We start from the raw sequence: 55,753 nt of genomic DNA, 5'->3' as shown, positions 1-55,753 counted from the left end.
CGTCAAGTTCGGACTCGTCGTCGAGTTCAACAGTGAGTAGCCAGCCGTCGCCGTAGGGGTCGTCATTTATCAGTTCTGGCTCGTCGAACAGCGCCTCGTTGGCTTCGGTGACGGTTCCCGAAACCGGCGCGTACAGGTCCGACACCGCCTTGATCGATTCGACGACGCCGAACGAGTCACCCTGCGTGAGATCGTCGCCCTCGCTGGGTAACTCGACGAAGACGACGTCACCGAGTTCGTCCTGCGCGAAGTCGCTGATGCCGACGTGCGCAGTTTCACCGTCGACGCGAACCCACTCGTGTGAGTCCATGTACCGACAGTCGTCTGGAATCTCGAAGCTCATGATAGGAATGGGGGCGTGGTGGTACGTCCTTTCTTCGGTTCGTCGCGAACGACGACGCGAACCGATCGGTCCTCAGCGGCGTACTCCGGCGGGAGATACCCGAGCGCGATCGGTTCGTCGAGTGTGGGACTCATCGTCCCGCTCGTGACCTCCCCGAGTGACTCGCCGTCGGGGCTGCGTATCTCGTGGCCGTGACGCGGAACGCCTCGATCGGTGAGAACGATGCCGACGAATCGCTCCGCCGATCCCTCGACGTCGACGCCTTCGAGCGCATCACGCCCCACGAATTCGGTGTCGAGCGCGACGACGAACTCGATCCCCGCCTCGTAGGGGTTCCGCGGGTTGTCCTCGGGGTCGAAGTCCTGCCCGGCGAGCAGAAATCCCATCTCGATGCGGAGCGTATCGCGCGCACCGAGCCCACAGGGTTGGCAGTCGAACGCGTCCCACACGGTCTCGGCTTCGTCCCACGGACAGAATATCTCGAATCCGTCCTCGCCGGTGTAGCCGGTGCGGGCGACAAGTGCGTCAACGCCCGCGACGGCCCCGGCTTCGATATCGAACCGCGAGAGCTTCGAGAGGCGCAGATCGGTCCGATCGGCCACCCGGTCGGGCGCGTCCGGTCCTTGAATCGCAAACAGCGCGTACTCCTCGGTGCGGTTGGTGACGGTTGCGTCGAACCCCCATCGGTCGCGGTGGGTTCGCCAGCGCTCGGCCATCGACTCGTCGTTGCCCGCGTTCGGCACGAACAGGTACGCGTCCTCGTGGTCCTCGGGCAAGCAGTAGACGACAGTGTCGTCAAGCAGCACGCCTGCCTCGTCGGTGATACCCGAATACTGCGCCTCGCCTGGGTCGAGCGCCCCCACGTCGTTGGTCGTCAGCCGTCCCATCAGCCGCGTAGCGTCGGGGCCAGACACCGTCACTTCGCCCATGTGTGAGACGTCGAACTTGCCGACGGATGCACGGACAGCAGCGTGTTCGTCCGTGATCGAGTCGAAGGAGACGGGCATCTCCCAGCCGCCGAACTCCATCTGCCGGGTGTCGTGTGCCACCGGCGGTTTCCTGACCATACATCATCTCTGACCGCCGTGCCCCTAACGGTTGTGCTGGGTGGAGCGAGTCGTTCGATAAACCAATAATCGCGATATCAAATAGTCGCGGAGCGGCCGTCGCAGAGACGTACAAAGATAAAGTAGCTTTGCCGTGACGTACCAGTATGGACGACGAAACCATCGACGACGTCGACAGAGCTATCCTGTACGCCCTGCAGACGGATGCACGAAAGATGTCGTCCGGGGATATTGCGGAGCGAACCGGGACGTCCGATAGTACAGTCCGCAAGCGAATCCAGCGACTGGAATCAGACGGTATCATCAAAGGATACAGCGCCGAGGTGGACTATCAACGGTCGGGCTACCCGCTCCGGATGTTGCTGTACTGTACGGCATCGATTCCCGAGCGCGGTGACCACATCGACGAGATTCTGGAGATAGACGGCGTCGTCTCGGTCCAGGAACTGGTGACCGGTGACCAGAATCTGCTCGTGACGGCCGTCGGGGAGTCAGACAGCGACATCACGCCCGTCGCACAGGAACTGCTCGAACTGGGACTGACAGTCGCAGACGAAGTGCTCGTCAGAAGTCACGAGACGACACCATTCGGCAAGTTCGACTCCGAGCGAAATGGGGAAAGCGACTAATAGTGTTTGTTGCGATTCTTTACCGCTGTCGTGCAACAAGACATCGGTTACACGGCGTGAAACACCGATATCTGTGACGCGGTTGCGAAAATCACCGCAACAAACACTATAACACATCACGCGCTTCAGCAATTAGTACACCACGCGTTTCACATCGAGCGCAGTCGCGCGCCGGACGACTGCCCGAACGGGGTCGGTCGTTCCCGCCAGATTGTCCGAGTCACCGTCGAGGACTGTGAGTGCCGCCCGCCGTCCGTGGGCAATAACACCGTAGTCGAGTCCGATGATCTCGGCACCGGCCGCCGTCGCCATCCGCAAGACGGTCCGGTCGGGGATGTCGAACTCCTTTGCCGTGTAGGCCATCTCCCGGAACATCGACGGCTGATTCAGCATCACGTTGTCCGTACCGAGCGCGACTGTCGTGGACTCGAGCAGGTCGGATATCGGGGGGCGACCGACGCCGAGGACCGTGTTCGCACGCGGGCAGACCGCGATTGGGACTGACTGCTCGGCGACGCGTTCGAGATGGTCCTGTTGTGCATGAACCATGTGGACCAGAAGATCGGGGTCTAGATCGAGGGCCGGGTGGATGTCCGTGTCGTCGGGTTCGCCAGCGTGGATGGCAAACGGCACGTCGTGTTCTCTGGCTGCAGCGCGCTGTTCGGTGAAGTCGGCGTCGTTCGCACCGCTCGCACCGAACCCGTCAGCGACCGACAGGACGGCCTCGTCGTCACTGCCGAAGATGAATGGGTCGATAGAGAGCGGTTCGGCCGCCTCGCGGAGTGCGCGCGCGCCAGCGACCCCTGACTCCCGGAAATCGAGCGTGGATACCGTTCCGGTTCGTTGCATAAAGCGAAGCGTTCGGCGCATGGCAGTCACGAGTTCCGCCCGGTCGGCCGCGGCCAGTTTGCGGTGTTTCAGGCTGTCCGGCGGTGCGACTGCTTCGTCGAGCGACAGGCCAGCACCGGCGTCTTTCGCGACGGAGTCGCCCAGATGCGTGTGCGCGTTCACAAACGCCGGGAGAATGATATCAGTCGACGTCGTCGCTTCCTCCACGACATCTGTGATGCGACCGTCCTCGATGACGACACGGCCCGTGGTCGGTTCGAGCGATTCCCCGACGAGGATGGTTCCCGCTAACTCCTCCATAGCGAAACTGTAGCCCCTGTGCCAATATGTGTTTGTCCACCCGAGAACGAGGAATGCGGACCTCGGCCGCTGCCAACGTAGATAAACATAATGTTCTTTAATTCAAGTTTCGAGAACAGATTGGTAATATAGACAGATTTAATAACCGTACTGTTCATAGAAGGTGTAGAGACGACCGATGACTGGTTTCAGGTGGAACACGACTGTGGTTGCTGGCCAGGGGTGGGCTGAGCGATGACAGGGCAACAGGGGACGACGACAGTTGGACAGCTTCCGACGCCGACGGGGACTGAATCGCGCCGTCCAGCGGTGCTGACGCGGGTCGTGTGGCTCCTCTGGTTCGTCAGCGTCGGCGCGCTGGTCGCACAGTTCCAGCGTGGCGAACCGCTCGAAGTTGCGGGACTGGTCGTCGTGGACGGGCTGACGGTGGTGATGTGGGTGACAGTCACGTTCTTCAGCGGCATCGTCCACAGTTACTCGCGGCGGTACATGGCCGGGAATCGGACCATGAACGCGTTCTTTGGATGCGTGTTCGCGTTCACACTGAGTGTGATGGTGCTGGTCGCGGCGGACAACCTCGTGGTGTTCGGGGCGGCGTGGATAGCGATGGGACTCGTGATGGCTGGTCTGATCGGCCACAACAGGGAGTGGCCACAGGCACAGGCCGCAGCACGGCTCGCACGTCGGTACTTTCTCGCGAGCGGTGTCCTGCTCGGACTCACACTCGGAATTCTGTGGTGGCACACCGGCGCGAGCACCGTCTCCGGAATCGCGTCGACCGTCGGGACGCTCCCGTCGACAGTCGTGCTGGTTACCGCCGGTGGGCTCTTGCTGGCGGCGATGGTCCAGTCTGCGCTCGTTCCCTTTCACACGTGGTTGCTCGCCTCGATGACCGCACCCACGCCAGCCTCGGCGCTGATGCACGCTGGCTTCGTCAACGCGGGCGGGGTTTTGCTGGTGCGCTTTGCGCCCGTCGTCAGCATTCACGCCGAGTTCATGCTCGCCGTCGTGCTGGTCGGCGCAACGAGTGCACTCGCCGGAAAGCTCCTGAAGACCGTCAGAGCCGACTTCAAGGGCAAACTCGGCTGCTCGACCGTCGGCCAGATGGGCTTTATGATCATGCAGGCCGGACTGGGCTTTTTCGGCGCGGCCATCACGCACCTCATCCTGCACGGCTGTTACAAGGCCTATCAGTTCCTCGCCTCGGGGAGTCAGATTGCACACGAACACCCAGCGAAGGCGAAGACGACCCGTTCGATGGGGGGAGTCGGCGCTGTCGTGACCGTCGGCACCGCGCTTGCGGGGGGTGGCCTGTTCGCGCTCCTCACCGGCAAGGGGACGAAACTGGACACCGGCCTCTTGCTCGCGCTGCTCGTCGTGCTGACAGTCATGCACGCGACCCGCGAACTCGTCAGACAGCCCTCGATACCGACCACGGTTCGCTACGGGGCGGTTCCGCTGGTCGCGCTCCCGGCGATTGCCGTCTACGCGGCCGTCTACCGCGTCATCGAGAGCCTCCTCGTGGACTTGCCCGCAGTCGGACAGCCAGCAGAACTGACGGCCGTCCACGGACTGGTCGCCGTCGTGTTCGTCGTCCTGTATCTCGCTATCGAGAGTCGCGTTTATCAGCGCAGTCAGCGCCTGTACGTTGCGCTTTTGAACGCGACCCAGCCACCGTCCAGCACCCAACTGACCGCAACGGAGGACTACCATGAGTACTGAGCCCGCAATCGAAGAGAGCATCGAGACAGCAGCAGAATCAGTCGGTTCCGTCTGGCCGCTTCACTCCTTCGTGACGGCAAACCCGCTCGCCGGGTTCGAGGATCAGCCGTTTCACGAGGCCGTCGCAGACGCCGAGCAGACGTTGGGCGGGGACGGCTATCCCAGCGCAGACGTGTTCCGTCGCGCGTGGGAGTCCGGGCAGATCGATCCTGCAATTCTCAGGGCGCGACTGACCGAGCACGGGCACGACAGCGACCCCGAGGCGAGCCTCGACCGCATGGCTGCCGCGGAGTCGGTCGACTCGGCGGACGCGGCGACGACGGCGGCGGATCGTGTCGATGCTGTTCTGACGAAGTGGCTGGCCGCCTTCTTCGACCAGGGCCAGACGGAGTGGCCCATGCCGGACCGCGAGCAGGGGTTCTACGACGCGTTCCGGTCCGTGGCACGCTACGACAGTGATATCCCCGAGCGGGGTGCAATCGCGAATCTGCCCGACGAACCCGTCGACGCCATTCAGGACTGTCTCGCCGAGTACCCCGTCGGCGACTGGCAGGACATCTTCGAGTTCCACCTGACTGCGCTCCCGGGCTGGACTGGGTTTCTCAAACAGCGCATCGACGACGACACCGTCTGGCAGTCGACGTATCCCGTCACGCTCTCGGGCTATCTTGCGGTACGCCTGACGCTCGCAGACCAGTTCGACGCGCCGGTCACACCGACTGAGAGCGGGAACGAGCGCACGGACGACGGTGACCGTCCACTGCAGGAGGTCTGGCTGAGCGCGTGGGAGGCGAGCTATCGCTCGGAACTGGTCGACGCGCTCACCGACGCGAGCGCGTCACTCGCCAAGACAGACGAGCGCACAGACCAGAATCGACCGGACGCACAACTGGTGTTCTGTATCGACACCAGATCCGAGGTCATCCGCCGCCACATCGAAGCCACCGGCAACTACGAGACCCACGGATACGCTGGCTTCTTCGGGGTTCCGATGCGCTATGAAGGGTACGACGCCGACGTGGCCGTCGACGCCTGTCCGCCGATTCTCGACGCGGAACATCGCATCGCGGACCGTCCCACTGCGGACGCCACCGACGAGTACGACCGCTGGCACGCTACGCTCGACGCCGGAAAGTCTGCGGTCAAGCGCCTCAGAGCAAACGCCGCGACCGCGTTCAGTTTCGTCGAGAGCGCTGGAGCGGGGTACGGGGCCGCGCTGACCGCCCGGACGCTGCTTCCGGGCCGAGTCTACGACCTGCTCGACACCGCCGACACGCGCGCGCCCGACGACCACGAGTGCTGTGAACCGACAGTGGATTACAACCCGGACGCGGTTCACGAACTGCGCGAGGGGTTGACGCTCGACGAGAAAGTCGAGTACGCCGCGACGGCCTTCGAACTCATGGGCTGGGAGCAGTTCGCCCGCGTGGTGGTGTTCACCGGCCACGCCAGCCAGACCGCGAACAACCCCTTCGACTCCAGCCTCGACTGCGGTGCCTGTGCCGGAAATCCCGGCGGCCCGAACGCCCGCGTCCTCGCGGCCATCTGCAACGACGACCAGGTCAAAGCCCGACTCCGCGAGCGCGGAATCGGCGTTCCCGAGGACACTCTCTTCGTCGCTGGCGAACACAACACGACGACCGACGAGGTGACGCTGTACGCCGGCGATGTCCCAGAGACGCACGCGGCTGACATCGAACAGCTCCGTGCAGATCTGGAAACCGCGCGCGCCGGTGCGACTGCCGAGCGCGTCGAAGACATGGAGACGATGGCCGATTCGGCCAGCCGCGAGACCGAACGCCGTGCCGCAGACTGGGCGGAAACGCGCCCGGAGTGGGGGCTGGCCGGGAACGCAGGATTCGTCATCGGCCCCCGGGAACTCACCGATGGACTCGACCTGGACGGTCGCTCCTTCCTCCACTCCTACGACTGGCGGACCGATTCGGACGGCGACGCCCTCGAAGCGATCATGACCGGGCCGATGGTCGTCACCCAGTGGATCAACACCCAGTACTACTTCGCGACAGTCGACAACAGAGTCTACGGGAGTGGCTCGAAGGTGACCCACAACCCCGTCGGGAACGTGGGCGTCTATCAGGGCAACGGGGGCGACCTGATGACCGGTCTCCCACTCCAGTCGGTGATGAGCGGCGACGACGAACCGTATCACCAGCCACTCCGTCTCTCGACGGTGATACACGCACCCGTCGAGCGTGTGACCGAGATTATCGCAGACTGCACGGAGTTGGCTACTCTCCTCGATAACGACTGGCTCTCGCTGACCGTCGTCGACCCCCAGCGCGACCATCAGCCGCTCCACTACGACGGTGACCGCAACTGGACGCCACTCGAGACAGCCGAGACGGAACCAGCGACCGCCCCGACGGTCGCAGACGACGACTGAGTGTGCGCCACCCGGGAGCCGACAGTAGTTTTGTCTCTCCGTGAAAACAAGCGATCATGTCCCGCGGCCCCACCGCACTCGTGTCCGTCCTCATGGGGGTCGCCGTCTTTCTCGTCTACGCTGGACTTTCCGTTGCGAGCGCGCTCGTTCTGTGGGCCGTCGTTCTCGACCCGCCGCCGCTGTGGGTGCTGTCCGTGGTGTTTGTCGCCGCGGTGGCCGTCTTCGGATACGTGGCCCATCGGCTCGGAACGATACGGCTGCTGACCAGCCTGGAATCGACGGAACTGTCACGCGGGCGGGCACCGACGGTCTACCGTCGGCTGGAGCGACTCACCGCGGAGATGGGACTTCGACAGCCGCAACTGCTGGTGGCAGAGATGGACGCCCCGAACGCGTTCTCGCTCGGGACGCCGACACAGAGCGTCATCGTACTCGATTCGCGGCTGTTCTCGCTTTTGACCCCCGACGAACTGGAAGCGATACTCGCGCACGAACTCGCTCACATCGAGCGGCGGGACACGCTCCTGCAGACGCTGGTCGTAACGGCGATGCGCCTGCTCGTCACGGTGGTGTTCGTGCTGCTCGCACCGATCACGCTTTTGTTGCTCGGCATCGATCGGGGCACGGCCTGGATCGCAGGGCGTCCCCGGCGCCGACAGTACGGGCTCGCCTGGGTGTTTCAGCGGTCCATTCAGTTCACTCTCGGCGCGCTGTTCAGCGTGCTGACCCTCGGCCTGCTCGCGTACTCGCGCAAGCGCGAGTTCGCCGCCGACAGTCGCGCAGCCGAGGTGACTGGGCATCCGGTCGCGCTGGCTCGCGCACTCGCGAAGATCCATCGAGCGAGCATCCCGCGACGCGGCATCCTCTCGCTTCTGTACATCGAACAGAAGCAACAGCGACCGCCCGAATGGCTCTCGACCCATCCAGAGACGGAACGACGGATCGAGCGACTGCTCGCACGGGCAGACCGACCCGTCGAGAGTCCCGCCGTCGCTCGGCTTCGGCGCTGATCAGAGCCCGAGATCAGTCAACAGGTTCGTCAGGTGAGCCATGTCGCGGTCCTCGACGACGAGGTCGGTCTGCTCGATGACCGAGTCGCCGATCCGCTCGTCGGGGTCGAAAGCGACCGACCAGCCAGCGACCGCGAACGCCTCCACGTCCGTGTGTGAATCGCCAACGTAGAACACCTCCGAGAGGTCGACGTCGTACTCGGCACACAGGTCATCGAGGACCGCGTCCTTGTCGTCGGGCCCGACGCGTGCGCGCGCGCCGACAAGTTCCTCGCCTTCCGAGTCATTCCCGTCCCCGGAGTTCGCTCCGGCAGCCTTCCCGTCCGCGAACTGGATCTCGTTCGCGTACCGAAAGTCCGGTTCGAACGGGTCGAGGACGGCCTGGAGGCCTCGAACGCCGCCGCTGACGACGCCGTAGGGCACGTCGCCGTCCTGGAGGAGTTCGAGGAGTTCGTTCGCGCCGCGTGTGAGTTTGACCGCCGCCGCCGCTCGCTGGATGTGCCGACGGCGAACGCCTCGCTCCGCGAGCAGGTCGACGTTTCGCTCACACCACTCCTGGAAGTCGATCACCTCGGCGTCGTACTGCTCGGTCAACTCCTTTCCCGCGCCACGGGTGCCAAAGAGTTCCTGAAGGAGCAGCCAGCCGCCGCGCTGGTCGACGAGCGTTCCGTCGAAGTCGAACACGAACAGTTCCGGCACATCGAGTTCGACAGGACCACCCGGCGTCCGGATCGGTTCCCCAGGCCCGGGGTCAACGATCATGGCTGGCTCACCTTCCCCATGACGACGGGGCGGTCGGCACCGGTCGCGGCGGGGACGGTGTTTGCGACGCCGTCGAGTCGTGTCGCCCCGAGCAGCGCAAACAGCGCGGCCTCCTTGTTGTCCGGGCCGATCCCGCCGTGGTCGAGCGGCGAGACGGGACAGGTCAGTTCATCGCGGAGATAGGACAGCAGGGTGTCGTTGTAGGCACCGCCGCCGGAGACGAGCATCTCTTCGGGGTAGGGGTCGGCGAAGCGCTCGTAGGCCTGTGCGATCGACCGAGCGGTCAGCATCGTCGCCGAGGCGACGATATCCGCCTCCGACAGCCCGCGTTCGCGCCCGGCGTCGATGAAGTCTCGGGCGTACTCGTGACCGAACAGTTCGCGGCCGGTCGTCTTCGGCGGTTCCTCGGCGAAATAGGGCGCATCGAGCATCCGGTCGACGAGTTCGTCGCTGGGTGTTCCGCGAGCGGCCTGTCTGCCATCCTCGTCGTAGGTTCGCTCGCCGTCACTGAGAATCTCGACGACGGCGTCGATGACCATGTTGCCGGGGCCGGTGTCGAACGCGCGAATCTCGTCGCGGTCGGGGTTCGGCGGCAGGAACGTGCAGTTTCCGATCCCGCCGATGTTCTGGAGCGCACGCGCCTGCTCGCCCGCGAACAGCGTCGCATCCAGAAACGAAGCGAGCGGCGCGCCGTGACCGCCCGCCGCCACGTCGGCGGCTCTGAAATCCGATATCGTACGGATACCAGTCTCGGAAGCAATCGTTGCGCCGTCGCCAATCTGAAGCGTCGAGCGTACCGACCGGTCGAGCGCGTCGACCCGCTCCCGGTCCGGGATGTGCCAGACGGTCTGTCCGTGACTCGCGATCGCATCGACCGCGGCGGCGTCGAGTCCGGCCGCGGCGATCGCCTCTGTCGCTGCGTCGGCACAGACAAGACCGAGCGCCCGGTTGAGTCGGCAGGCCTCGTCGATCCGGCCGGTGTCGTCGTCACAGAGGGTGACGAGTCGCTCGCGAATCGAGTCCTCGTAGGGGGTCGTGACGAAGGACTCGACGGTCACGTCGTAGCCGAACGGACGCTCCGATTCGCGGACGACCCGACAACAGGCGGCGTCAACGCCATCGAGTGACGTTCCGGCCATCAACCCGACGACGTATCGCTCGTCGGAGTTGGTGTGCCCGCCATCAGTACTGATGTTCCCGTGTTTTACTGTCGATTCGACAGGTCGTTCCGAGGCGTTATCGTTCATTACTATCTGCTCTCGTTGCGGCGGCAACCTCGTGCAGGCGTGTTCGCAATCGTTGCAGGGCCTGTGTCTCCTCGGTGACGAGCACCCGGTTCGTAAGCGCGACCACGAACAGATCCTCGGTGGGGTCGAGCCACAGTGACGTGCCGGTGAATCCGGTGTGGCCGAGCGCGTCCTCGCCCCACCCCGTCGCCGGACGGGTCTGGGTTCCGAGTCGCCAGCCAAGCCCCTGCCGGGCGTCGAGTTCTGGAGTTCCGTCCTCGCTCAGACGCTCGACGGTCGTGGGCGCGAGCACCTGCGTCCCGTCGTGTCGACCCCCTTTCAACAGCAGCTGTGCGACCGTCGCCAGGTCGCCAGCGGTCGAGAAGAGTCCGGCGTTTCCGCTCTCGCCGTTCGCTGCTGCGCCCATGTAGTCGTGAATCTCGCCGCGAAGCGTTCGCTCGCGCCACTTGCGGTCCCGTGTCGCGGCGACGGGAACACCCGAAAGCGGGCCAAACGCCGTCTCGTCGAGATCGAGTGGCGATCCGACGAACCGGTCGAATGCCGCGGCGAGCGTTCCGTCCGTAATCGTCCGGACGAGTTCGCTCAGCAAGACGAAGTTGAGGCCGCTGTAAACGTGCAACTCTCCCGGCGGGGCGAGGACGCCGATCGGCGAGTCGGCGACCGATTCGACGAGCGCTTCCCGGGAATCCCAGCCGTACGGGAAGGACTTGTAGGGCGGCAGTCCCGACGTGTGTGTCAGAAGCGACTGGACTGGGATCGACTCGCGGGGCGTGTCGGCCACGCTATCGAGATGCTCCCCAAGCGTCGCGTCGAGGGCGAGTTCGCCGCGCTCGACGAGTCGCGCGACCACAGTCGTCGTCGCCACGGGTTTGGTCAGCGACGCCAGGTCGAACCGGGTGTCTGCAGTGACTGGTTCGCCATCCACCTCGCGCTCACCGACGACGCGAATTCGTCGCTCGTCACTCGTACCGACACCCAGCGCCGCGCCGCTGTACAGTCCGTCGCCGCGTCCGGACTCCAGCAGTTCCACCATCCGGTCGATGTCGGGCAGTCCACCCGTCATCGGTTCGGACGGACAGCCGACGGTGTCGGTTCGAGCAGGCGATGCGCAGCGACCACACGCAGGTGTGTGCTCGGGGCCATACTAGCTCCAACTGTGCCATCCATTTCAAGGGTGGCACTGGATACGTCCTCTGGATATTCGAGTGACACGCCGGGCACGACACCGATTTATCCCGTCCGGTGCAACCGGACGTATGGGACTGCTCCGAGGGCGCGACGACCGGACGCCGCGGGTCGGCCTGTTCGTCGACGGCCCGAACGTGTTCCGCGACGAGTTCGAGGTGGATCTGGACGAGGTTCGTGCGATCGGTGACGACGAGGGGCGGATGACGCTCGCGCGGATCTATCTGAACGAACACGCGACGCCGAACCTGATCAAGGCGGGCGAAGCCCGCGGATTCGACGTCGTCACGACCAGCGGCGACGTCGACGTTCGGCTCGCAGTGGATGCGACCGCCGCCGTCGTCGACGGGCAGATAGACGTGCTCGCCGTCGTCTCGCGGGACACCGACTTCAAGCCCGTCCTCGAACGTGCCGCCGCCAGAGATGTCGAGACCATCGCCGTCGCACCCGGCGAGTATGGCCGCTCGGACGCGCTGCAAAACACCGCTCAGCGTTCGATGACACTCTCGGATGGGTGATTGCTGGCGGAGGGACACGACTGGTCGAGCACGGGATCACTCCCCGAACTCGTCGATGCGCTCGTGGACGTACCCCGCCCACGCGTCGAGCGTCTCGTGGAGGAGTTCCCGGGTCTCGGGAAGCGGCGTCGCGGTGTACTGGTAGACGTGGCCGCCGCTGTCGAGGAGTCGCCGTTCCCGCTCTGCGAGGCCCTTCTCCCGGAGCGTCGACAACGAGCGATTGACGTTCGACCGGTCCCGGTCGAGTTGCGTAGCCAGTTCCTCGACGGTGCTGCCGGAATAGTCGAGCAGCGTCAGATACGTCCGTGCCTCGTGTTGCTGAATCCCGAAGACACAGACCAGTACCTCGCTGAACGTCGGTTCGTCTTCGAGCATCAGATCCCGAAACTGCTCCGGGGATGGGTCCGCCTCGGCCATACGCCGTGTTAGGATGTCGGTGCAATAAATCCAGCAGTTCGGGACCCGGTACCGGGTGCGATACTTACTCTTCGCGCGCGTACCCCTGCCGTTCGAGGCAGGTCTGCATCTCGGTCCGCGAGTCGTGTTTGTGCAGCCGCGTGGGCGTGTCGCAGTAGTACGTCTCGCCGTCGTACCGGAGCGTTATCTCGTGTTCCGATCCGAGAAACTCCGTCCGGACGACGATCCGCTCGCCGGATTCGAGGGCTTCGAGCAGTTCCTCGACGTCCATCTCTCCGGCCTCGATGACGGACTGGTTGGCCATTATCGCCCCTTCGGTTTCGTTCGTCTTGAGTGTCTCGTTCGTGTGTGACGTCCCTGCCCACCCGGGAGTCACGACGGCGGCCCGAATCGCGCGACGCTCAGTCGGTCACCTGCTCGGGTTCATCGGCTTCGGCAGGCATCTCGTCGGGGCTGACGCTCCCGGTCGCGTACCCCTCCAGATCCAGCGTGACGTGGTCGAAGCCAAGATCCGCGAAGTGCTCGCGGACGGCCCGGACAAAGTCGGCATCGAGCGCCACGTCGAGTTCGTCCTCGCCCACTTCGATCCGGGCGAGTCCGTCGTGGTCACGCACGCGAAACTGGTCGAACCCCCACGCTCGCAGGAGTTGCTCGGCACGCTCGATCCGAGTGAGTCGCTCCTCAGTTACTGAAATCCCTGTGGGGATCCGCGAGGAGAGACAGGCCATCGAGGGCTTGTCGGCGACCGATAGCCCGTAGTGGGCCGCGATCTCGCGCACCTCGGATTTGGTCACCTCGTGTTCCAGAAGCGGCGAGTACGCGTCCTGTTCGGCGACGGCGTCCAGCCCCGGCCTGTGCCCCTCTCCGGGGTCCGAAGCATTAGTTCCGTCACAGACCGTCGAGATGCCGAGTTCCTCGGCGCGGTCGAACATCGTCCCGAGACGCATCGACCGGCAGTGATAGCAACGCTTCTCGTCGTTTTCGACGAAGGCGTCGCTGTCGAGTTCGCTGAAGGAGACCACGTCGTGTCGGATGCCGATTTCGTCAGCGACCGCTCGGGCCGTTTCGAGTTCCGCCGCGGGGAGTGTCTCGCTCTTTGCAGTACACGCGACGGCCTCTGCCCCGAGTGCATCGTGGGCCAGTGCCGCGACCACACTCGAATCCACGCCGCCGGAAAAGGCAACGAGCACGCCATCGCGCGCGGCAAGGTCCGACTTGACCGCCGCGATTGTCTCCTCGACCATACGCTCGGTACTGCCTCTGTCTGGAAAAGCGCGTCGGAGACCCCGAGCGAACGGAGGTCCTCTACGGTTCCGTTCTCACTCGTCGTTGACGACTGCCGTCTCGAACCCGTCTGCAGTCGTCGAGACGCCCGCGGCACAGATCCGGTGTTCGAACTCGTGGTCGTACACCTCGCGGGCAGCGCTGGCGGCGTCAGTCGCGGCAAAGTCGAACGGTTCCGGCCGCGCGCGCTCGTAGGTCGCAACGAGCGTCGGTTCGGTCACTTCCTCAACGATCAGCGCGTCGCGTCTGACCGTTCCGATATAGGCGCTCTGTCCCTCCGTGGTGGTCGAGTCGTCGACGCCGACGATGCCAGCGATCCGCGGCGTGTCGTAGTCGTCTTTCTCGAAGTCCAGCGAGAGCAGCGGGTCCGCCAGCGCGTCGCGGGCGGGATAGCCCAAGGCGAGTTTCTCGGCGATGGGGTCGACGTGTGAGCCGTTTCCGAGAGCCGCACCGCTGTCTGTCACCTGAATGCAGTTGTAGGAGATGTATGGGTTGTCCGTCTCCGGTGCGTCTTCGGTCGGTCCGACGGTGACGGTTCCGTTGCGCTTGATCGCCTGTCGATTTGGGAACGACCGCGAGGAGACGCGGTACGCACCGACGGTCGGGGCGACGACGACGAATCGTCCAACGTACATACTCGCGTCTCGCGCGTCCGTGAGTATGTAGGTATCGGTCTGGGTTGTGGCTCAAGAGAAGCGTTTCGTGACTCGCTCGTTTTTGTATTTGAAGTATTAGTTCCACTGCGTGGTGATGTCTTAGGGACTGTCAGTTCGTCTGGTTGTGTATGCAGACGAGCGAGCGAGAGTGTCTAATTGCACTGCAAGAGGCAGCCTCGCAATTGGGGGAGTCACCGACAAAAGCGGAGTACGAGGAACTCGGGCTGACACCAGCGTCCGGAACGATAATTCGTGTCATCGGTGGCTGGAACGAAGCAAAAGAGCGAGCTGGCCTGAAGACAAATCCATCAAGGGGAACACGAGTTTCGTCGAAGCCGGATCATGTCGACCTCCCATCAGATGTTGGGTGGGACGAACTCACGGTCGACCAGCGCTGGCACTACCGGAACCGAGAGTGGAACACAGAACGGACACTACAGCGGCGATCTCGACTCCGCGATTGGGTAAACGAACAGAAGGCAAAGATTGGCTGTGAGGGCTGTGATGTGACCGACCTCACGGTACTGGATGCACACCACACCGACGGGGCGGAGAAAACGATGGCGCTCGTCGAGATGGTTACGTATGGATACCGCCGAGAGAAGCTTGCAGAAGAACTCTCGAACTGCATGATACTCTGTGCGAACTGTCACAGAAGAGCACACGGAAAGAGACGAGATGGCGAGAACACGTTACGGGGGTGGCTGCACGACTACAAACAAACGCGAGGTTGTGCCAACTGTGACGAGTCGGATCCGCGGTCGCTTGTCTTTCATCACACTGGCGAGAAGCGACAGTCCGTCTCACAGCTCGTCTCTGACGGGCGTCAACGAGAGGAAATCGAACGCGAAATAGAAAAGTGCGACGTACTCTGTGCGAACTGTCATCGAATAGTTCATTCGGGAGACTCACAATTGAATGGCTGAACTGCTTACGACACGCATAAGTACAGCCGTTGATTATCGAGGAGTGAAGTCCCGTGGTGTAGTGGCCAATCATGTAGCCTTCTGGGGGCTACGACGGAGGTTCGAATCCTCCCGGGACTATCCTGCCGCGTTTCTGCTCGTCGTGCCTCCGACGAGCGATGCTATTACAATCAAGCGCTCCGACTAACTGGGTAATGGAGGGTGTTCTCTGGTACGTACTGACAGGGACGCGCGGTGGCAAAAACCGCGTGCGCCTGCTCCGTGCGCTGGACGAGCGCCCCCGGAACGCGAACCAGCTTGCCGACGATCTCGATCTCGACTACAAGACGGTGCGACACCACCTCGACGTGCTGGTCGACAACGACGTGGTACAGTCAAGCGGCGACGACTACGGCGCAGTGTATCTCCCCACAGACCGCACACGGCAACACTGGGACACAGTCACTACGATCATCGAGCAGGTCGACGAATCATGACAGGAGAAAAGCCATGACAGGAGTCATCTCGCGCATACGTGGGCCGGTTTCGGGACCGTTTTGGAACGAAATTGGGAAAGTGGTTATACGGATGCACAGGGTAGGTGACATACGATGAGTCTCTGGTTCGATATCGCTCGCCTCGCGGCAGGCATCAACGTCGTGTTCCTCACGGTGTTGCTCTTTGTCTGGGGGCGCAACTACCTCGAATTTCGCTCGAAGCATACGCTCGGACTCGGAATGTTCGCAGTCTTCCTGCTCGCACGGAACGCGCTGTCGCTGTACATCTACATGGTCGACCCAATGCTGTCTTCCTGGTTCGCCTCCGACGTTCCCGACATCGCCTGGCGAGGGATGATGGCACTGCACGTCCTCGAAACGCTCGGACTGGCCTTTCTCCTCTGGGTGACGTGGGACTAACCGTTCGCCGCCGCTTTTAAATACTTCAGATTTTGTTGCGGACAGCAAATTTTTGCGTAGGGTATCGTCGATCATTCCAGCTACGTTGTCGACTTTGGGGGCGAAATTGGGTGAGAGTCCGGCCGGAGTTCGGAAAATCTTCTTTTAAGTACTCTCCATCGCATTTGATATGCGTCAACGCGCATACACAGTCGTAATGGTTGCAGCCCTCATCGCGTCGGCATTCGTCGGCGGGATCGGGGTCCTCGCAACACCGGCATCGGCAGACCAACACCAGGCGAGTGTCACCTTCGAGGGAACCACGTCCGGCGGTGAAACCATCACCGTCGACGAGGTGGTGCTTCCCGAGGGTGGCTTCGTCACCATCCACGACAGCACACTCACCGACGGGGCGACCCTCGCGAGTGTCGTCGGGACGAGCACCTACCTCGAACCGGGCACACACGAGAACGTGACCGTTCACCTCGACGAGGGGATCACGGACGGCACCTTCCACGCGATGGCCCACCAGGATACGAACGGTGACCGCGCGTACACGTTCGTCTCCTCGAACGGCGAGGCGGACGGTCCCTACACCGTCGACGGGAACATCGTCATGGACGACGCGCCGGTGACCGTCTCCGCGAGCGTGTCCTTCAGCGGACAGAACTCCGAGGGGACGTACGTCATCGTCGACCACGTCGAACTCTCCGAGGGCGGGTTCGTGACGGTACACGACTCCAGCCTGCTCGACGGAGCGACCTTCGAGAGCGTGCGCGGGACCAGCGAGTACCTCGCACCCGGAACCTACGAGAACCTGCGGATTCAGCTGGACGAGCCGCTCCAGAACGACGATACGCTCCTTCCGATGGCCCACCGCGACACGAACGACAACCAGGAGTACGATTTCGTCGACACGAACGGCGAGGCCGACGGCCCCTTCGTGAACGCTGACGGGAACGCTGTCCTCGACGACGCGCAGGTCGAGATGAGCAACAGTGCGTCCGTGACGTTCGCGCCCCAGGCGTCGGGCGGAACGACCGTCGTCGTCGAGGAAGTCTTCCTCCCCAACGGTGGGTTCGTCACGATGCACGATTCGACGCTGAACGACGGCGCGACCTTCGAGAGCATCCGCGGGACCAGCGAGTACCTCGCGCCAGGGATCCACCGCAACGTCGTCGTCACGCTCGACGACCCGCTTGCGGAGGACGGGACGCTCATCCCGATGGCCCACCAGGACACGAACGACAACCAGGCCTACGACTTCGCCACAAGTGAGGGTGACGCGGACGGACCCTACACCGCTGACGGCGACATCGTGCTGGCCTCGGGCGAGGTGACCGTCTCCGCGAGCGTCACCATCGACCGCCAGACCGCCGACGGCACGGCCGTCGTCGTCGACCACGTTGACCTCGCTGAGGGCGGGTTCGTGACCATCCACGATAGCTCACTGGCTGCGGGTGCGGTCATCGAGAGCATCCGCGGCACCAGCGAGTACCTCGAAGCCGGGTCACACGAGAACGTCGTCGTCGAACTCGACGACCCGCTGACCGAACCGAATCAGGTGTTCGCGATGGCTCACCAGGACACGAACGACAACCAGACGTACGACTTCGTCACGAGCGAGGGCGGCGAAGACGGCCCCTACACCGCTGATGGCAACATCGTCATGGACTCCGGAACGGTGAGTGTCACCGCGGCAGTCTTTGCAGACGCTGACGCATCGAGCGGTGAGACTGTCGTCATCGAGCAGGCGACGCTCCACAACGGCGGCTTCGTGACCATCCACGACTCCTCGCTGACTGACGGCGCGGTCATCGAGAGCATCCGCGGGACCAGCGAGTACCTCGCACCCGGAACCCACACGAACGTCTCGGTCACGCTCGACGAGCCACTGGAAGAGAACGACACTCTGTTCGCGATGGCTCACCTGGACACCAACGGCAACCAGGCCTACGACTTCGTCACGAGCGAGGGTGCTGAAGATGGCCCGTACGTGGCCGCGTCCGCACCGGTGATGGACAACATCGACGTCTCCGTCTCGGATGACGGCATGGGCGACGGTGACAACGGGATGGACGATGGCGATGATTCGGCTGGCGATGATGGGATGGACGACAGCGACGACTCCGCTGGCGACGATGACATGAACGACGATTCCGACGGGGACAGCGCCGACGACAGCGGCCCTGGATTCGGCATCGCCGCTGCGTTCGTCGCCTTCCTCGCGGCCGCACTCGTCGCGGCCCGTCGGCTGGCCTGACTGCAGACAGAACCACTTTTTTCGGCACTTCCTCGTTTCTCGACTAGCTGAGTTGCTCGCTCACGACCGAATCGGCGCGGTCGAGAAACGCCTCCTTCTTCTCGTCGGGGATGGTCGCACCCGCAGCGATGTCGTGCCCGCCGCCGTCTCCGCCCACCGACCGTGCTGCCTCACCGACGACCGCCGAGAGATCTAACCCGCGACCAACGAGTGGCCCGGTGCCGCGCGCGGAAATCTTGGTTTCGCCGCCCTCCTTGTCCGCGAAGGCGATGATCGGGCGGTCCGGGTCGACGCCATCGGTGCCAAGTGCCATCCCGGCGACGATGCCGACGATGGTCTCGCGGATCGAATCCTCGGCGTCGAACCACTGGACGTGCTCCATCTCCTCGACGCCGCGCTCTTTCACGGTCTGCAACCCCTCGGAGAGATTCCGGCGGTGGTTGGCGAGAAGTGTCTGTGCGCGGTCGAGCGCAGCCGCCCGGTCGCCCAGACACACCGCGAGGCCGACGTCCGCTCGCTCGTATCGCGCGGTCGCGTTCAGAAGCGTCGAGAACTCGCTCGCGTCTCTGAGTTCCGTTCCGGCGGGTTCGGCTTCGAGCGTGTAAGTCGTCCCGACGAGTCGTTGGGCCTTCTCGGCTGGAACGCCGCGTTTGAGCGCGCGCTGGAGGAGCGCGCTGGCGACTGTCTGACGCTCGTCGTCGGTCAGGTCGACCCAGCGTCGCCACTCCCCGTCCCGCTGCAGGTCGATGTCGAGTTCCGAGAGGAAGTTCACTGCGCCCTGTTTGTCGTTCGAGATGCCCGGAATCCGCACCTCGCTCGCGTATTCGAGCAGTTTCGGCAGCGGCCGAGTCTGCTTGCCGTACAGCGCGAGATCGGTCCCCTCCGTCAGGACACCGGCCTCGATACCCTCCTCGACTATCTTCCGGTTCGTTCCGACGAGTTCGCCGTCGACGGCCTGCATGTCCCCCACCGCACCGACGACTGCAAGACCGGCGAGGTCGCGGTTGTCGTACGGTGGGTCGCCGGCGTCCTGCAGGGGGGTCTCGGTTTGTTCGAGCGCACGCGCGAGGATATATGTGGCACCGGCACCGGACAGTTCTGACGCGCCGTCGATACCTTCGAGCAGCGGATTGAGATGAAACTCCGTCGTCTCGTCTGCTGGCTGGTGGTGGTCAGCGATGACCGGGTCGAAATCACCGGCCGCCTCGTGGGCGGCGATGATGTCGAGTTGCCCGCTCCCGAAGTCAGTGAAGAGCACAGTGTCGTACTCGCGGGCGGCAATCGAGGCGATTGCGTCCTCGTCGAGTTGCTTTTTGAACACGACCTCGTGGGAGATGTCGGCACGTTCGAGCGCCCGCGAGGCAATCGCAGCGCTCGTGAGGCCGTCGGCGTCGATGTGCGAGGCGAGCAACACCGAGTCGGCGGCGTGGAGTCGCTCCGCACAGGCCTGCGCTCGCGTTGCGAGTTCCGGTACCGGATCCATCGATACAGGATTGTTTCCCCTTCGGACTTAACGTTGCGGTCTCGATGGGGTTCGAGTCTGGCGGGCCGGAGCGGCTGAATCAGCACTTCCGCTGTGTTCCCAGGCCGTACGTTGAAGCCACATGATCCCCAAGTAAGGGTATGCTCCCGCCGCTGGCCCGCCGCTTTCTCGGTGGCGAGACGGCCGCCGAGGCGTTGGAACACGCTCGACAACGAGATAGAGAAGGGATCGGGACGATCCTGAACTTGCTCGGTGAGCACTACGCCGACCCCGCGGAGGCCGCCGCCGATGCCCGAGCGTACTGTCAGCTCATTCAGGACATCGCCGGAACCGACCTGCGCGCCTGCATCTCGGTCAAGCCGACCCAGCTTGGACTGGACGTGAGCGAGGCGACCTTCCGAAAACACCTGAACGCAGTCGTCGAACGTGCAGCAGCCGAGAACGTGTTCGTCTGGGTCGACATGGAGGCCCACGACACCGTCGACGCCACGCTCGATGCTTTCGAGACGCAGGCACGCAAGCACGACGGCGGTGTGGGGATCTGCGTGCAGGCGAACTTGCGTCGAACTGGCGAGGACCTCGAACGACTCGCCGAACTGCCGGGAAAAGCCAGACTCGTCAAGGGCGCGTACAATCCGCCGACTGCAGTCGCCTATCAGTCACATGAACGGATCGACGAGCAGGCCGCCGAACATCTCCGATACATGTTCCGGGCGTTCGACGACGGCATCGCGCTGGGGAGTCACGACCCGGAACTGATCACGCTGGCGGCAGACCTGCATTCCACCTACGGAACACCCTACGAGATACAGATGCTCATGGGCGTCCGGACGGGCGCACAGCGCGACCTGTCCCAACATCACGACCTGTATCAGTACGTCCCCTACGGACGGAAGTGGCCCGCCTATCTGTATCGACGAATGACCGAGCGAACGGAGAACGTCACCTTCGCGTTGCGGGCGCTCGCGCCGTTCGAGTAGCGCTCACACGGTTCGAGAAGCGCCGATCTGCCATCGAAAACGAACAAACTGATAACAGCGCGTCCCTGTGTGTTGAGTAATGGCATCGTGGAAGCGTGACTTCGCGAGTGGGCTCATCGTACTGGCGCCACTGCTGGTTACGGCCGTCGTGTTACTCTGGATATACGGCTATCTCGTCGCCGTTCCGATACCGGTCGACAACGGGCCCGCCAGAGTGTTTCTCACGATCGTGATCTTCATTCTACTGGTGTTTTCCTTCGGCTATCTGATGCGAACCGCGGTCGGTGCGATCCTCGAACGGGCCATCGACGACGTGATGAACAGCCTGCCAGGGCTCCGAATCGTCTACAACGCCTCGAAGATGGCCGTCGAGACGGCGCTGTCGGGAACCAGCGACCTGCAGGCTCCGGTTCGCCTCGAAGTCTGGGACGGACTGCAGATGACCGCTTTCCAGACCGGCAAGACGACCGACGACGGTCGTGACGTGCTCTTTCTGCCGACTTCTCCGAACATCACGACCGGCTTCGTCATCGAGGCACATCCCGACCGCTACACGGTCATCGACGAGAGCGTCGAGGATTCACTCACCCGGATCCTGAGCGCTGGCTTCGGGGACGCGGACGACGAACCGCTCGCGAAGATGTTCGGCGAACAGTCCATCGATAACATCGAGGAGTCCGGGTCTAACTCGGACGGGGAGACCGCGGACGAACCGAGTGATTCGACAGACGAAAGCGCCGACCCGGCGAAAGTGAACGATTCCTGAGGCGATCCTTCGTCTGCAGTCGGCTCGGCCCACCCCAATATAACGGTGGCGTTATGCATAACGCATCCGTTATGCTTATGCGTACAGAGGCGAAGGTTTGCGTATGCAGGAGGCACGGCAATCACTCGACAACGACGGGGTGGTGACACTCCGGGAGCTCGCTGCGCTCGGCGCACTCGACGGGACTGAGAAACTCTCGTGTGCCGACCTCGCGGACCGTCTCGACGCGTCGACCCAGACCGCGTCGCGGCGGCTGCAGCGGCTCGAAGACGGCGAGTACATCAGTCGGGAGATACTCACCGACGGACAGCTCGTCGAGATAACCGACCGCGGCGCACAGCGACTGCAGGCCGAGTACGCCGCCTACCAGCGTATCTTCGAGGGCGAGACGGTCGTCGAACTGACCGGCACGGTCACCAGCGGAATGGGTGAGGGGCGTCACTACATCACCCTCGATGGCTACATGACGCAGTTTCGCGACAAGCTCGGCTACGAGCCGTACGCGGGCACGCTCAACATCGACCTCGACGAGGACAGCGTCCGGTCACGCACCCGACTCTCCGCCGTGGATCCGGTCACCATCGAGGGCTGGGAGACCGACGAGCGAACCTACGGGCCAGCGTACTGCTACCCGGCGACGCTCTCCAGTGCCGGTCGGTCCTACGACACGGCCCACGTCATCGCGCCCGAGCGGACACACCACGGCGACGACCACCTCGAAGTCATCGCGCCGGACCGGCTTCGAGCGGAGCTGGAACTCGATGACGAAACGGAGGTGACCGTCTCTGTCTCGGAGTGATACGGTCTCTGGACAGGCGCGTGTCGATGCCGCTATCGACGCGATGCGGGCCGGTCGTCCTGTCTGCATCCACGACGCGGTCGACCGCGAGGGCGAGACCGACCTGGTCTACCCCGCCGGTGCAGTCACGCCGGAGGCAGTCGCGCGACTGCGAAACGACGCGGGCGGACTCGTCTGTGTCGCCCTGAGCGACGCGGTCGCTGACGCCTTCGAGCTCCCCTTTCTCCACGATTCGCTGACCCATCCCGCCGCCGGGTCTCACGACCTGGCGTACGACGAGCGGTCGTCGTTTTCCCTCCCAGTGAATCACCGGGACACCAGAACCGGGATCACCGACGCGGACCGCTCGCTGACGATCCGCGAACTCGCCAAAGCAGCGGCCGACCCCGAGACCATCGACTTCGCCGGACGATTTCGATCGCCCGGCCACGTGCATCTGCTCCGGGCCGCGCCGGGACTGCTCGCGGAGCGGCAGGGCCACACCGAACTCGGGATTGCGCTCGCCAAGGCGGCCGGGATTCCCCTTGCTGTCGTCGTCTGTGAGATGCTCGACGACGAGTCCGGGCGGGCGCTGTCGCCCGAGGCCGCCGAGGCCTACGCCGACCGACACGAGATCCCCTACGTCGAGGGGCGGGAACTGGTCGAGCGGCTCGGATAGGTGAAATGAGTGGCTGTTTTGCCGTGGCAGCGACCGCAGACCGTCAAGACTCTTAACGCTGGCAGTAAATTGTCGGGGTATGAGCTTCGACGACATGGACGTCGACAGTATCTGGATGGACGGCGAGTTCGTCGACTGGGACGAGGCAGAGATTCACGTTCTCACGCACGGACTCCACTACGGCACCGGCGTCTTCGAGGGCGTTCGGTGTTACGACACCGCAGATGGGCCAGCGATTTTCCGCTGGGAGGAGCACCTCCAGCGGCTGTACGACTCCGCGAAACCCTACGACATCGACATCCCCTTCGAACCGGACGAACTGACGGAGGCGACCGTCGAGTTGATCCGCCGGGAAGGGCTCGATTCGTGTTACATCCGCCCGATCGTCTTCTATGGCTACGACATGCTCGGGTTGCATCCGGGTGACTGTCCAGAACGGGTCGCCATCGCCGCCTGGCCGTGGGGCGCGTATCTCGGCGAGGACGCGCTGGAAAACGGGATCGACGTGATGATCTCCTCCTGGCGCAAGCACGCGTCGAGTCAGATTCCGACGAACTCGAAGACGACGGGCGCGTACGTCAACAGTGTCCTCGCCTCGCTGGAGGCGACCGACAACGACTACCGCGAAGCGCTCATCCTCAACAAGGAAGGAAACGTCGCAGAAGGTCCCGGCGAGAACCTCTTTCTCATCCGCGACGGCGAAATCTACACCACCGGCCTGTCCGAGTCGATCCTCGACGGGATCACACGCCGCTCGGTGATCGAGATCGCCCGTGATCTCGGCTACACCGTCCACGACCAGGCGACAATCTCCCGCGGGGAACTGTACACCGCAGACGAACTCTTCTTCACCGGGACGGCGGCCGAAGTCACCCCGATCCGCTCTGTCGACGACACGCAGATCGGCGCGGGAACCAAAGGTCCCGTGACCGACGATATCCAGTCTGCCTTCTTCAACATCGTCGAGAATCAGCCCGCCGAGTACGACGACTGGTTCTACCCCGTTGAGCGCTAGAACTGTGTGAGTTCAGCGAGTCGCTCTGCGGCCTCGCCCGAGGCGAGCGCGTCTCGGGCCATCTTCAGCCCCGATTGGATCGTGTCGGCGTCGTCGCGAGCGTAGATGCGCAGGGCGGCGTTGAGCGCGATTGCGTCCGCGAAGTGGTCGTCGCGCTCGCCAGCGAGCACGTCTTCGGTGATCGTCGCGGAATCCGCGGCGACGTTCTCGACGGCCAGTTGCTCGCGCTCGAAGTCCATCCCGTACGCTGCGGTTTCGATCTCGTAGTCGGTGAACGCGCCGTCCCATTCAGCGACCACGGTGGTTCCCGGCCGGATGTCGTCGTAGCCCTCCAACCCCTGAAACATGATGACCCGGTCGACCTGCTGACTGTCCATCTTGCCGAAGGTGTCGATGATTCGCTTCGCGAAGGGGAGATGGTAGAAACTACCGAGATGTACGTCCGCATTCGCCGGATTGGCAAGCGTCTCAATGGTGTTGACGAAGGTTCGGACGCCCATCTCGCGGCGGCGGTCAGACAGGTCGTCGATGGCGGGCGCAAACCGTGGCTGGTAGTAAAAGCCGAAGCCAACCTCGTCGGTCATCGCAGCGCTTTCCTCGGGTGAGAGGTCGGTTCGGACGCCGAGTTCGTCGAGGACGTGTTTGTAGGCGTCCGCTTCCTGTGTCGGAACGCGGTCGCCGCTGTGGACGACGACCGGTGTGCCCGCTGCGGCCGCGACCAGACCTGCGCCGACGCCGAGCAACGCAGAGGTGTGCTTGCCGTCGTAGTTTGCGCCGCAGTCGACGGGGTCACACTCCGGCGTGGCAGTCTCGACACGCTCGCGCAACACATCAGTGAACGCGGCGAGTTCGGTCGGCGTGTTTCGTTTCCAGCGGTTGGCGAGCCAGAACGCGCCGAGGGTGGTCTCGGCGGGTTCGCCCGCAAGAATGCGGGTGAACGCCTCGCTGGCTTGTTCGCGTGTCATGTCGTCTGCTGACTTGTGTCCAGATCCGACGGCTTCGGTCATCAGCCGACGCAAGGGCCACTCCCCGAAGGCGTTCGATTCGGTCATACCCGAGGTACGGTCACACAGCGGAAAACAGCGATGGTTCGAATCGATTGTGCGCCTGTGCGGTGGTTCGGCCGAGGCGTCGATTGTTCCGGTCGGCTGGAAACCTTTATGCCTCTACTCGACACTAGTACCACAGGAATGAGCGGTACAGAGCCAGCGACGGTCCTCGTCGTCGACGACGAACGCGACGTAGCGGACGCATACGCGGCCCAGCTCTCCGACGAGTTCATCGTTTCGACCGCCTACAGCGGCAAGGAAGCCCTCGAGAAGGTCGATGCCTCCGTCGACGTCGTGTTGCTCGATCGCCGGATGCCCGGTATCTCCGGCGACGAAGTGCTCGAAAAGATCCGCCAGCGCGAACTGAACTGTCGCGTCGCGATGGTGACCGCAGTCGACCCGGACTTCGACATCATCGACATGCCGTTCGATGATTACATCATCAAACCAGTCTCCCGGGACGACCTGCTCGAAACGATTAATCAACTTCTCACGACCGCAGAGTACGAATCCACGCTCCGGCGGTACTACGCTCTCACCGCAAAACACGCGACGCTGCTGGCGAACAAGCCCGAGTCCGAACTGGCCCAGAGCGAGGAGTTCCAGACACTCGAATCCGAGATGCACGACCTCCGTTCGGAACTCGACGAGACGCTGCTTTCGTTCGACGATTCGGACTTCGAGGCCGCGTTCCGTGACCTGTCGACCGGGTCGGAGTGAGCGCAGGCGGACTGCCCGAAGCCGCCTGCAATATCGAAAGCACTAATCCCGATTCTCCCCTAACGTTGATGATGACTCAGCAACTGCCGGACGTGCAGGCATCGAGCCCGGAGGTGACTGTCGGTCTCAACCGGGTCGGCGTCACCGGCGTCGAGAAGCTGCTCAAGGTTGCCCGCGCGGACGACCGCCCGCTCGTGTTCATGGCCGAGTTCGAGGTGTACGTCGACCTGCCATCCTGGCGAAAGGGGGCGGACATGAGCCGGAACATGCAGGTCGTCGACGAGATACTCGAAGAGGCCGTCAGCGAACCGACCTACCGCGTCGAGGATGTCTGTGGATCGGTCGCAGAGCGCCTGCTGGAGAAACACGAGTACACGACGAAGGCGGAGGTCCGGATGGAAGCCGAGTACATGACACGCGAACAGACCCCCGCATCGGGACTCCAGACCCAGAGCACTGCGGATATCATCGCCGCAGCCACCGCGAGCGACGAGGGGACGCGCGAGGAGATCGGCGCCCGTGTCACCGGCATGACGGTCTGTCCCTGTTCACAGGGGATGTCGGAGAGTCGCGCCCGCGAGACGCTGGAGACGCTCGACGTGGCGGAGGACGTCATCGACGAGTTCCTCGATGAGGTGCCACAACCGGGCCACTCCCAGCGGGGACACGCCACGCTCACCGTCGAATCAGAGGGCGCACCCGAGGTGGATCTGAACGACCTGATCGCCGTGGCGCGCGATTCGATGAGCGCACGTATCTACAACCTCGCGAAGCGGCCGGACGAGGACCACATGACCTACGAGGCCCACAGCGACGCCAAGTTCGTCGAGGACTGCGTCCGTGCGATGGCGGAGGGAGTCGTCGAGGAGTTCCCTGACCTGTCGGACGGCGCTGTCGTGACGATGAAACAGTCGAACGACGAGTCTATCCATCAACACAACGCACACGCAGAGCGCGTGGCGACGCTCGAACAGCTTCGACAGGAAGTCAACGGAGACAAGTGAGCGCAACAGTCCACGGAGACGAGCGACCACAAAAGCGACCGACGGTTACAGCTTTAACACCGTCGCCTTGTTCCAACGTGGTTCGAACTCGGTTTCGACACTTGCCGCGAACTCGGGGTCTTTCAGGTCGATGACGGCGAATGTTTCGCCGTCAGTTAGGGGATGGGGGACCTCGATACACACTTCGATGTTGTCGATGAGTTCGAAGGTGCCGCGGACATCGTCGCTCGTTCGCACCTCGAAGTTGTCGTGTTCCTGCAGTTCGTAGCGATACCGGCGACCGACGCTCTCCGGCAGCGTCTCGACGAGTTCGGGGCGCATCAACAGCGAGACCGACACCCCCCGGGATAGGGCGGCTTCGAGTTCGTCAAGCACTCGCTCGCCAACGATATCCAGGTCGAACTGCGCTGTCGGGGCGCCAGCGACCATGATGATCCGGTCGTTCGCCGTGGCGAGTCGCTCGACGAGGAGATCCGCTGCGTCCTCGCCGCCGAGCGCGCCGGTCCAGAACGGTTCCTCGACTGGGGTCGCGGCGTCGAGTTGGTCTTCGAGGTCGTCGACGATCGACTCGTACTGGGTTGCCTGTTCTTCGAGTTCCGCCTTCTTTTCCGCCAGCAGGCGGTCGAGCGCGGTTTCAGGTTCGACCGCGACGTACTTCTTCGGTCGACTGGCTGCCTGTGTTCTGATCAGATTGTGCGTTTCCAGACTGTTGAGAACATCGTAAATCCGGCCCATCGGTACGTCGCTCGACCGAGACAACTCCTTTGCCGTTGTCGCTCCGGTCTGCAACAGCGACCGGTAGGCACGAGATTCATACTCCGAAAGACCAAGATCCCTGAGACTGGCCATCAGTTGTGCTGTCTCATTCCAGAGGTAAAAACACACCGGGTGTTTATCACCGTTTATCCGTCTGGCTGTTTCGCGGGACCGGATGACATGTTTTATAACGTCGGAGGATACTGCACTAACTATGAGACGGCGACGTTTCCTAGCGGTCGCGGCGACCGGAACAGCACTGGCGGCGGGGTGTGTGGGTGACACAGGCGGCGGGAACATCAGCGAGTCGCTCTTCGATGACTATCTTGGAGAGATCCCGGAATACGAAGGACCCGTTGACCGACGTGGTGAGGACGAAGTCACGATACAGGTCGGCGCGATGGAGGAGGCAGACTATCTCCGCTTCGACCCGATGGGTGTTGTTGTCACGTCGGGGACGACGATTCTCTGGGAATGGACGGGGAACGGCGGCGAGCATTACGTCGTCTCACGGCGTGACACGACGAACCGAAGCGAACGAACCGCCGAGGAAGGCTACACGTGGGAGGTTAATTACAACCGAACTGGGACAACACGGTACGTCTGTGCGACTCACGAAAACGACCAGATGCTCGCGGCTATCGACGGACGGTCCGAGGAGTAATCGTCTCCGAACTGGTCACATCTGGGGGGACAGGAAAACGTAACATCCTCGACACGAGAACACCCGTTCCGTGCCTGGATAGACCGGGGTTTTCCAGAAAGTACACAGTAATTTCTGTCAGGCAGTAATTCGATTCTCTGGTTGCCAGCGGAAATGTTTACTCCCCTGTGAGTACATAAGGGAATGTTTAAATATCTCCTCTCAAATGGTGAAGATGCATGTCGAACAAAGATGAGGGTAAGGGGACAGTCCCTACGACCCGACGTAACTGGATCAAAGCAATAGCGATCGCCGGTGGTGCCGGTTCGATGGCCGGTTGTCTCGGCGGTGGCGACGACGATGGTGGCGACGACAGTACTGGTGACGGTGAAGGAGATGGGAACGGTGACGGTGAAGGTGACGGGAACGGTGACGGTGAAGGAGATGGGAACGGTGATGGTGAAGAGACCCCGACGCCGGACGGCATCGACGAACTCGTGCCACCTGGCGAAGCGGTCAACATCGACGACCTGAACACCCAGCTTGGGGAAACGATCGCAAACGAGGGAACGACCGAGCTAGCTGGCCAGCTCGGCTGGATCTTCAACCAGTGGGTACACGGAGTCCAGGTCGAGGATACCATCCGTGGGATGGCCGCCTCGCACGATCCGTGGGACTGGCAGGTTTCCTCGGTCGCGCCGGAGTATAACGCCGAACAGCCATGGACGTACCTCGCACGAACACAGCATCTTCGTCACCAGGATGGTGACGAAGAGCAGTTCTTCGAGCTGCCAGCCTTCGGTGGGCTCGGTGGCGCACACTACAACTTCGCGGGAGGTCCGTGGGCACCTGGGTGGTTCTTCGGTGCGCGAGCACTCTTCGACGAACCCGCCTTTTATTCGCCAGTGACCGGCGAGTACTTCTCGTCCGTATTCAACGACTGGGAATTCGACACAACCTCGGCAGAGGTTTCCATCCGGGAGGACATGAGCTGGAACAAGCAAGGCCCGGATCTGGTTGCCGACCACGTTGTCGACCAGTGGAAGATGCTGGCGATCCGCGGCGTCGCGCCCGGTACCTGGATCGAAAGCTGGGACGTCCAGGACGACTACACGATTTCGATCGAATATCCCGAGACGCGAATCACAGCAGCCAAGAAGAACATTCTCGGCGGTGTCTGGCAGCAGGTGCGGTTCTACACCCACCCAGTCCATCACCGCCAGTTCATCGACCGATGGGACGACGGCGAGAGCGCAGATTCGATCCTCTCGGACGTGAGTGAGTATCGTATCGGTGAGGAGACAGTACTGAACGAAGGTGTCACGCTGGGTCCGGTCGCGATCACCTCGATTGACGAAACTCGCGTCGAAGCAGAGTTCGTCGACGACTATCCGTTCGGACAGGTTGGTGACTACGACGACCGACCGACCGAACCCAACTACGCTGGCTTCGCGTTCACCGACCACGGTGACGCCGAGATCGACTACCAGCAGGCGGCCGTCAACAACGACGTGCACGCCTTCTCAGGTGACGTTTCGGAGACGGTTCGCGACCAGTTCCCCGATTACTACGACCTCTACGGGTACACGAACGCGTCCGAAACCGCGGTCCTGTTCTCACCCAACGCCTCGCCCTTTGGCGACGACTCGCAGGAGGGTCGCGCAGTTCGTCAGGCGATCGCACACGCCTACGACAACTCCGAGTTCATCAACATCTACGGCGAGGACTTCACAGAACCGCCGGGACCGAACAAGGTCAACGGGCTGACTACGCTGGGTCAGAACAACTGGCTCGGCGACGTGCTCGGTGACCTCAACGACTACGGCAACGCCGAAGACGGTTGGTCGGACATGGAGATGGCGAACACGCTGATGGAAGCCGCTGGCTACACGAAAGAAAGCGGCAACTGGGTCGACGAAGACGGCAACACGCTGTCGACGGAACTGCTGTATCCGTCTGAGTGGTCGGCACTCGAACTCGCAATCCAGAACATCGCCGAACAGCTCAGCGAGTTCGGTATCCAGACGAGTACCAACACGCAGCAGGATCAGACCATCCAGAACGAGACGTTCGTCGATCACGACTTCCAGCTCGTCTTCCACGGTACCGCGCACGACAACCCGTGGCAGGCCTACCCGAACATCATGGGCGACACGACGAGTCCGGACGGGACTCGATACAACAACCAGCTATCCGAAGTCACCGTTCCGTGGCCGCCCGCGTGGGAGATGTAAGGTAGACATCCCACAGCCGCTTTGCCAAGCGCAGGCATAGGCGATAGTTTCTTTTCTGACAGTGTAGTCTTTCTTATAGGCGTGGTAAGCAGACGAGTTACTGTCTGTGCAACAGTACAGAGAGCCGATCTTACCGGAGAGTAAGCGGCTATCTGAATTTCCCAGAAGAGTCCAGGATCTGTCTGTTTCTCGCAACCGTCAGGTATATATCCATTCGATTGAATGCTCTATGCACAGATGAACTGGATACTGAAACGCATTATGCGTTATCTGTTTACGATCGGACTTGTCATCCACCTATCGTATTTTCTGCTCCAGCTACTTCCAGGGGGACCGATTTCGTACGTGAAGGCTACGCTACCGCCGCAAGTCGAGGTGTCCGAGCAGGAGCTGGCAGCAATGATCAACTACGACCCGGACGCAACGGCGTTCGAACGATACCAGAACTGGATCACCGATCTGCTGTTGGAGGGTGATCTCGGAACGTCACTCACGGTTCGACAGGGGGACCCAGTCACAGGGATTATCGTCGAGGTACTCCCATGGACGGTGTTTCTGATGATCAGCTCAGTCCTCATCGCGTTTTCGGTGGGGATCGTCCTCGGAGCGGCCATGGCGTACTTCGAGGGGAGCAAGTTCGACACCGGGACGACGATTTTCTCGATCGTGATGAGCTCAGTTCCGTACTACATCTTCGGTGTGTTGCTCGTGTTCGTGCTGGGGTACGAGATGGAACTGTTCCCGACGAACGGACGGGTCGGAAATGGCCTCACACCGGGGATCAGCATAGAGTATATGGGGAGTGTGATCTACCACGCGACGCTCCCAGCGCTGTCGTGGGCCCTGTTCGGTCTCGGCGGTTGGGCACTGAACATGCGCGGGAACAGTATCCGCGTGCTCGGTGAAGACTACATGCGCGTGGGACGACTCCGGGGGCTGTCGAGTGCGCGACTCACAACCCGATACGTCGCCAGGAACGCAATTTTGCCGCTGTACACTCAGCTGTTGATCGTTATTGGTACCGCCTTCGGTGGTGCGGTGATCCTCGAACAGATCTTCGTGTACCGAGGGCTTGGCAAGATCATCTTCGATGGCTTGAGTCAGAACGACTATCCCGTGATGATGGGCGGATTCATCGTGGTGGTGATCGCGATCATCGTCGGGGTGTTCTTCGCAGAGCTAACATACGGACGACTTGATCCCCGTGCAGGGGAAGGTGGTGAAAATGAAGCCTTCTGAATCAGCGGACTCCGACACGATAGAAGAACTTCCGTTCGAGACAACATCCGACGTCGAAACGACTCGCCGTGACGTCGTCTATCGGATGCTCGATCAGTTCGTGCTCGCACCGGGACGGGTCATTCTGAACGACTGGCGCGGGGTGATCGGTCTCACAATCATCCTGATCTACATCCTCATCGGAACGGTGGGTGTCTGGATCGTTCCGCCGCCGTCGTCTGACGACACGCTCGGGATGGTCGGGATCTTCACTGGGCTGGACTGGAAGCTCATGTTCGGAACGAACCCGGCCGGTGAGGGGATCCTTCCGCTCATGTTCCACGCGACCCCCTCGATGCTGAAGATGATGCTGGCTGGCGGAGTCTTCGGGACGGGCCTGGGTGCAGCAATCGGGATGATTGCTGGATACAAGGGCGGCCGAGTCGAATCTGCCCTGATGTTGTGTACGGACACGATGATGACCATTCCGGGGCTGCCGCTGGTCATCGTGGTCACGTTCATCTTCAACCCACAGAACCCCTACCTCATCGGGATACTGATCGTGTTGCCGTTCTGGACCGGTCTCGCACGAGCGATCCGCTCGCAGATGCTCACACTGCGTGAGATCGAGTACGTGGAATCGAACCGACTCATGGGCATCTCGACTGGCGCGATACTCACGAAAGACATCCTCCCGAATCTCGCTCCGTACATCGCAGTCAACTTCGTGTTCATCTCCCGAACAGTCGTCTTCAACACGACTGCGCTGTACTACCTCGGCGTCCTGAACTTCGGCTCACACTGGGGACAGACACTGAACAGCGCGTTCAGGGGCGGTGCAGTCATCTCGGGATTCAACGCGATGCACTGGCTGCTCGGGCCTGTGGTTGCTATCGTCGGACTGGCGCTTGGGACGATCTTACTCTCTCAGGCACTCGACCGACTGTTCAACCCGCGAATCCGGGCTCGCCACCAGAAAACGACGACAACTGGCGACGACGAAGTCGCAGAGGAATCGACGGCGACCACGACGACTCCCTGACGAGGTTTCTTTTCGACGTTCCGGTTCGTACGACCGAGCAGAACTCACCGTTGCGCTCGCTTGCAAGCGTTCACTCGCTCATAGAAACAGCACACGGGAAGACACTCACTACTCCTGATAGGATTCGTCGAGATACCCCATGTTGCACTTGACGTAGAACGTGCCGATCATCACGAAAAGGACCGAGAGGATGGCGATATTCATCACCGATACGACGTATGCGCCGGTCCCGGGTTCGAGGAACGGAAAGGTAATTGCGGTGAGAAACGCCATCGCAAAGACGAACGCACTGATGCCTCGAACCGCGTAATCGAATCCACAGAGAAAGTCCCAAATCCCTTCGGCCATACCAAGGTAACGGCTGTGTTTGACCAAAGGTTTGTTGATTTGCCCGCTGACAGTCAACAGCACTGCTGCACTTCGCCAACAATCAATCAGACTGACATCTGTCGGCTGATCGCAAGACGTGACGGGGATGGGAAACCAACCCGGAGAAAAACATACAAGTAATAGTGTCTCCAACGGAGCGGTATGCTCACAGGGGATTGGCAGCATTGTCAACAGGTGACGGTCGAACTAGTGGGAACCGAACAGAGGGGTGATCTGTTCTAATGGCTCTGGAGGAACAGACGGCTCGCAAGACAGACGAAGCTGACCCGATCATTACAGCCGATGACGTGTCCGTCGAGTTCAGCATGGAACGTGGCACGTCCCGCGTACTCGATAACGTCAACATCGACGTGCATCGAAACGAGATCCTGGGCGTCGTTGGCGAATCCGGGTCCGGAAAGTCGATGTTTGCCGATGCCCTGCTCGATGCCGTCGTCGAGCCAGGTCAGCTTAGCGGTGACATCACGTACCACCCGGAGGGAGAGGACCCGATAGACTTGCTGGACCTGAGCAACGAGGAACTCAGGAAGTTCAGATGGGACAAGGCGGCGATGGTGTTCCAGGGGGCGATGAACTCCTTCAACCCGACACAGACCATCCGCGGTCACTTCGAGGAGACGCTGAAGGCACACGACCACAACGTCGCTGACGGACTCGAACACGCTCGCGAGTTGCTCGCGGACCTGTATATGCCGCCCGAGCGCGTCCTCAAGTCGTACCCCCACGAACTCAGCGGCGGAATGCAACAGCGCGCGCTCATCGCACTGAGTCTCGTTCTCGACCCGGACGTGCTGGTGATGGACGAACCGACCGCAGCGCTCGATCTCCTGATGCAACGGTCGATTCTCAGCCTGCTCGAACAGGTCAAGGAGCGATACGACCTGACAATCGTCTTTATCACGCACGACCTGCCGCTCGTGACAGGGCTCGCCGACCGGGTCGGCGTCCTGTATGCCTTCGACTTCGTTGAGGTCGGTGACGCAAACACCGTCTTCTCGGACCCGAGTCATCCCTACACCCGAGCGTTACTCAAGTCCGTGCCCAGTCTGAAGACGCCACTCGACGAGATCACGCCCATCGAAGGGTCGGCCCCGGACCCGGTCGATCTGCCGTCAGGGTGTAAGTATCACCCACGCTGTCCGCTCGCGGACGAACAGTGTCGACAGGAAAAGCCCGGATTCCATGCGGACGGCGGCGACGAGGACCACGTCGCGGCCTGTTTCTACATCGACGAAGCGAAAGACGCAATCGAGATTCCCGAGCGCAGAGACAAAGCAGAGCTCGCAGAGCGCGAGGGCAAACAGTCAGCGGAGCCAGTCATCTCGATGACGGATCTGGAAGTTCACTTCGAGACGGAGGCTGGCGGTATCGTTCAGTCACTCCGCGGCGAAACCGAGACTGTCCGAGCCGTCGACGGGGTCAATCTGGACATTTACGAAAACGATGTCGTCACGCTGGTCGGCGAAAGTGGCTGTGGTAAAACGACGCTCGGCAAGGCATCCATCGGCGCACAGCGGCCCACTGGTGGAACGCTCGAGTTCCGCGGACAGGATTTCTGGGAAGCGAAGGACAGAGACACCGGCGTCAGCATCCCATTCCTCGGAGATAACGACCGTGAGGAGGGGGACCTCCCGTTCGGAAGCATCCGCCGCGCACTCCAGGTCATCCACCAGGACCCAGGCTCGTCGCTGAACCCCAACCGGACGGTCAAGGCGAATCTGGAAGTGCCGCTGAAAAAGTGGCACGACGACATGAACTTCCAGGACCGCGAGGAGCGGATCCTCGCGATGCTGGAATACGTCGGGATGACGCCGCCGGACGACTACGCGCTCCGGTACCCACACCAGCTCAGCGGCGGCGAGAAACAGCGCGTCGCGCTCATCCGGGCGATGCTGATGAATCCCGCGATGATCTTCGCTGACGAGGCCGTCTCGGCGCTCGACGTGTCGCTTCGCGTCGAAGTGATGGACCTGATGCTGAAGCTGCAGGACGTGTTCAACACGTCGTATCTGTTCACGTCACACAACCTCTCGAACGCCCGGTATCTGTCGGCAAGTGTCGGCGGTCGGATCGCCGTGATGTATCTCGGCCAGATAGTCGAGATTGGCCCGGCAGAGCAGGTCATTCACAACTCCAAACACCCCTACACTGAGGTGCTGAAGTGGGCGACTGAGGACGTCGACGAGAGCCAGTCAGTCGAGGAATCTCCGATCCGGAAAATCGACATCCCCGACCCGATCAATCCGCCGAGTGGCTGTTCGTTCCACACGCGCTGTCCCGACGCACGCGAGGCCTGCAAGCAGGAGGAGCCAGGGCTCGAACACGAAGATATCGAGCACAAGGCGGCCTGCTTCAAGGAGTATCCCGACAGCCACGCCTACTGGGACAGCGAACCGCTCCCGGAGATAGAAGAGGAAGACGAAAGCGACGCAGCGATTGCAGACGACTGACAATTCGCCGCTGTTTTCCGACCGTCCCGCTACTGGAGACTCGCCGGTGGCGTTCCCTGTGGCTCGATTTCGCCAGCGACGACCTCGGCCAGCGCGGACAACATCGGGGCCGTCGAATCGTAGGTCGTCAGGACGGTATCGAGGTCGGGTAGAACACGATAGTCGTACGGATTGTTCACGAGCGCAGCCACCACGTCGTCGTCAGCGTCGCGGAGTTTCTCGACCGTTTCGACCTGACTCGGATCGTCTGCAGCGTTGAACGTCGCACAGAGCACCTGCCGACTGCCCTCGTCGGTGATTTCCGGCACGTCCGGACCCTGCCCGCCGGTTCCGAACTTCGTAACCGAGACATCGAATCCGTGGCCGTCGAGTTCGGCCACGAGCGACTCGACGTAGGTTCGGTCGTCCTCGGCCGGTGAGCCACGCTTTGGACGTGCAGCGAACAGTTCGACCGGCGCGTCGGTCGAGAACGGCAGTCTGTCGCCGCCCGCGAGTTCTGTAATAGCGGCACGACCGATTGTTCGACACGTCTCTCGCTGTGTGTCGAAATCGAGTGACGTGGCCACTGGCTTCAGGTTGCGTGCTCGTTTCGCTGAGAGGATTCGCTCGACAGATGCGTCGATACGTGACTCGGGGATTTCGCCGCTCTCGACCGCGTCGACGACAGCGTCGATCGCTCGTCGCTGGCGGTCGAAGCTGTGACAGACGTACACGCCGTCTGCACCGGCCTTGATCGTCTCGATCGCGCCCCGCTCGACGCCGACCCCCTCCGCGATTGCGTTCATCTCCATGTCGTCGGTCAACACGATGCCATCGAAACCGAGATCCTCACGCAACAGTCCGGTCAGCACCGACTTCGAGAGCGTTGCCGGGCGGTCGTCGGATTCAGCGACTGCCGGGAAGACGACGTGTGCGCTCATGATCGCCCCGATATCGGCGTCGATTGCCTCGACGAACGGCACCAGTTCGACCTCGCTGAGGCGCTCGCCCGCGGCGTCGATGCGCGGCATGTCCATGTGCGAGTCGGTCGCCGCGTCGCCGTGTCCGGGGAAGTGCTTCCCACAGGAGAGAATGCCCGCGGACTGGAGCGTCTCGAGGTAGGCCGTTCCGAAGGTGGCGACCGCTTCCGGGGTCTCACCGAAGGAGCGAGTGCCGATCACCGGATTGTCCGGGTTGGTGTTGATGTCGAGAATCGGAGCCAGATTCAGATTGACGCCGACTGCCTGAAGTTGCGTCGCCGTCATCTCGGCCACACGACGCGCGTACTCCGGGTCCCCGGTCGCACCGACGGCCATCGGGCTGGGAACTGCCGGGAAGAAGGGGAGCCGATTGACGAGTCCGCCCTCCTGATCGATGGAGACGAACAGGGGTGTCTCGCTCGTCTCCTGCAGTGACTCCGAAAGCGCTCGAGTTTGTTCCGGCGAGGAGACGTTGCGGGTGAAGTAGATGACGCCGCCGACGTGATACTCCTCGACGAGCGATTCGATCCGGTCCGACGCGGTCTGCTCGTCGAAGCCGACGTGAAACAGTTGCCCGACCTTCTCTTCGAGCGAGAACGATTCGACGGTCGGTATCGACTCAGTGTCGTGGTGTGTGGTGTCGTTCATGTGTTGCACTCGTAGTAGGTCACTGATAGATCCCGTAGGGGTCTCGCAGCGACTCGAACTCAGTCAGATCCGAGTCCCATCCCGCACGGATCTCCTCGTACAGCCTATCGACGTCGGTCTCCGAATCGACATCTGCGACAGTCTCTCGGAGCCACTCGCCCGCGGCGAGTCTGTCGACGAAATGCATCCCCTCGACCAGTCGCCACTCGGTTTCGGGATGGCGACTGAACGTCGAGAGCAGTAGCTTCAGACCGACCGCAACGGGCGAGAGGGAATCTCTGTCGGTGATGTGGATCTGTACACCTTCGACGTCCTCGCCCTCGTGTTTCGAGAACGTGGGCGTGAAGTGCGTCGGTCGGAATTGGACCCCCGATAGGTCGAGACCGTTGAGCGCCTGCGCCCACTCGCCACCGTCGATCCACGGCGCGCCGACCAACTCGAAGGGCTTTGTCGTTCCCCGTCCCTCCGAGAGGGTCGTCCCCTCGAACAGACAGGTGCCCGGATACAGCGTCGCAGTGTCGAGCGTCGGGATGTTCGGGGATGGCGGCACCCAGGGAAGGTCCAGGTCGTCGTACCACAGGCTCCGGTCCCAGTCGTCCATCTCGACGACAGAGAGATTCGCACCTATATCGAACTCCCCGTTGAAGTAGCGAGCGAGTTCCCCGACCGTGAGTCCGTGCGTGATCGGCAGCCGATAGTCCCCGACGAAGGACCCCTCGTCGGGTGGAACGCGGTTGCCGCCGACGCCGATCGGTGCGACCGGGTTCGGGCGGTCGAGAACGACGAAGTCGGTGTCAGTCTGGCCGACCCCCTCCAGCGCGTACGCGAGAGTGTACAAGTAGGTGTAGAACCGACAGCCGACGTCCTGCATGTCGTAGACGACGGTGTCGATGTCGGCGACCATCTCCGGGTCGACGCGCCGAGTCTCACCGTAGAGGCTGGTGACCGGCAGGCCCGTTCGGTCGTCGGTCGAGTCCTCGACGTGTTCCCCCGCCTGCGCCTTCCCCCGGATCCCGTGTTCCGGGCCGAACAGTCGAACGAGGTCGACGTCGGGATGGTCGTGCAGAATGTCGATAGTCGTCGTAAGGTCCGCAGCCACGCCCGACGGATTGGTGATGAGTCCGACCGTTCCGTCGGTGAGCGGAGCCATGTCTTCGTCCTGCAGGACGGAAATCCCGGTGCGTACCATACACCGAAGTGCACTCTCCGGGGTAGCAAAAGCGCTGTGACCTGGTGCAGAGCGGGCACCGCTCCCGAAAACAGATATAGGCGGAGATACGACACACAACACGAATGCTGCTGGTGTTGTGTGTCGATCTCGACGACGATCTCGGGCGCAAGACCGGGATCGACACGCCGGTCGTCGGCCGCGATGCCGTCCGTGACGCAGCGGTAGCGCTCGCAACGGCAGACCCCGAGGACAGCGACGTGAACGTGCTGTTCGAGGGAGTTCACCTCGCCGAGACCATCACGGACGAGACCGTCGAGGTTGCGGCGGTCACCGGCGTCGACGGACGGGACATCGAGGCCAACCGCAAGGTCGGAGAAGAACTCGACCGCATTCTCGCACAGCTATCGACCGGCGAGGACGTTCGCGCAGTCGTCGTCACGGACGGCGCACAGGACGAGTCGGTCATCCCCGTCATCCGCTCTCGCGTTCAGATCGACAGCGTGCGCCGCGTCGTCGTCAGGCAGGCACAGGACCTGGAGTCGATGTACTACACGATCAAGCAGGTGCTCGACGACCCCGAAACACGGGGCACGCTGCTCGTGCCACTCGGAATCGTCCTGTTGATCTATCCGCTCACAGTGCTTGCGAATCAACTCGGGTTCGGCGGCGGGACTGCGTTCGGACTCGTCTCGGGGCTGTTCGGTCTCTACTTGCTCGCGCGCGGCTTCGGCGTCGAGCGCTGGCTCGACGACGCCGTCGAGCGCGTTCGGACCGCGCTGTTTACCGGCCGTGTGACGCTCATCACCTACGTCGTCGCGGCAGCGCTGATGGTCGTCGGCGGCGTCAGCGGCGTCCGCACGCTCGAAACCTTCCAGACGGAGGCGACGCTTGAGTTGACCGTCCTCGAAACGCTCGCCGCACTCGTCTATGGGTCGATCCAGTGGTTCGCCTTCGCTGGCGTGACCAGTAGCCTCGGCCGCGTCACCGACGAGTACCTCTCGAGGAGTTTCCACTGGCGATACCTCAACGCCCCCTTCTACGTGGTCGCTATCGCGGCCGTGCTTCACGGCGTGAGCGGCTTCTTCCTCGGGGAAGCGTCGCTCGAATACCTCGCCGTCGTCCTCACCGGAGGCACACTGCTCGGTCTCATGAGTACGCTCTCCTTTGCGATTGCCGAATCGCGGGCACAGCGCGAGGCCGACGCGGCCTGAACGCTCTCACTCGCCTGTCGCTTCCTCGAAACCTCCGAGATGCTCACGCACGTTTGCATCTCGCTACTCGCGGGTCGCTACGCTCCCCGCTCGCTTTTCGAGACGTTCACTTCGTTCACGTCTCGTTATTCCCACTGGAATAATCCATCCCGCTGGATCACCTCGCCGTCAATCTCCAGTCGCGTGCCCGCCTCGCGCATATCCGTGATGAGGTCCACGTGGACGGCGCTGTCGTTGCCAGACTCGCCCTCGGGCAGGTTGGCGTCGTAGGCGCGCCCGAGCGCGCAGTGGACGGTGCCGCCCATCTTCTCGTCGAAGAGGATCTGGTCAGTCACGCGGTCGATGCCGCGGTTCATCCCGACGCCCAGTTCCCCGAGTCGGCGCGACCCGCCGTCGGTCTCGATGATCGTCGTCAGCACGTCCTCGCCGGATTCGGCCTCCCAGTCGACGACGACACCATCTTTGAACGTCAGACGAGCGTCCCGCACGCGAGTGCCGCGGATCGTCATCGGCACGTCGAAACAGATGACTCCAGCGGTGTCGGCGGGGGCAGTAAACACCTCGCCGCTCGGCAGATTGTGCGAGTCGTAAGCCACACTCGCCGCGCTGTTGACCGCTGTTCGCCCCTCGATGTCGAGCGTCAGGTCTGTGGCGTCTGATTCTTTCTTGATCCGGACTTCGCTCCCCGCGTCGAACAGGTCCTTCAACTGCGCCATCTCCTCGGCCAGCGACTCCCAGTCCCGGAGCGTGGCGTCGTAGACGAAGTCCCGATAGCCCTCGTAGCTCATCCCGGCCTGCTGAGCGAGCGCCCGCGTCGGATGCACCGTCGATACCCAGTCAGTATCGAGGCGTGCCTCGCGAATTCCCTGTCGGGCCTGTGCGTACGCCGTCTGTCGGTCGTCGGGCACGTCGCTCGTCTCCGCGGTGTTTCGCGTCCCGCGCAAAGCGAGCACGCTGTCTGCCTGCTCGTACAGGTCGCGCTCGTAGACCGGGTCGGTCTCGAACTCGCCGTCGAACGCGCGCAGGTACGCACGCGTCAGTTCGTCGGAACTGTAGGTCGAAACCAGATTCGCGCCGCGTTCGCCAAGTTTCGCTGCGACTGCGACCGCCAGGTCGTGTGCCCCTTCGTCGACGCTGAGTACCACATCGTCGCCGCTGTCGATCTGTGCGCTCCAGTCGACGAGCGTCTCTGCGTGGTCAGAGATGCGCTGGTCCATACGTCGTGTTCGGGCCAATCGGGGAAAACCCCATGCCTCTCTCGTCGTGTCGGTCGTGGGACTGCCTGCACTCACGCCAGAGAAATATGTAAACAAAAATATTTAATTATTGTATGTGGGGATGGAGTATGAAACGAAGAACAGTACTGACAACAGCGGGGATGCTAGGGATGTATGGGATTCGGGGGGTGTATCATGTCTGATTCGAGTCTCGAAAGTGGCGAGGTGCGTCCATCGGGAGAACCACCCGCAGTGCCAGATGAACTACAGTGCGACGACGAATCGAACGAACGGGCAGACTTGCTTGGATCCGAACCGCAGTGGGGAGACGGTTCCAAGTTTAAACTCCGGATCGAGGATCTCTCCTACGACTACGGCGATACAGCGACGATTGCGTTGACTCACTCGGGAGAGACTGGGAAAATTTCCACCGGTTCAGAGATGAAGTATGCAATTGAGTGCTACACAAAAGCAGGGTGGCAAGATATTCGGACGGTCGGAGACATGATCTATATCGCTCCCCCAGATATAGAGGTAGAACATCAATCCAATCCCCTGTTCGAGTGAGAGCTAAAACTGACAGAGAAGGGGTTACGTATTCCGGGGGGAGACGAGAGTTCAATACGGATTTGTCCGCCGCTGCAAACGGGACGATATCGATTTGTCTACTGGGGTCTGATTGGTTCAGATCCTCTTGCAGTCGCATTTGATCTGTACCGAACTAACTAAAGATAACATAGTTCAAGATAGAACCACTCTGTGAACGTCTCCAACTGTGACCCAGCACCGATTCAACACGGCAGAAGAAGAGGTGCTCAAACAGAGCTAACGTCTCCGTCTCCACGATATTGAACACTGCCTCTACCGTAGAATTCTCTTGCAGGGTCGCTGGGTTCATACCTCCGTAGCGTTCACCCTGCTATCTGGTATGTGAACAGTTCTATGACACCCTCGTACAAAAATTATATATGCTAGACAACAGTATGTAGGGTTGGATCGCAAATGGGGGAAAAACGACCATGTCGGAAGTAGAAACATCTACGAGTAGAACAGGGGGAATCGATGAATTACCACGTGTCACGAAATCACGTGTGATAAAGACAGGAGCGGTAATCCTGTTTGCATTAGTGCTCGGCTTCTTTGCGGTGCAGATGGCCGCTGCACATGGAAGTCCGGAGGATCCAACCGGTCAGGCGTTGGCCTGTTATAATGAGGATCCTGGAGACAGGAGCCCTATGTGTGAGTATGCGGCAGAGCAGAACTCGCAGGCAATCTATAACTGGATGGGAATTCGCGACGGTGATGCGGCCGGCAACCACCAAGAGAACATCGATGACGGTGAACTCTGTAGCGCCGGAAAAGAAAGATTCGCTCCGTACGATGAACCAGGTGACTGGCCATCGACGGAGATAACGCCCGGTGAGCAGACGTTTACCCTCGATCTTACCGCGCCACACGCAACCGAGTACATGCGGTTCTACATGACCAAGGATGGATGGAACCCAGACACTGCGCTTGCGTGGGATGACCTTGAATTGATCCACGAGACGGGTTCGTTCACTCCGAGTGGAACAGAAAAGATCGAGGGTATCGATGTACCTGACCGCAACAACGAGGAGCACATAATCTACTGGGTCTGGCAACGGTCAGATTCGCCAGAAGCGTTCTATTCGTGCTCCTATGTTGACGTGGCCGGCGCTGATGGTGGCGACGATACGCCGCCAGGCGACGGCGATGATGGAGATGATGGTGACGATACGCCGCCAGGTGACGGCGACGATGGAAATGATGGTGGAGATGGCGACAGCCCATCAGCATGGAGCGCCGACGAGACCTATACGAGCGGCGACCAGGTGACTTACGAAGGCTCCACCTGGGAGGCTTCCTGGTGGACACGTGGAGACGCGCCAGGCAGCAGTGAGTGGGGCCCGTGGGAGAAAGTCGACGACTCCGGCGGTGACGACGGCAGTGATGGCGGAGACGACTCACCTGACGCTGACGCGTGGGATCCAGATGAGACCTACACTGGTGGAGACCAAGTTAGCCACGACGGGTCGACCTGGGAAGCCTCCTGGTGGACTCAGGGTGACGAACCCGGTAGCTCCGAGTGGGGTCCGTGGGAACAAGTAGAGTAACGAGAAGCTAACGCTTCGACCTGCAGAATCGAATTGACGCCTCTTTTTTTGCGGTTGCTGATTGATTAGCGAGCAGGAGGGACTGTGACCATCAAATAGTGTAGATCGACGACAGTCGGTCGCTCCGATCAGTCGTCGGCAGGCGCGCCGCCTTCCGATTCGTACTGCTGTTTGACGTGGGTGAGTTTGCCGCCGTCTGCGAGGATTTCGCGTTCACGAGCGGAAGCATCGAGCATGCCGGTCGCTTCCCAGTCGTCGTTGATGCGGATGGTGAACTCCTCCTGACCGGAGCGAACGGCTTCGGCCACGTCGTCGACGATTTCGATGTCGTCGCCCTGTTCGATGTTCGCGTAGGTCGCCTCGTCGATCTCCAGTGGCAGGAGACCGAAGTTGAACAGGTTCGCCTTGTGGATGCGGGCGAACGATTGGGCGAGGACGCCCTCGACGCCGAGATACATCGGACAGAGCGCGGCGTGTTCGCGCGAGGAGCCCTGACCGTAGTTCTCGCCAGCGACGAGGAAGCCGCCGTCGGATTCGAGCGCGCGCTCTGCAAAGGTGTCGTCGACACGCGAGAGCGTGAACTCGGAGAGCTTCGGGATGTTCGACCGGTACATCAAGATGTCCTGCGTGGCAGGGATGATGTGGTCGGTCGTGATGTTGTCGTCCATCTTCAGCAGCGTCGGCCCTTCGAGGTGTGCGTCAAGGGGGTCTTTCAGCGGCACGTCACCGATGTTCGGCCCCTTGACGAGGTCGTCGTCGACGGCCTCGTCTGGCTCGATGATGTCGGCCTTCGAGCCGTCGTACTTCTCGGGCATCTCGAAGCCGGGGTCTTCCAGGTCACCGAGTTCCTCGGCCAGGTCACGTGGGTCGACGATTTCGCCTGCGAGCGCCGCGGCGGTCGCGACTTCGGGCGAGCACAGGTAGACGTTGTCGTCTTCGATACCCGAGCGACCCTCGAAGTTGCGGTTGAACGTTCGCAGCGACACCGAGTCCGAGGCTGGCACGTGGCCGATACCGATACACGCGCCACAGGTCGCCTCGGAGAAGTTGACGCCAGCAGCCATCATCTCCGCGGTCCAGCCCTGTCGAGCGAGAATCTCGGAGGCCTGCTTGGAACCGGGCGCGACGATCATCTCGGTGGTCTTGTTGACTTCCCGTCCCTTGAGCATCTTCGCCGAGGGCAGGATGTCGGGGTAGCCACCGTTGGTACAGGAACCGATGATGACCTGCTCGACATCCTGACCGGCGACTTCGCGCACCGGGACGACGTTGTCGGGCATCGACGGGGTCGCGATGAGCGGTTCGAGGTCCGACAGGTCGATGGTGACCTGGTCGGCGTACTCGGCGTCCTCGTCGGGCTGGAGTTCGACGTACTCGTCCTCGCGGCCCAGCCGGCTGAGATAATCCTGCGTGTTCTCGTCGGTCGGGAAGATACTCGACGTCGCGCCGAGTTCCGTCCCCATGTTGGTGATGGTCGTCCGCTCGGGGACCGACAGCGTCTCGACGCCGGGGCCGGTGTACTCGAAGATCTTGCCGACGCCGCCTTTGACCGACAGGCGACGAAGCATCTCGAGGATGACGTCCTTGGCGGTTGCCCACTCGGGCAGTTCGCCTTCGAGTCGGACCTCAACGACTTCCGGCATGTCGACGTAGTAGGCACCCCCGCCCATCGCGACGGCGACGTCGAGGCCGCCCGACCCGATGGCTAGCTGGCCGAGACCGCCGGGCGTCGGCGTGTGTGAGTCCGAACCGAGCAGCGTCTTCCCGGGCGCAGCGAAGTTCTCCTTGTGGACGTTGTGGCAGATACCGTTGCCCGGTCGGGAGAAGTATGCGCCAAAGGTTCCGGCGGCAGAACGCAGAAACCGGTGGTCGTCGGTGTTTTTGAAGTCGAACTGGTAGGTCTGGTGGTCACAGTACTGCGCGGCGAGTTCGGTCTGGACTTCGTTGAGGCCGAGCGCCTCGAACTGGAGCCAGACGAGCGTCCCCGTCGTGTCCTGTGTCAGCACCTGGTCGATCTCGATGCCGATCTCCTCGCCGGGTTCGAGTTCTCCCTCGACGAGATGGTCATCGAGAATCTTCTCGGTAAGTGTCTGTCCCATAGCGATCAAATATCGGCTATCCGCAGACATAAATCATGTCATACCACTCCGGGCAGGGCTCCCCCCGAAAACGGTAGCATTTTTGCCCTGCTCGGCACAGAGTGGGTATGTACCGGAGTGGCCAGTTCGTCGCCAGCCAACTCGACGACCTGCGAGACGACCAGGTGCAACCGAACGGCGTCGACCTGACGCTCGGCGCGGTCTTCGAGCAGGTCGAACCGGGCCGCATCGACCGAGACGGGAAGACAGTCGGCCAGCGGCAGGAAATCGAGCCGGAAGACGGAATCTACCGACTCGAACCCGGGGGCTACGTCGTGGAGTACGGCGATCGGGTCAAAATTCCACAGAACCACGTCGGCTTTCTGTTTCCGCGCTCGTCACTGCTGCGCAACTCGTGTATGCTCGATACGGCAGTTTGGGACGCGGGCTACGAGGGGCGCGGCGAGGGGTTGCTGGAGGTATATCACGACATCGAAATCGAAGCGGGCGCGCGGATCGCACAACTCGTGCTCGCCCGCGCTGACCACGAAGGCGAGTACGACGGGACCTATCAAGGCGAAAATCTCGCGTGAATCGCTGCTTTCACAAACCAGTCACGTGGTGACTGTTTCTTCCGATTCGGCGTCGAGAATGGCCTCGGCAAGTGCCTCGCTCACCAGCGGGGGGACCGCGTTTCCCGTCATCTGTCGCTGCTTCGTGACCGGCCCGTAGAACGTGAAGTGGTCGGGAAAGGACTGCAACCGGGCCCGTTCGCGGACGCTGAGACCCCGGTCCTGTGTCGGATGAGCGAAGTGATACGTCGGTCTCGGGCCAGCCAGCAACGTCGGTGCGGGTGCGTCCGCCGTCAGCCTGCGTTTCTGCGACCAGGTATCGTACGGAATGCGCTCGCCCTGCTCCGCGCGCGCGATGCGGTCGATCACACTCTCGCCGTGGGCGGGCGCACGGTGGTTCGCAAGGTCCGGACCCGCTCGCCGGAGGTGTTCCTGATAGGAACACTCGGGCGGCGTCGCATAGTCCGTCTTGGATTCGCCAGCATCGAGCGATGGCAGGTCACTGAACGCATCGCTGACCGTCCGCGGCCTGTCGTTTTGCGCCTCGAAGAGCGTCTTCTGTGTGGCGGATTCACGATACCGCCCCTCCGGCAGGGAGAGTCGTCGCCCCGTAGCGTGCCCGACGAAGAAGGCACGCTCGCGTCGCTGTGGGACGCCAAAGTGGACAGCGTTCAACAGGCCGTCGGAAACGCTGTATCCGATTTTCTCGAACTGGGAGCGCACGTAGTCTCGGACAGCGCCGTCCTCCATGGTTCTCACCCGCGGCACGTTCTCCATGACGAACCACTCGGGTTCGATCTGATAGACCGCTTTGATGAACTGGGTGAGAAGGAAGTTCCGCGCGTCGCCGGGCGTCGTCGTCGCGCCAGCCAGACTGAACCCCTGACAGGGTGGTCCGCCAATTACCACGTCCACATCTCCGGGGTCGAGTGAGAGTGCGGCGAGTAACTCCGCGTCCGTGACCGAATCGAGGTCGGCCTCGACGAACGTGGCGTCGTGGTTTGCCTCGAACGTTCTGGCGAACTTTGCCTCGTGGTCGACACCCGCGACCACGTCGAACCCCGCGGACTGAAAGCCGTGGCTGAGTCCGCCTGCACCACAGAACAGATCGACGACGGTCCGGCTCATAGACGGAGGTCACTCCGGGGAGTGTGCCTGGCCACGGTGGATATTGCGACCGCGCTCTGTATCAAACTCCTGGTCGCAAACCTCACAGCGGTACGTTTCGTCTGGCTCCGGAGCGTCCTCCTGAAACGGGAAGTCAGCGACGATGTCGTCTGCGTCCTCACTGTCGGCCATATGTAGCCGATCAGGCTGTGCCCATTTATATGCTGGTGCGCCGGTGGGTTCGACCACGCGATCCGCGCCCGGCGATGCGACAGCCACGTGAACCAACGCACGATCGGGGGCTGGTCTCAGAGTCTGTCTCCTGCACCGGCCTACCATGAATTACAAAGCAATAGCTCTAAATCGGAACCCGACGAACATGGAATGCCGCGTTGGGGAGAGAGTACTCCGGACCGTGCCTCTGACATACTCCTATCCGGAACTGACATTCTCCAACCGGCTTCCGTTGTCCGGATAACACCAGTTTCGTCGAGATCGGCGGCTTGTCTCCGGACACGCAGATGGTGAGACAGATCAGCGCCACGCTCGGCGCGCAGTGGGGGCGAGTAACTTATACCTCGGACTAGTTTACGATAAGACATGATTGCCCGGCTTCAGTTTGAGACGGCGGTGCTCGCCGAGACAGTTCGCGCGTGCGGCCGGGACGCGCTCGATATCGACCGCCTCGACGGCAGCGAGGCGGTTCCGTTACGAACGATGGTGACGACGGCCGGGCGTCCGGAACAGTTGCGGCCAGCCTTTGCTCGGGACAGTTCGGTGAGTTGCGTCACCGTATTTGAGAGCACCGACGGGCGGCATTCGTATCTGGCAGTTCACGGTGAGGGCTCGCAAGCGGGGGCAGTTTACGAGTCGCTGGTCGCTCACGGTGGCGTGTTCGTCTCGGGGACAGTACGGGATGGCGCCTGGGAACTACGCGTCCGGTTTCCCGACCGTGGATCGTTCGAGGCGTTTCGAGATGACTGTCCAGCGGAGGAGGCAAATCTCGACGTGGAGGCGGTCTACGAAACAACCGCATCAGTTCGAACGAAGCGGTGCCCACTCACCGAACAGCAGGCCGAGTTGATCCGACTGGCGGCACGAGCGGGATACTTCGAGGTGCCGCGTAAGCAGTCCCTCGGCGAGTTGGCGACCGAACTCGACATCTCGACACAGGCCGCGTCCGAACGACTTCGCCGTGGGTTGGACTCACTTATCGACGAGACGCTGCCTCGCGAGGAGTGACGCTCCCGCGGGACGTCGCCACAGAAAGCGACGTCCGACAGGGCGCTCTTTCAGGCTCTGAAACCACTCGGGTTGTTTATTTTCGCCGGAGCGAAACAGAGAGACACATGGGCTCTGAGGAAAACGTAGTGTACATCATGCAGGAGACCGAGGGGGAGGAATGGGTTAGCCCGAGACCAGTTCGTGCCGCAATCGTCGAAGCAGTAACCACACAGACAGACCTCGTCGCTGATGACCTCGACGACATCGATTCCTACGTCGATCCCGGCCAGGTTCGAGAGGTCATCGAAGGTGACGAAGAAAGTATCACCTTCACCGTAGAGGGCCACGAGGTGACACTTAGCGAGGAGGGAGCGATCGAACTAGCGGAGTGAGAAGGATCAAACTGATCGAGTGAGCACAGCCGCTGCTGGTTCCCAACGCGTGAGTCCTGTGCAGTGGACGTATTGACAGGGACTGTGCGCGTTGGACAGAATCAGTCGTGAGGCTACTCAGGAACCGGTCTCGTCGTCACCTGCTGGATGCGAGAGCCGGATTCGCGGCACTCTTCGAGTGCGAGTTTGGCCCGGTGACCAGCGGCGTGTGCTGTCGTTCCTCGACCGACGCCGACTTGCAGGTCGACGCCAGCGGTGTCCTGAACGTGTTCGCGAACGCCCTCGAAGGCGTCCGGCGTGAGCGGCGGACAGACAGCGATGACGTTGTCACCGCCGACGAAATGGGCGATGCTGTCGTGTGTGGTACGGAGATGAGCGGCGAGTTCGACGGTGGCACGCTGTATCGTGATCGTCGTGTCGGCGGCGTTTTTCCGGTCGGTGTAGCTGCCGGTCACGTCGACCACGTCGAAGTGGGCAATCGTCAGGTCGCCCTCCGAGTGGGTGCCACGGGATTCCAGGATCTCCGTGCGCGTTGGGTCCTGTGCGCTGCCTGCGTGCTGTAATATCTCCGTGGCAGTTCCAAGCGCCTCGACGGGCGTGTCCCCCGAGCCGATTCCTATCGAGACTGTCACCGGATACTCCTCGCTGACCTGCTGTTGAAACTGGGCGTGTTCAGCCACCCCGATCCCGTTCGTGACACCCAGCATGTTGTCGAAGCGGTCGTAGAAGACGTAGCCGTCGTGTCGACCGACGAAGTCAGCCAGGTCCGCGTACAGCCTGGCCTGGAGCGATTGCAGGTCAGTTTCCTTCCGCGGTTCCGGCGTCACTGTCCAGGGGCCGTAGTTGTCTATCTGGAACAACGATATCTGCACACCGGGGTCGCTTGCTGGCACAGTTAAACAGTGCGGCCGAGTTCTCTTTAATCCGCGGAATCGAGATAGAGACTGTCAGACGTGACAGAAGCGCCGATTGTTCGCTCTGACGACCGGTACCGCAAACGTTTCCTAACCGGCTTGCAATATCGGGGTATGGGGGATACGCTCCACGTACTCTCGATCGGCGCACATCCTGACGACTGTGAGATCAAAACCGGCGGCATCACCGCGAAATACGCAAACGCAGGTCACGACGTGACCTGTCTCTCGATGACAAACGGCAACGCCGGACACCACGAACTCGACCGGGCGGAGATCGGAAAGCGACGGGTCGCGGAAACGCAGGCTGTCGCTGACCTGCTCGGCATCGAGTACGAGGTGTTCGACATCGACGACGGGCAGCTTCAGCCAGATCTCGAAACGAAAAACAAGCTCATCGGGTTCATCCGCGAGGTCAACCCGGATCTGGTCTTGGGTCCGCGACCCTACGACTATCACCCCGACCACCGCTACTGCGCACAACTGATTCAGGATGCAGCGTACTCGCTCATCGTCCCGAACACCTGTCCGGAGGTTCCGGCACTCGACTCGAATCCCGTCTTCGGCTACGTCGCTGACCACTTCCAGAAGCCAGCGGCCTTCGAACCCGACGTCGTGCTCGACGTGAGCGACGTGCTGGAGACGAAAATCGACGCGCTCGACTGTCACGAGTCCCAGATGTACGAGTGGCTCCCCTACACCTTCGGAGAACTCGACGCCGTCCCCGAAGACGAAGACGAGCGCAAACAGTGGCTCGCAAACGAGGGGCTCAGCCACCTCAACGAGAACACGGAGGTCAACGTCGCCGACCGGTTCCGCGACCAACTCAAAGAGCGATACGGAGAGGAGCGCGGCGCACAGGTCGAACACGCAGAAGCGGTCGAGATTTCCGAGTACGGAGCGCCCGCGACCGACGACGTGATGGACGAGCTGTTTTTCTTCTAAGCGCCAACGTTCAGTGCGCTGTGGCGTGATTTCGTCAGATGGCGATCGGAACGCTTAACGGACGCCACTCGTGAGATGCGAACACTTCGATGCGTTCGCCGCCAGTCGAATCTCCGGGTGCCTGTGGGGGGAGTACGCCCCCGTGTTGAGCGAACAGCGCGGCTTCAAGCTGTTTTACTTCGTGATGTTCGCCTCCTTCAGCGGCTACGCCATGTTTCGGAACGTCTTCTTCGAGGAGATCGGTCTCTCCGGCACCGAGATGGGGATCATCGGGTTCATGTTCCCGCTGTTTACGATGCTCGCTCAGCCAGTGTGGGGACTTGTCGCTGACTGGAAGGGGATCAGCAAGCTCATCCTCTTCATCTCGGCTATCGGTGCTGGACTCGCCGCGCTCATCTATCCGTTCGCCCCCGCTGCTCCGAGCACGCTCGTGGTCGTCCTCGTCGCAACGGTACTCTTTGCGGTCTTTCGTGCTCCGGCGATGCCTATCGCCAACGCACTCGTGCTCACGACGGGGCTGTCCTACGAGGGGGTGCGCGCCTACGGGTCGATCGCGTTCGGCGTCGCCGGACTCGGCTTCGGCTATCTGGTCGGCGTCTTCCAGACCGAACTCGTCTTTTTCGCGTATACGATCGGGATGGCCGCGGTCGTGGCGCTACTCTTCGTCATTCCCGTCGACGAACCCGACGCGCTCGGCTCTGACCTGAGCGTCGAAACCGTCCGACCGCTGTTGACCAAGCAGTATACGCTCGTGCTCGTGGCCGCGTTCGCGCTGGGCGTAATGACCCCCGCGACCGGCGCCTTCTTCTCGGTGTACATCCGCGCAGTCGGGCACGCCGACTGGATCACCGGCGTCGCGTGGCTAGTGAAGACAGTCGCGGAGGCCGTCGCCTTTCTCTATATCGCCCGGCGCGGCGGCTCCTACCGGCGTCTGATGGCGATCGCTGGCGTCCTCTACACGGTGACGTATCTCGTGCTCTTTCTCAGCGGCAGCGCCCCACCGATCGTTCTCGCACAGGTGCTGCTCGGTGCGGGATACGCGCTGTTCAACCTCGCCTCGGTCAATCTCGCACACGGTATCGCGCCGGAGGGGCTGAAATCGACCGCTCAGAGCTTTCTGTTCGTCGGCGGGATGAGTTCCGGCCGCGCTGTGGGCGAACTCGTCGTCGGTCGGCTGTTCGACGTCGTGGGCGCACAGGAGACGTTCGGCGTCCTCGCCGCGCTCGGCATCGTCACCGCTGTCATCTCATTGCTCATCGCAACCGACCTGCAGACCCCCGAAGCGGCGGCCGACCCCGAGGCATGATTCAATTTCCCGGACTGAACGACCGGTGGAACTATTCCGATGGAAATCCCCCTCTCAGGTATGTCCGACAGCTTCGGCATCGGCTTCGTGAGTTGTGGGTTCATCACCCGCGAAGCGCACGTTCCGAGCATCGAGTACATCCCGGACGTCCACGTCGCCGGGATCCAGAACCGCACCCGGGAGACCGCTGCAGCGGTCGCCGCGGAGTGTCGCGAGTCGGGGCTGGGCGACCCAAGCGTCTACGGCGACGGCGAAGTCGCCGCGCTCGCCGCCGACCCTGCTGTGGACGGCGTCTGGGTGACCGGCCCGAACTTCACGCGGGTCGACGTCATCGACGCCGTGGTCGACGCAGTCGAGGACGGCGCAGACCTGCAGGGAGTCGCCATCGAGAAGCCACTCGCGCGCAATCTCCGGGAGGCGGAGACAATTCGGGAGCGTCTCGACGCCGTCGACCTGCCCGACGCCTACCTCGAAAACTGGCCTCACGAACCCGACATCCGGAAGATGCGGGAGTTGCTCTGGGAGCGCGGCCGCGACGCCGGGCGGCCGTATCTCGCTCGCGCACAGGCCGAACACGGCGGCCCCCACTCCGCGTGGTTCTGGGACGGTCGACGGCAGGGCGGCGGCGCGCTCACCGACATGCTCTGTCACGCCCTCGCGGGCAATCACGTCCTGCTTGCGGACCCACAGCGGCCCGACGGCGGCCTCGACCCAATTTCGGTGTCGGCGGACACGGAGACGCTGAAGTGGAGTCGCGAGGAGTACGCAGACCAGTTGCGCGAGGAACACGGCGTCGACTACGAGGAACATCCCGCAGACGACTACGCCCGCGCGACCGTTCGCTACGAGAGCGCAGACGGCGACCCCCTCGTCTCGGAGGCCACGGGGTCGTGGTGTTACGTGGGTGCGGGCGTCCGGCGAACCATCGAGTTGCTCGGCCCCGAGTACTCCGGGCAGGTCGTCGCAGACGAAGCCTCTTCTAGTGTGTTCTTCTCGGACGCAGTTGGCGAGGGCGAGGGCTGGGCGGAGAAACAGACCGCAACGAGCGGTCGGATGCCAGTCGCGGCCGCGGACGCAGTCACGGGCGGGTACGTCGCGGAGAACCGCGACGCAGTCGAGGCGTTCCGGCGCGTCGAGAACGGAACGCTCGACTTCGACGACGGGTATCGCGTCCTGCGGGTCTGTATGGCAGCGTACAAGGCAGCGGAAACTGGCTCCGAGGTGGACCTTCGGGAGACCGATCTGTCGACGTACACGCCGCCGCCCGCGCGTGAGTGAGTCCGGTGGTTCGCCCGCAGCACCGAGCGTGCAATCGCTTCCTCAGAACACCATCTTGTCACCATCAGACCGCGGTTGTTCGGGTTCGATGTAGACGTTGTTGACGTCGCCGTTCGCCTCGCGAAGCGTCTCCTCGATACCGGCGATGTACGCATCGATATCGTCAGTGGAGCCGCCGTCACCGAACACGACGTGTGCGGTCACGAGCACGTTCTCGGGGCCGAAATAGACCGTGCGGAAGTCGACGATTTCAGTGACGCCCTCGTGGCTGGCGACGAGTTCACGGAGACGAGTTTCCTCGTCGTTCGGGAGGCTCTCGCCGAGCAGGAGACGCTTGTTCTCCCAGGCGAGTGCGATGGCAAAGCCCATCAACATGATCCCGATCAACAGGGCGGCAGCGGAATCGTACAGCGGGTTCCCAGTCGTTCGGGTGAGAAAGACTCCAAACAGTGCGATACCGGCACCGCTCAGCGCGATAGCGTCCTCCGTGAGTGCGGTCAGGACGGTCACGTCGCTGGTCTTGCGAAACGCCTCCCGGAACCCGGACCAGTTGTTTTCCTCGATCTGACGGCTCATGTTGGCGTGGGCCTTCTTCAGCGCATAGGTCTCGAAGATGATCGCCCCGATCAGGACGGCGTAGTTGACCCAGACGCCCGGAAAGGTGACGCCAAACAGTGTCGGGTCGGTCAGGTCTGGAGTGTGTGGATGTCGGAGGGCGTTGAACCCGTGTTTGGCTGACTCCCAGCCAGCGATCCCAAAGAGGAGCACGGAGACGAGAAACGAGTAGAAAAACTGTGCTTTGCCGTAGCCAAAGGGGTGTTCAGCCGTCCGCGAGCGCTCGCTGTAGCGGATCCCGATGAGGAGAAACACCTGATTTGCAGTATCGGAGATGGAGTGATACGTCTCGGACAGCATCGCCGGACTCAGCGTGAGGAGATAGCCGACGAACTTCATGATCGCGATGGCTCCGTTGGCGAAAAGCGCCGCGAGCACCACCGATCGACTCGATGCCATACTGTCTGTACTGTGTGCCGGAACCCGTGTTCACGTTTTCGGATTGTCAGCGGTGTCCTGGCGCTAACACCGTGCTACCGTTTGAATTCCGTCGTTATATTAGGCCGCCCGCCAATTGCGATCTATGGCCTGGTATGCTGGCGTTGATCTGGGTGCGACGAGCATCCGGGCGGTCGTCGGCGACGAGGAAGGACACATCCACGGGTCCGACACGCGCAAGACACCGCAGGGTGAGTCAGGCATAGATATCACCGAGGCCGTCCTCGATGCGCTCCGTGCCGCCTGTCGGGATGCTGGCATCGCGCCGACTGACATCGCAACAGCGGGGATCGGGTCGCTCGGGCCGCTCGACGGGGCCGCTGGCGTGGTTCGCGACCCGGCGAATCTCCCCGACGCGATCGACCAGATTCCCCTGACCGGCCCGGTCGAGAACCTGATCGAGGGGCCCGTCGTGCTGCACAACGACGCCAACGCGGGGGCGATCGGCGAGCGATTCTACGCAGACCGGAACCCCGACAACATGATCTACCTCACCATCTCGTCGGGTATCGGTGCCGGTGTGATCGTCGACGGACAACTCATCTCGGGTTGGGACGGCAACGCCGGAGAAGTGGGCCACATGACCGTCGACCCGGAGGGGGCGATGCCGTGTGGCTGTGGCAGCCGCGGCCACTGGGAGTCGTACTGCTCGGGGAACAACATCCCGAAGTACGCGAAACTGCTCCACGACGGCGAACGGACCGAACTCGCGATCGATTCGCCCGACCTGACCGCAGCGGACGTGTTCGACGCGGTCGAAACAGACGCGTTTGCCGAGTCCGTGATCGACCGGGTCGCGGAGTGGAACGCACAGGGACTCGCGATGATCATCCACGCCTACGCCCCCATCGTCATCTACATCGGCGGCGCAGTCGCACTTCACAATCCGGACGACGTGATCGGACGCGTCCGTGAGAAAATCCCCGGCCGGGTCATGTCCAACGTTCCCGACATCCAGCTAACGACGTTCGGCGCCGAGGTGGTCGTCAAGGGCGCACTCGCGAGTGCGATCACGATGAGTACACACGAGCGACAGTCGTAACATCAAAATCGTCGAGTCGGTGAGGATGGCGAAGAGTGTCGACCCGTGTGACAGTCTTGGCTTCTCACAACAGTTATCCGTTCGTGACTGCAGCCACCGATAATGTCACTCGTTGCAGGGCTGCTCTCCGGCGGGATAGTCGCCGGTGTGCTCCTTCTTTTGAGTTCACCGCTTCTGTACCGAGGGCTGAAACACCGGACGCGGTATCGGCGGTTCCGGGAGCGACCGGTCGAGACGCCAGCAACTGCGACACCGGGCGAGACGGCGCTCGTCACCGGTACTGCCACGGAGAACGAGCGTGGGTCGATCTCTGCACCACTCTCGACCGACCCGGCCCTGCTGGCTGGCTGGGATATCCACAGTCTGCACCGATACGACGCGCTCGGGGTGAAGCATGCATGGGGACAGGAAGCACTCGGCGTCGACACCGAGGGCTTTCACGTCCGGGGGGACGGACAGCACGTCGCCGTCCCCGACTGGAGTCGGCACGACCGCATCGAGGGGACCGAGCGACTGCAGCTGAGCGGTGTCGGGATGATGCCGGTCGAGGGGCTCGACGTGAAGGGGCTGTGGCTCGAAATCGCCAGCTTCGACAGCGAAACACGTGTGTTGCCCGGCGAGGAGTTGTCCGATCCGACCCGACGGCTCTGCTCGCGGGTCGGACTGGAGGGCGACCAGTCGACCTCGCGGCTACTCCCCAGTCTGCCGCGGCTTCGAACGCCAGAGGGGACCCGCAGGTTCCGGGAAGCAACGATCGAGGATGGACAGACAGTAACTGTTGTGGGAGCTGTTCGGGAGTCGTCGACGCCGAACGGAGCGTTGCAACTTGCAGAACCT

Annotated in this window: 54 protein-coding genes and 1 tRNA gene (2 of these 55 cut by a window edge); 33 read left to right on the top strand and 22 right to left on the bottom strand. The window is 62.2% G+C overall.

Annotated elements, in window-relative coordinates:
* Positions 1-343: the 5' portion of a glycine cleavage system protein GcvH gene (gene gcvH / locus ACMGFL_RS03670; RefSeq protein WP_436934181.1), read on the bottom strand. It extends 41 nt beyond the left edge of the window; only the first 343 of its 384 coding nucleotides appear in the window; its start codon is at positions 341-343; its stop codon lies beyond the left edge, outside the window.
* On the bottom strand, positions 340-1,410 hold the full coding sequence (gene gcvT, locus ACMGFL_RS03665) for a glycine cleavage system aminomethyltransferase GcvT (protein ID WP_436934180.1): 1,071 nt from the start codon (positions 1,408-1,410) through the stop codon (positions 340-342). Before gcvT ends, gcvH begins: the two co-directional genes overlap by 4 nt.
* Positions 1,411-1,556: 146 nt before the next feature.
* On the opposite strand from gcvT, the gene ACMGFL_RS03660 reads away from it, so the two are divergent.
* Positions 1,557-2,039, top strand: coding sequence for an Lrp/AsnC family transcriptional regulator (locus ACMGFL_RS03660; protein ID WP_436934179.1), 483 nt, complete (start codon positions 1,557-1,559; stop codon positions 2,037-2,039).
* Positions 2,040-2,171: 132 nt separating this feature from the next.
* Here ACMGFL_RS03660 and ACMGFL_RS03655 read toward each other — a convergent pair whose 3' ends face one another.
* A complete protein-coding gene (locus ACMGFL_RS03655; RefSeq protein ID WP_436934178.1) occupies positions 2,172-3,188 on the bottom strand; it encodes an amidohydrolase family protein in 1,017 nt (338 codons plus the stop codon).
* A gap of 234 nt (positions 3,189-3,422) precedes the next feature.
* Here ACMGFL_RS03655 and ACMGFL_RS03650 point away from each other — a divergent pair, with 234 nt between their 5' ends.
* Genes ACMGFL_RS03650 through ACMGFL_RS03640 form a run of 3 tightly spaced genes read left to right on the top strand, consistent with a single transcriptional unit; the run spans position 3,423 to position 8,324 of the window.
* Positions 3,423-4,910, top strand: a complete 1,488-nt coding sequence (locus tag ACMGFL_RS03650; RefSeq protein ID WP_436934177.1) for a proton-conducting transporter transmembrane domain-containing protein — start codon at positions 3,423-3,425, stop codon at positions 4,908-4,910.
* Positions 4,900-7,314, top strand: coding sequence for a DUF2309 domain-containing protein (locus ACMGFL_RS03645; protein ID WP_436934176.1), 2,415 nt, complete (start codon positions 4,900-4,902; stop codon positions 7,312-7,314). Before ACMGFL_RS03650 ends, ACMGFL_RS03645 begins: the two co-directional genes overlap by 11 nt.
* Positions 7,315-7,370: 56 nt before the next feature.
* Positions 7,371-8,324 (top strand): M48 family metallopeptidase, encoded by a 954-nt coding sequence (locus tag ACMGFL_RS03640; protein ID WP_436934175.1) that lies wholly within the window; start codon positions 7,371-7,373, stop codon positions 8,322-8,324.
* Here ACMGFL_RS03640 and ACMGFL_RS03635 read toward each other — a convergent pair whose 3' ends face one another.
* Genes ACMGFL_RS03635 through ACMGFL_RS03625 form a run of 3 tightly spaced genes read right to left on the bottom strand, consistent with a single transcriptional unit; the run spans position 8,325 to position 11,396 of the window.
* Entirely contained in the window at positions 8,325-9,086 is a 762-nt protein-coding gene (locus tag ACMGFL_RS03635; protein ID WP_436934174.1) for an HAD family hydrolase, read from the bottom strand.
* Complete coding sequence (locus ACMGFL_RS03630; RefSeq protein WP_436934173.1) at positions 9,083-10,333, bottom strand: anhydro-N-acetylmuramic acid kinase; 1,251 nt, start codon at positions 10,331-10,333, stop codon at positions 9,083-9,085. The genes ACMGFL_RS03635 and ACMGFL_RS03630 overlap by 4 nt, the downstream gene beginning before the upstream one ends.
* Positions 10,323-11,396 carry a serine hydrolase domain-containing protein gene (locus ACMGFL_RS03625; RefSeq protein WP_436934172.1) on the bottom strand — a complete coding sequence of 358 codons (1,074 nt, stop codon included), beginning with the start codon at positions 11,394-11,396 and terminating at the stop codon, positions 10,323-10,325. The genes ACMGFL_RS03630 and ACMGFL_RS03625 overlap by 11 nt, the downstream gene beginning before the upstream one ends.
* Positions 11,397-11,589: 193 nt before the next feature.
* On the opposite strand from ACMGFL_RS03625, the gene ACMGFL_RS03620 reads away from it, so the two are divergent.
* A complete protein-coding gene (locus ACMGFL_RS03620; protein ID WP_436934171.1) occupies positions 11,590-12,036 on the top strand; it encodes an NYN domain-containing protein in 447 nt (148 codons plus the stop codon).
* A 36-nt stretch (positions 12,037-12,072) separates the two neighbouring features.
* Here the strand turns inward: ACMGFL_RS03620 and ACMGFL_RS03615 are convergent, their stop codons facing one another.
* The 4 genes from ACMGFL_RS03615 to ACMGFL_RS03600 form a co-directional block, all read right to left on the bottom strand.
* The gene (locus ACMGFL_RS03615) at positions 12,073-12,453 is read right to left on the bottom strand and encodes a helix-turn-helix domain-containing protein (protein ID WP_436934170.1); all 381 of its coding nucleotides are present in this window, start codon (positions 12,451-12,453) and stop codon (positions 12,073-12,075) included.
* A 64-nt stretch (positions 12,454-12,517) separates the two neighbouring features.
* A complete protein-coding gene (locus tag ACMGFL_RS03610) occupies positions 12,518-12,757 on the bottom strand; it encodes a DUF8001 family protein (RefSeq protein ID WP_436934169.1) in 240 nt (79 codons plus the stop codon).
* Positions 12,758-12,854: 97 nt separating this feature from the next.
* Positions 12,855-13,697 (bottom strand): ATP-dependent sacrificial sulfur transferase LarE, encoded by an 843-nt coding sequence (larE, locus tag ACMGFL_RS03605; RefSeq protein ID WP_436934168.1) that lies wholly within the window; start codon positions 13,695-13,697, stop codon positions 12,855-12,857.
* 75 nt (positions 13,698-13,772) lie between these two features.
* Positions 13,773-14,372 carry an IMP cyclohydrolase gene (locus ACMGFL_RS03600; RefSeq protein ID WP_436934167.1) on the bottom strand — a complete coding sequence of 200 codons (600 nt, stop codon included), beginning with the start codon at positions 14,370-14,372 and terminating at the stop codon, positions 13,773-13,775.
* Between the two features lie 149 nt (positions 14,373-14,521).
* Here ACMGFL_RS03600 and ACMGFL_RS03595 point away from each other — a divergent pair, with 149 nt between their 5' ends.
* The 5 genes from ACMGFL_RS03595 to ACMGFL_RS03575 all read left to right on the top strand — a co-directional run bounded on the left by ACMGFL_RS03595 (position 14,522) and on the right by ACMGFL_RS03575 (position 18,457).
* Positions 14,522-15,319, top strand: coding sequence for a homing endonuclease associated repeat-containing protein (locus ACMGFL_RS03595; protein ID WP_436934166.1), 798 nt, complete (start codon positions 14,522-14,524; stop codon positions 15,317-15,319).
* A 47-nt stretch (positions 15,320-15,366) separates the two neighbouring features.
* Positions 15,367-15,439 (top strand) — tRNA-Gln (locus ACMGFL_RS03590).
* A 74-nt stretch (positions 15,440-15,513) separates the two neighbouring features.
* Positions 15,514-15,795: an ArsR/SmtB family transcription factor gene (locus ACMGFL_RS03585; RefSeq protein WP_436934165.1), complete on the top strand. Its 282-nt coding sequence runs from the start codon at positions 15,514-15,516 to the stop codon at positions 15,793-15,795.
* 114 nt (positions 15,796-15,909) lie between these two features.
* Positions 15,910-16,215, top strand: a complete 306-nt coding sequence (locus tag ACMGFL_RS03580; protein WP_436934164.1) for a DUF8036 family membrane protein — start codon at positions 15,910-15,912, stop codon at positions 16,213-16,215.
* Between the two features lie 169 nt (positions 16,216-16,384).
* Entirely contained in the window at positions 16,385-18,457 is a 2,073-nt protein-coding gene (locus ACMGFL_RS03575) for a DUF7282 domain-containing protein (protein WP_436934163.1), read from the top strand.
* Positions 18,458-18,500: 43 nt separating this feature from the next.
* On the opposite strand, the gene recJ is transcribed toward ACMGFL_RS03575, so the two are convergent.
* Positions 18,501-19,940, bottom strand: coding sequence for a RecJ family nuclease (gene recJ / locus ACMGFL_RS03570; RefSeq protein WP_436934162.1), 1,440 nt, complete (start codon positions 19,938-19,940; stop codon positions 18,501-18,503).
* A 140-nt stretch (positions 19,941-20,080) separates the two neighbouring features.
* Here recJ and ACMGFL_RS03565 point away from each other — a divergent pair, with 140 nt between their 5' ends.
* From ACMGFL_RS03565 to ACMGFL_RS03545, 5 genes are all read left to right on the top strand, one after another.
* Positions 20,081-20,920: a proline dehydrogenase family protein gene (locus ACMGFL_RS03565; RefSeq protein WP_436934161.1), complete on the top strand. Its 840-nt coding sequence runs from the start codon at positions 20,081-20,083 to the stop codon at positions 20,918-20,920.
* A 79-nt stretch (positions 20,921-20,999) separates the two neighbouring features.
* Positions 21,000-21,686 (top strand): DUF502 domain-containing protein, encoded by a 687-nt coding sequence (locus ACMGFL_RS03560; RefSeq protein ID WP_436934160.1) that lies wholly within the window; start codon positions 21,000-21,002, stop codon positions 21,684-21,686.
* Positions 21,687-21,789: 103 nt separating this feature from the next.
* Complete coding sequence (locus ACMGFL_RS03555) at positions 21,790-22,485, top strand: DUF120 domain-containing protein (protein ID WP_436934159.1); 696 nt, start codon at positions 21,790-21,792, stop codon at positions 22,483-22,485.
* Positions 22,472-23,143: a 3,4-dihydroxy-2-butanone-4-phosphate synthase gene (ribB, locus tag ACMGFL_RS03550; protein ID WP_436936412.1), complete on the top strand. Its 672-nt coding sequence runs from the start codon at positions 22,472-22,474 to the stop codon at positions 23,141-23,143. Before ACMGFL_RS03555 ends, ribB begins: the two co-directional genes overlap by 14 nt.
* Before the next feature lie 79 nt (positions 23,144-23,222).
* On the top strand, positions 23,223-24,158 hold the full coding sequence (locus ACMGFL_RS03545; protein ID WP_436934158.1) for a branched-chain amino acid transaminase: 936 nt from the start codon (positions 23,223-23,225) through the stop codon (positions 24,156-24,158).
* Here the strand turns inward: ACMGFL_RS03545 and ACMGFL_RS03540 are convergent.
* Positions 24,155-25,210, bottom strand: a complete 1,056-nt coding sequence (locus tag ACMGFL_RS03540; protein ID WP_436934157.1) for an anthranilate phosphoribosyltransferase — start codon at positions 25,208-25,210, stop codon at positions 24,155-24,157. The genes ACMGFL_RS03545 and ACMGFL_RS03540 overlap by 4 nt on opposite strands.
* Positions 25,211-25,348: 138 nt before the next feature.
* On the opposite strand from ACMGFL_RS03540, the gene ACMGFL_RS03535 reads away from it, so the two are divergent.
* Together ACMGFL_RS03535 and mptA are read left to right on the top strand one after the other, a co-directional pair.
* Positions 25,349-25,927, top strand: coding sequence for a response regulator transcription factor (locus tag ACMGFL_RS03535; RefSeq protein WP_436934156.1), 579 nt, complete (start codon positions 25,349-25,351; stop codon positions 25,925-25,927).
* A gap of 71 nt (positions 25,928-25,998) precedes the next feature.
* On the top strand, positions 25,999-26,931 hold the full coding sequence (gene mptA / locus ACMGFL_RS03530; RefSeq protein WP_436934155.1) for a GTP cyclohydrolase MptA: 933 nt from the start codon (positions 25,999-26,001) through the stop codon (positions 26,929-26,931).
* A gap of 45 nt (positions 26,932-26,976) precedes the next feature.
* Here the strand turns inward: mptA and ACMGFL_RS03525 are convergent, their stop codons facing one another.
* The gene (locus tag ACMGFL_RS03525; protein ID WP_436934154.1) at positions 26,977-27,780 is read right to left on the bottom strand and encodes a TrmB family transcriptional regulator; all 804 of its coding nucleotides are present in this window, start codon (positions 27,778-27,780) and stop codon (positions 26,977-26,979) included.
* 121 nt (positions 27,781-27,901) lie between these two features.
* Here ACMGFL_RS03525 and ACMGFL_RS03520 point away from each other — a divergent pair, with 121 nt between their 5' ends.
* The 4 genes from ACMGFL_RS03520 (at position 27,902) to ACMGFL_RS03505 (ending at position 32,824) form a co-directional block, all read left to right on the top strand.
* A complete protein-coding gene (locus tag ACMGFL_RS03520) occupies positions 27,902-28,351 on the top strand; it encodes a halocyanin domain-containing protein (protein WP_436934153.1) in 450 nt (149 codons plus the stop codon).
* A 218-nt stretch (positions 28,352-28,569) separates the two neighbouring features.
* Entirely contained in the window at positions 28,570-30,564 is a 1,995-nt protein-coding gene (locus ACMGFL_RS03515) for an ABC transporter substrate-binding protein (protein ID WP_436934152.1), read from the top strand.
* A 345-nt stretch (positions 30,565-30,909) separates the two neighbouring features.
* Entirely contained in the window at positions 30,910-31,803 is an 894-nt protein-coding gene (locus ACMGFL_RS03510; protein WP_436934151.1) for an ABC transporter permease, read from the top strand.
* The gene (locus ACMGFL_RS03505) at positions 31,790-32,824 is read left to right on the top strand and encodes an ABC transporter permease (RefSeq protein WP_436934150.1); all 1,035 of its coding nucleotides are present in this window, start codon (positions 31,790-31,792) and stop codon (positions 32,822-32,824) included. The genes ACMGFL_RS03510 and ACMGFL_RS03505 overlap by 14 nt, the downstream gene beginning before the upstream one ends.
* A 108-nt stretch (positions 32,825-32,932) precedes the next feature.
* On the opposite strand, the gene ACMGFL_RS03500 is transcribed toward ACMGFL_RS03505, so the two are convergent.
* Positions 32,933-33,172, bottom strand: coding sequence for a hypothetical protein (locus ACMGFL_RS03500; RefSeq protein WP_436934149.1), 240 nt, complete (start codon positions 33,170-33,172; stop codon positions 32,933-32,935).
* A gap of 263 nt (positions 33,173-33,435) precedes the next feature.
* Between ACMGFL_RS03500 and ACMGFL_RS03495 the strand changes: the two genes are divergently transcribed.
* Positions 33,436-35,664 carry an ABC transporter ATP-binding protein gene (locus tag ACMGFL_RS03495; RefSeq protein WP_436934148.1) on the top strand — a complete coding sequence of 743 codons (2,229 nt, stop codon included), beginning with the start codon at positions 33,436-33,438 and terminating at the stop codon, positions 35,662-35,664.
* Positions 35,665-35,693: 29 nt separating this feature from the next.
* Here the strand turns inward: ACMGFL_RS03495 and nagZ are convergent, their stop codons facing one another.
* Positions 35,694-37,271 (bottom strand): beta-N-acetylhexosaminidase, encoded by a 1,578-nt coding sequence (gene nagZ, locus ACMGFL_RS03490; RefSeq protein ID WP_436934147.1) that lies wholly within the window; start codon positions 37,269-37,271, stop codon positions 35,694-35,696.
* 19 nt (positions 37,272-37,290) lie between these two features.
* On the bottom strand, positions 37,291-38,460 hold the full coding sequence (locus ACMGFL_RS03485; RefSeq protein WP_436934146.1) for an exo-beta-N-acetylmuramidase NamZ family protein: 1,170 nt from the start codon (positions 38,458-38,460) through the stop codon (positions 37,291-37,293).
* Between the two features lie 104 nt (positions 38,461-38,564).
* Here ACMGFL_RS03485 and ACMGFL_RS03480 point away from each other — a divergent pair, with 104 nt between their 5' ends.
* A complete protein-coding gene (locus tag ACMGFL_RS03480) occupies positions 38,565-39,653 on the top strand; it encodes a DUF373 family protein (protein ID WP_436934145.1) in 1,089 nt (362 codons plus the stop codon).
* A 125-nt stretch (positions 39,654-39,778) separates the two neighbouring features.
* Here the strand turns inward: ACMGFL_RS03480 and ACMGFL_RS03475 are convergent, their stop codons facing one another.
* Positions 39,779-40,870: an aminopeptidase gene (locus ACMGFL_RS03475; protein WP_436934144.1), complete on the bottom strand. Its 1,092-nt coding sequence runs from the start codon at positions 40,868-40,870 to the stop codon at positions 39,779-39,781.
* A 195-nt stretch (positions 40,871-41,065) separates the two neighbouring features.
* On the opposite strand from ACMGFL_RS03475, the gene ACMGFL_RS03470 reads away from it, so the two are divergent.
* Entirely contained in the window at positions 41,066-41,437 is a 372-nt protein-coding gene (locus ACMGFL_RS03470; protein WP_436934143.1) for a hypothetical protein, read from the top strand.
* 452 nt (positions 41,438-41,889) lie between these two features.
* Positions 41,890-43,005, top strand: coding sequence for a lytic polysaccharide monooxygenase (locus ACMGFL_RS03465; protein WP_436934142.1), 1,116 nt, complete (start codon positions 41,890-41,892; stop codon positions 43,003-43,005).
* Positions 43,006-43,133: 128 nt separating this feature from the next.
* Here the strand turns inward: ACMGFL_RS03465 and ACMGFL_RS03460 are convergent, their stop codons facing one another.
* On the bottom strand, positions 43,134-45,104 hold the full coding sequence (locus ACMGFL_RS03460; RefSeq protein ID WP_436934141.1) for an aconitate hydratase: 1,971 nt from the start codon (positions 45,102-45,104) through the stop codon (positions 43,134-43,136).
* 107 nt (positions 45,105-45,211) lie between these two features.
* Here ACMGFL_RS03460 and ACMGFL_RS03455 point away from each other — a divergent pair, with 107 nt between their 5' ends.
* The gene (locus ACMGFL_RS03455) at positions 45,212-45,676 is read left to right on the top strand and encodes a deoxyuridine 5'-triphosphate nucleotidohydrolase (protein ID WP_436934140.1); all 465 of its coding nucleotides are present in this window, start codon (positions 45,212-45,214) and stop codon (positions 45,674-45,676) included.
* A gap of 21 nt (positions 45,677-45,697) precedes the next feature.
* Here ACMGFL_RS03455 and ACMGFL_RS03450 read toward each other — a convergent pair whose 3' ends face one another.
* Both ACMGFL_RS03450 and ACMGFL_RS03445 read right to left on the bottom strand, forming a co-directional pair.
* Positions 45,698-46,783, bottom strand: coding sequence for a DNA cytosine methyltransferase (locus ACMGFL_RS03450; RefSeq protein WP_436934139.1), 1,086 nt, complete (start codon positions 46,781-46,783; stop codon positions 45,698-45,700).
* 9 nt (positions 46,784-46,792) lie between these two features.
* Complete coding sequence (locus ACMGFL_RS03445) at positions 46,793-46,954, bottom strand: hypothetical protein (protein WP_436934138.1); 162 nt, start codon at positions 46,952-46,954, stop codon at positions 46,793-46,795.
* Positions 46,955-47,362: 408 nt separating this feature from the next.
* On the opposite strand from ACMGFL_RS03445, the gene ACMGFL_RS03440 reads away from it, so the two are divergent.
* Together ACMGFL_RS03440 and ACMGFL_RS03435 are read left to right on the top strand one after the other, a co-directional pair.
* On the top strand, positions 47,363-48,004 hold the full coding sequence (locus ACMGFL_RS03440; protein ID WP_436934137.1) for a helix-turn-helix domain-containing protein: 642 nt from the start codon (positions 47,363-47,365) through the stop codon (positions 48,002-48,004).
* A 107-nt stretch (positions 48,005-48,111) separates the two neighbouring features.
* Positions 48,112-48,378, top strand: a complete 267-nt coding sequence (locus tag ACMGFL_RS03435) for a HalOD1 output domain-containing protein (protein WP_436934136.1) — start codon at positions 48,112-48,114, stop codon at positions 48,376-48,378.
* Positions 48,379-48,491: 113 nt separating this feature from the next.
* Here the strand turns inward: ACMGFL_RS03435 and ACMGFL_RS03430 are convergent, their stop codons facing one another.
* Positions 48,492-49,244, bottom strand: coding sequence for a GTP cyclohydrolase IIa (locus ACMGFL_RS03430; RefSeq protein ID WP_436936411.1), 753 nt, complete (start codon positions 49,242-49,244; stop codon positions 48,492-48,494).
* Positions 49,245-49,406: 162 nt separating this feature from the next.
* Here ACMGFL_RS03430 and ACMGFL_RS03425 point away from each other — a divergent pair, with 162 nt between their 5' ends.
* From ACMGFL_RS03425 to ACMGFL_RS03415, 3 genes are all read left to right on the top strand, one after another.
* Positions 49,407-50,237 carry a PIG-L deacetylase family protein gene (locus ACMGFL_RS03425; RefSeq protein WP_436934135.1) on the top strand — a complete coding sequence of 277 codons (831 nt, stop codon included), beginning with the start codon at positions 49,407-49,409 and terminating at the stop codon, positions 50,235-50,237.
* Positions 50,238-50,307: 70 nt separating this feature from the next.
* On the top strand, positions 50,308-51,543 hold the full coding sequence (locus ACMGFL_RS03420) for an MFS transporter (RefSeq protein WP_436934134.1): 1,236 nt from the start codon (positions 50,308-50,310) through the stop codon (positions 51,541-51,543).
* Positions 51,544-51,603: 60 nt separating this feature from the next.
* Positions 51,604-52,821 carry a Gfo/Idh/MocA family protein gene (locus ACMGFL_RS03415; RefSeq protein WP_436934133.1) on the top strand — a complete coding sequence of 406 codons (1,218 nt, stop codon included), beginning with the start codon at positions 51,604-51,606 and terminating at the stop codon, positions 52,819-52,821.
* Between the two features lie 42 nt (positions 52,822-52,863).
* Here the strand turns inward: ACMGFL_RS03415 and ACMGFL_RS03410 are convergent, their stop codons facing one another.
* Complete coding sequence (locus ACMGFL_RS03410; protein WP_436934132.1) at positions 52,864-53,835, bottom strand: cation diffusion facilitator family transporter; 972 nt, start codon at positions 53,833-53,835, stop codon at positions 52,864-52,866.
* 124 nt (positions 53,836-53,959) lie between these two features.
* Between ACMGFL_RS03410 and ACMGFL_RS03405 the strand changes: the two genes are divergently transcribed.
* On the top strand, positions 53,960-54,916 hold the full coding sequence (locus tag ACMGFL_RS03405) for an ROK family protein (protein ID WP_436934131.1): 957 nt from the start codon (positions 53,960-53,962) through the stop codon (positions 54,914-54,916).
* A gap of 102 nt (positions 54,917-55,018) precedes the next feature.
* Positions 55,019-55,753, top strand: the 5' portion of a protein-coding gene (locus ACMGFL_RS03400; RefSeq protein ID WP_436934130.1) for a hypothetical protein. 141 nt of this gene lie beyond the right edge of the window; 735 of the gene's 876 nt are visible here — the first part of the coding sequence; the start codon lies at positions 55,019-55,021; the stop codon falls past the right edge of the window.

This window comes from Halovenus marina (assembly GCF_051414115.1).
In the GTDB taxonomy this organism is placed as follows: domain Archaea; phylum Halobacteriota; class Halobacteria; order Halobacteriales; family Haloarculaceae; genus Halovenus; species Halovenus marina.
The sequence above is the reverse complement of the archived record's forward strand: the minus strand, read 5'-3'. Positions and strand labels throughout refer to the sequence as shown.

What these genes read in the sequence shown, in the direction of transcription:
- gcvT (WP_436934180.1), bottom strand. Translation starts at nt 1,410, where the DNA reads ATGGTCAGGAAACCGCCGGTGGCACACGACACCCGGCAGATGGAGTTC.
- ACMGFL_RS03660 (WP_436934179.1), top strand. Translation starts at nt 1,557, where the DNA reads ATGGACGACGAAACCATCGACGACGTCGACAGAGCTATCCTGTACGCC.
- ACMGFL_RS03655 (WP_436934178.1), bottom strand. Translation starts at nt 3,188, where the DNA reads ATGGAGGAGTTAGCGGGAACCATCCTCGTCGGGGAATCGCTCGAACCG.
- ACMGFL_RS03650 (WP_436934177.1), top strand. Translation starts at nt 3,423, where the DNA reads ATGACAGGGCAACAGGGGACGACGACAGTTGGACAGCTTCCGACGCCG.
- ACMGFL_RS03645 (WP_436934176.1), top strand. Translation starts at nt 4,900, where the DNA reads ATGAGTACTGAGCCCGCAATCGAAGAGAGCATCGAGACAGCAGCAGAA.
- ACMGFL_RS03640 (WP_436934175.1), top strand. Translation starts at nt 7,371, where the DNA reads ATGTCCCGCGGCCCCACCGCACTCGTGTCCGTCCTCATGGGGGTCGCC.
- ACMGFL_RS03635 (WP_436934174.1), bottom strand. Translation starts at nt 9,086, where the DNA reads ATGATCGTTGACCCCGGGCCTGGGGAACCGATCCGGACGCCGGGTGGT.
- ACMGFL_RS03630 (WP_436934173.1), bottom strand. Translation starts at nt 10,333, where the DNA reads ATGAACGATAACGCCTCGGAACGACCTGTCGAATCGACAGTAAAACAC.
- ACMGFL_RS03625 (WP_436934172.1), bottom strand. Translation starts at nt 11,396, where the DNA reads ATGACGGGTGGACTGCCCGACATCGACCGGATGGTGGAACTGCTGGAG.
- ACMGFL_RS03620 (WP_436934171.1), top strand. Translation starts at nt 11,590, where the DNA reads ATGGGACTGCTCCGAGGGCGCGACGACCGGACGCCGCGGGTCGGCCTG.
- ACMGFL_RS03615 (WP_436934170.1), bottom strand. Translation starts at nt 12,453, where the DNA reads ATGGCCGAGGCGGACCCATCCCCGGAGCAGTTTCGGGATCTGATGCTC.
- ACMGFL_RS03610 (WP_436934169.1), bottom strand. Translation starts at nt 12,757, where the DNA reads ATGGCCAACCAGTCCGTCATCGAGGCCGGAGAGATGGACGTCGAGGAA.
- larE (WP_436934168.1), bottom strand. Translation starts at nt 13,697, where the DNA reads ATGGTCGAGGAGACAATCGCGGCGGTCAAGTCGGACCTTGCCGCGCGC.
- ACMGFL_RS03600 (WP_436934167.1), bottom strand. Translation starts at nt 14,372, where the DNA reads ATGTACGTTGGACGATTCGTCGTCGTCGCCCCGACCGTCGGTGCGTAC.
- ACMGFL_RS03595 (WP_436934166.1), top strand. Translation starts at nt 14,522, where the DNA reads ATGCAGACGAGCGAGCGAGAGTGTCTAATTGCACTGCAAGAGGCAGCC.
- ACMGFL_RS03585 (WP_436934165.1), top strand. Translation starts at nt 15,514, where the DNA reads ATGGAGGGTGTTCTCTGGTACGTACTGACAGGGACGCGCGGTGGCAAA.
- ACMGFL_RS03580 (WP_436934164.1), top strand. Translation starts at nt 15,910, where the DNA reads ATGAGTCTCTGGTTCGATATCGCTCGCCTCGCGGCAGGCATCAACGTC.
- ACMGFL_RS03575 (WP_436934163.1), top strand. Translation starts at nt 16,385, where the DNA reads ATGCGTCAACGCGCATACACAGTCGTAATGGTTGCAGCCCTCATCGCG.
- recJ (WP_436934162.1), bottom strand. Translation starts at nt 19,940, where the DNA reads ATGGATCCGGTACCGGAACTCGCAACGCGAGCGCAGGCCTGTGCGGAG.
- ACMGFL_RS03565 (WP_436934161.1), top strand. Translation starts at nt 20,081, where the DNA reads ATGCTCCCGCCGCTGGCCCGCCGCTTTCTCGGTGGCGAGACGGCCGCC.
- ACMGFL_RS03560 (WP_436934160.1), top strand. Translation starts at nt 21,000, where the DNA reads ATGGCATCGTGGAAGCGTGACTTCGCGAGTGGGCTCATCGTACTGGCG.
- ACMGFL_RS03555 (WP_436934159.1), top strand. Translation starts at nt 21,790, where the DNA reads ATGCAGGAGGCACGGCAATCACTCGACAACGACGGGGTGGTGACACTC.
- ACMGFL_RS03545 (WP_436934158.1), top strand. Translation starts at nt 23,223, where the DNA reads ATGAGCTTCGACGACATGGACGTCGACAGTATCTGGATGGACGGCGAG.
- ACMGFL_RS03540 (WP_436934157.1), bottom strand. Translation starts at nt 25,210, where the DNA reads ATGACCGAATCGAACGCCTTCGGGGAGTGGCCCTTGCGTCGGCTGATG.
- ACMGFL_RS03535 (WP_436934156.1), top strand. Translation starts at nt 25,349, where the DNA reads ATGAGCGGTACAGAGCCAGCGACGGTCCTCGTCGTCGACGACGAACGC.
- mptA (WP_436934155.1), top strand. Translation starts at nt 25,999, where the DNA reads ATGACTCAGCAACTGCCGGACGTGCAGGCATCGAGCCCGGAGGTGACT.
- ACMGFL_RS03525 (WP_436934154.1), bottom strand. Translation starts at nt 27,780, where the DNA reads ATGGCCAGTCTCAGGGATCTTGGTCTTTCGGAGTATGAATCTCGTGCC.
- ACMGFL_RS03520 (WP_436934153.1), top strand. Translation starts at nt 27,902, where the DNA reads ATGAGACGGCGACGTTTCCTAGCGGTCGCGGCGACCGGAACAGCACTG.
- ACMGFL_RS03515 (WP_436934152.1), top strand. Translation starts at nt 28,570, where the DNA reads ATGTCGAACAAAGATGAGGGTAAGGGGACAGTCCCTACGACCCGACGT.
- ACMGFL_RS03505 (WP_436934150.1), top strand. Translation starts at nt 31,790, where the DNA reads ATGAAGCCTTCTGAATCAGCGGACTCCGACACGATAGAAGAACTTCCG.
- ACMGFL_RS03500 (WP_436934149.1), bottom strand. Translation starts at nt 33,172, where the DNA reads ATGGCCGAAGGGATTTGGGACTTTCTCTGTGGATTCGATTACGCGGTT.
- ACMGFL_RS03495 (WP_436934148.1), top strand. Translation starts at nt 33,436, where the DNA reads ATGGCTCTGGAGGAACAGACGGCTCGCAAGACAGACGAAGCTGACCCG.
- nagZ (WP_436934147.1), bottom strand. Translation starts at nt 37,271, where the DNA reads ATGAACGACACCACACACCACGACACTGAGTCGATACCGACCGTCGAA.
- ACMGFL_RS03485 (WP_436934146.1), bottom strand. Translation starts at nt 38,460, where the DNA reads ATGGTACGCACCGGGATTTCCGTCCTGCAGGACGAAGACATGGCTCCG.
- ACMGFL_RS03480 (WP_436934145.1), top strand. Translation starts at nt 38,565, where the DNA reads ATGCTGCTGGTGTTGTGTGTCGATCTCGACGACGATCTCGGGCGCAAG.
- ACMGFL_RS03475 (WP_436934144.1), bottom strand. Translation starts at nt 40,870, where the DNA reads ATGGACCAGCGCATCTCTGACCACGCAGAGACGCTCGTCGACTGGAGC.
- ACMGFL_RS03470 (WP_436934143.1), top strand. Translation starts at nt 41,066, where the DNA reads ATGTCTGATTCGAGTCTCGAAAGTGGCGAGGTGCGTCCATCGGGAGAA.
- ACMGFL_RS03465 (WP_436934142.1), top strand. Translation starts at nt 41,890, where the DNA reads ATGTCGGAAGTAGAAACATCTACGAGTAGAACAGGGGGAATCGATGAA.
- ACMGFL_RS03460 (WP_436934141.1), bottom strand. Translation starts at nt 45,104, where the DNA reads ATGGGACAGACACTTACCGAGAAGATTCTCGATGACCATCTCGTCGAG.
- ACMGFL_RS03455 (WP_436934140.1), top strand. Translation starts at nt 45,212, where the DNA reads ATGTACCGGAGTGGCCAGTTCGTCGCCAGCCAACTCGACGACCTGCGA.
- ACMGFL_RS03450 (WP_436934139.1), bottom strand. Translation starts at nt 46,783, where the DNA reads ATGAGCCGGACCGTCGTCGATCTGTTCTGTGGTGCAGGCGGACTCAGC.
- ACMGFL_RS03445 (WP_436934138.1), bottom strand. Translation starts at nt 46,954, where the DNA reads ATGGCCGACAGTGAGGACGCAGACGACATCGTCGCTGACTTCCCGTTT.
- ACMGFL_RS03440 (WP_436934137.1), top strand. Translation starts at nt 47,363, where the DNA reads ATGATTGCCCGGCTTCAGTTTGAGACGGCGGTGCTCGCCGAGACAGTT.
- ACMGFL_RS03435 (WP_436934136.1), top strand. Translation starts at nt 48,112, where the DNA reads ATGGGCTCTGAGGAAAACGTAGTGTACATCATGCAGGAGACCGAGGGG.
- ACMGFL_RS03425 (WP_436934135.1), top strand. Translation starts at nt 49,407, where the DNA reads ATGGGGGATACGCTCCACGTACTCTCGATCGGCGCACATCCTGACGAC.
- ACMGFL_RS03415 (WP_436934133.1), top strand. Translation starts at nt 51,604, where the DNA reads ATGTCCGACAGCTTCGGCATCGGCTTCGTGAGTTGTGGGTTCATCACC.
- ACMGFL_RS03410 (WP_436934132.1), bottom strand. Translation starts at nt 53,835, where the DNA reads ATGGCATCGAGTCGATCGGTGGTGCTCGCGGCGCTTTTCGCCAACGGA.
- ACMGFL_RS03405 (WP_436934131.1), top strand. Translation starts at nt 53,960, where the DNA reads ATGGCCTGGTATGCTGGCGTTGATCTGGGTGCGACGAGCATCCGGGCG.